Annotated in this window: 51 protein-coding genes (2 of these 51 only partly in view); 8 read left to right on the top strand and 43 right to left on the bottom strand. The window is 71.8% G+C overall.

What is annotated here, in order from left to right:
* The 8 genes from pyrF to pyrR form a co-directional block, all read right to left on the bottom strand.
* On the bottom strand, positions 1-508 hold the 5' portion of the coding sequence (pyrF, locus tag CP973_RS15025; RefSeq protein WP_150240975.1) for an orotidine-5'-phosphate decarboxylase. 350 nt of this gene lie to the left of the window's left edge; 508 of the gene's 858 nt are visible here — the first part of the coding sequence; it begins with the start codon at positions 506-508; its stop codon lies beyond the left edge, outside the window.
* Positions 505-1,617 carry a quinone-dependent dihydroorotate dehydrogenase gene (locus tag CP973_RS15020; RefSeq protein ID WP_150240973.1) on the bottom strand — a complete coding sequence of 371 codons (1,113 nt, stop codon included), beginning with the start codon at positions 1,615-1,617 and terminating at the stop codon, positions 505-507. The genes pyrF and CP973_RS15020 overlap by 4 nt, the downstream gene beginning before the upstream one ends.
* 96 nt (positions 1,618-1,713) lie before the next feature.
* Positions 1,714-5,025: a carbamoyl-phosphate synthase large subunit gene (carB, locus tag CP973_RS15015; protein ID WP_150240971.1), complete on the bottom strand. Its 3,312-nt coding sequence runs from the start codon at positions 5,023-5,025 to the stop codon at positions 1,714-1,716.
* Complete coding sequence (carA, locus tag CP973_RS15010) at positions 5,018-6,184, bottom strand: glutamine-hydrolyzing carbamoyl-phosphate synthase small subunit (RefSeq protein WP_150240969.1); 1,167 nt, start codon at positions 6,182-6,184, stop codon at positions 5,018-5,020. Before carA ends, carB begins: the two co-directional genes overlap by 8 nt.
* Positions 6,181-6,771, bottom strand: a complete 591-nt coding sequence (locus CP973_RS15005; protein WP_150240967.1) for a PH-like domain-containing protein — start codon at positions 6,769-6,771, stop codon at positions 6,181-6,183. The genes carA and CP973_RS15005 overlap by 4 nt, the downstream gene beginning before the upstream one ends.
* Complete coding sequence (locus CP973_RS15000) at positions 6,768-8,057, bottom strand: dihydroorotase (RefSeq protein WP_150240965.1); 1,290 nt, start codon at positions 8,055-8,057, stop codon at positions 6,768-6,770. Before CP973_RS15000 ends, CP973_RS15005 begins: the two co-directional genes overlap by 4 nt.
* The gene (locus tag CP973_RS14995) at positions 8,057-9,043 is read right to left on the bottom strand and encodes an aspartate carbamoyltransferase catalytic subunit (RefSeq protein ID WP_150240963.1); all 987 of its coding nucleotides are present in this window, start codon (positions 9,041-9,043) and stop codon (positions 8,057-8,059) included. Before CP973_RS14995 ends, CP973_RS15000 begins: the two co-directional genes overlap by 1 nt.
* A 94-nt stretch (positions 9,044-9,137) precedes the next feature.
* Entirely contained in the window at positions 9,138-9,713 is a 576-nt protein-coding gene (gene pyrR, locus CP973_RS14990) for a bifunctional pyr operon transcriptional regulator/uracil phosphoribosyltransferase PyrR (protein ID WP_150240961.1), read from the bottom strand.
* 220 nt (positions 9,714-9,933) lie between these two features.
* Here pyrR and bldD point away from each other — a divergent pair, with 220 nt between their 5' ends.
* Positions 9,934-10,434: a transcriptional regulator BldD gene (bldD, locus tag CP973_RS14985; RefSeq protein ID WP_150240959.1), complete on the top strand. Its 501-nt coding sequence runs from the start codon at positions 9,934-9,936 to the stop codon at positions 10,432-10,434.
* A gap of 167 nt (positions 10,435-10,601) precedes the next feature.
* Here the strand turns inward: bldD and nusB are convergent, their stop codons facing one another.
* From nusB to CP973_RS14910, 14 genes are all read right to left on the bottom strand, one after another.
* Positions 10,602-11,036: a transcription antitermination factor NusB gene (gene nusB, locus CP973_RS14980; protein WP_150240957.1), complete on the bottom strand. Its 435-nt coding sequence runs from the start codon at positions 11,034-11,036 to the stop codon at positions 10,602-10,604.
* Positions 11,037-11,038: 2 nt separating this feature from the next.
* Entirely contained in the window at positions 11,039-11,605 is a 567-nt protein-coding gene (efp, locus tag CP973_RS14975; RefSeq protein WP_053695548.1) for an elongation factor P, read from the bottom strand.
* A 68-nt stretch (positions 11,606-11,673) separates the two neighbouring features.
* A complete protein-coding gene (locus CP973_RS14970) occupies positions 11,674-12,780 on the bottom strand; it encodes an aminopeptidase P family protein (protein ID WP_150240955.1) in 1,107 nt (368 codons plus the stop codon).
* 632 nt (positions 12,781-13,412) lie between these two features.
* Positions 13,413-14,252 carry a Pro-rich N-terminal domain-containing protein gene (locus CP973_RS14965; protein WP_150240953.1) on the bottom strand — a complete coding sequence of 280 codons (840 nt, stop codon included), beginning with the start codon at positions 14,250-14,252 and terminating at the stop codon, positions 13,413-13,415.
* Between the two features lie 259 nt (positions 14,253-14,511).
* Positions 14,512-14,949: a type II 3-dehydroquinate dehydratase gene (aroQ, locus tag CP973_RS14960; RefSeq protein ID WP_150240949.1), complete on the bottom strand. Its 438-nt coding sequence runs from the start codon at positions 14,947-14,949 to the stop codon at positions 14,512-14,514.
* Entirely contained in the window at positions 14,946-16,037 is a 1,092-nt protein-coding gene (gene aroB / locus CP973_RS14955; RefSeq protein WP_030590646.1) for a 3-dehydroquinate synthase, read from the bottom strand. The genes aroQ and aroB overlap by 4 nt, the downstream gene beginning before the upstream one ends.
* Positions 16,034-16,615, bottom strand: a complete 582-nt coding sequence (locus CP973_RS14950; protein WP_150240947.1) for a shikimate kinase — start codon at positions 16,613-16,615, stop codon at positions 16,034-16,036. The genes aroB and CP973_RS14950 overlap by 4 nt, the downstream gene beginning before the upstream one ends.
* Positions 16,612-17,796, bottom strand: coding sequence for a chorismate synthase (gene aroC / locus CP973_RS14945; protein ID WP_150240945.1), 1,185 nt, complete (start codon positions 17,794-17,796; stop codon positions 16,612-16,614). Before aroC ends, CP973_RS14950 begins: the two co-directional genes overlap by 4 nt.
* A gap of 115 nt (positions 17,797-17,911) precedes the next feature.
* Positions 17,912-18,751 (bottom strand): shikimate dehydrogenase, encoded by an 840-nt coding sequence (locus CP973_RS14940; RefSeq protein WP_150240943.1) that lies wholly within the window; start codon positions 18,749-18,751, stop codon positions 17,912-17,914.
* Between the two features lie 111 nt (positions 18,752-18,862).
* Entirely contained in the window at positions 18,863-20,710 is a 1,848-nt protein-coding gene (mltG, locus tag CP973_RS14935; protein ID WP_150240941.1) for an endolytic transglycosylase MltG, read from the bottom strand.
* Positions 20,711-20,835: 125 nt separating this feature from the next.
* The gene (ruvX, locus tag CP973_RS14925; protein WP_030674850.1) at positions 20,836-21,300 is read right to left on the bottom strand and encodes a Holliday junction resolvase RuvX; all 465 of its coding nucleotides are present in this window, start codon (positions 21,298-21,300) and stop codon (positions 20,836-20,838) included.
* 13 nt (positions 21,301-21,313) lie between these two features.
* A complete protein-coding gene (gene alaS / locus CP973_RS14920; protein WP_150240939.1) occupies positions 21,314-23,983 on the bottom strand; it encodes an alanine--tRNA ligase in 2,670 nt (889 codons plus the stop codon).
* Positions 23,983-24,336: a DUF6167 family protein gene (locus CP973_RS14915; RefSeq protein WP_150240936.1), complete on the bottom strand. Its 354-nt coding sequence runs from the start codon at positions 24,334-24,336 to the stop codon at positions 23,983-23,985. Before CP973_RS14915 ends, alaS begins: the two co-directional genes overlap by 1 nt.
* An 8-nt stretch (positions 24,337-24,344) precedes the next feature.
* Positions 24,345-24,779, bottom strand: coding sequence for a DUF948 domain-containing protein (locus tag CP973_RS14910; RefSeq protein WP_030178044.1), 435 nt, complete (start codon positions 24,777-24,779; stop codon positions 24,345-24,347).
* 169 nt (positions 24,780-24,948) lie between these two features.
* Here CP973_RS14910 and CP973_RS14905 point away from each other — a divergent pair, with 169 nt between their 5' ends.
* The gene (locus CP973_RS14905; protein ID WP_150240934.1) at positions 24,949-27,177 is read left to right on the top strand and encodes an ATP-binding protein; all 2,229 of its coding nucleotides are present in this window, start codon (positions 24,949-24,951) and stop codon (positions 27,175-27,177) included.
* Positions 27,178-27,228: 51 nt separating this feature from the next.
* Here CP973_RS14905 and rpsD read toward each other — a convergent pair whose 3' ends face one another.
* Positions 27,229-27,840, bottom strand: coding sequence for a 30S ribosomal protein S4 (rpsD, locus tag CP973_RS14900; RefSeq protein ID WP_003984683.1), 612 nt, complete (start codon positions 27,838-27,840; stop codon positions 27,229-27,231).
* 185 nt (positions 27,841-28,025) lie between these two features.
* Here rpsD and CP973_RS14895 point away from each other — a divergent pair, with 185 nt between their 5' ends.
* A complete protein-coding gene (locus CP973_RS14895; RefSeq protein WP_150243598.1) occupies positions 28,026-28,784 on the top strand; it encodes a DUF2470 domain-containing protein in 759 nt (252 codons plus the stop codon).
* A 55-nt stretch (positions 28,785-28,839) separates the two neighbouring features.
* Here CP973_RS14895 and CP973_RS14890 read toward each other — a convergent pair whose 3' ends face one another.
* The 4 genes from CP973_RS14890 to CP973_RS14875 all read right to left on the bottom strand — a co-directional run bounded on the left by CP973_RS14890 (position 28,840) and on the right by CP973_RS14875 (position 33,125).
* Positions 28,840-30,192 (bottom strand): replication-associated recombination protein A, encoded by a 1,353-nt coding sequence (locus CP973_RS14890; RefSeq protein WP_150240932.1) that lies wholly within the window; start codon positions 30,190-30,192, stop codon positions 28,840-28,842.
* An 87-nt stretch (positions 30,193-30,279) separates the two neighbouring features.
* Positions 30,280-30,924 (bottom strand): vitamin K epoxide reductase family protein, encoded by a 645-nt coding sequence (locus tag CP973_RS14885; RefSeq protein WP_150240930.1) that lies wholly within the window; start codon positions 30,922-30,924, stop codon positions 30,280-30,282.
* Between the two features lie 208 nt (positions 30,925-31,132).
* Positions 31,133-32,395, bottom strand: a complete 1,263-nt coding sequence (gene hisS, locus CP973_RS14880; protein WP_150240928.1) for a histidine--tRNA ligase — start codon at positions 32,393-32,395, stop codon at positions 31,133-31,135.
* A 10-nt stretch (positions 32,396-32,405) separates the two neighbouring features.
* Entirely contained in the window at positions 32,406-33,125 is a 720-nt protein-coding gene (locus CP973_RS14875) for an MBL fold metallo-hydrolase (protein ID WP_150240926.1), read from the bottom strand.
* A gap of 155 nt (positions 33,126-33,280) precedes the next feature.
* On the opposite strand from CP973_RS14875, the gene CP973_RS14870 reads away from it, so the two are divergent.
* Positions 33,281-34,108, top strand: a complete 828-nt coding sequence (locus CP973_RS14870) for a peptidylprolyl isomerase (protein ID WP_150240924.1) — start codon at positions 33,281-33,283, stop codon at positions 34,106-34,108.
* 252 nt (positions 34,109-34,360) lie between these two features.
* Complete coding sequence (locus CP973_RS14865; protein ID WP_150240922.1) at positions 34,361-35,590, top strand: DUF349 domain-containing protein; 1,230 nt, start codon at positions 34,361-34,363, stop codon at positions 35,588-35,590.
* A gap of 63 nt (positions 35,591-35,653) precedes the next feature.
* On the opposite strand, the gene CP973_RS14860 is transcribed toward CP973_RS14865, so the two are convergent.
* The 12 genes from CP973_RS14860 to CP973_RS14805 form a co-directional block, all read right to left on the bottom strand.
* Positions 35,654-38,170 (bottom strand): RelA/SpoT family protein, encoded by a 2,517-nt coding sequence (locus tag CP973_RS14860; protein ID WP_150240920.1) that lies wholly within the window; start codon positions 38,168-38,170, stop codon positions 35,654-35,656.
* Positions 38,171-38,456: 286 nt separating this feature from the next.
* Positions 38,457-39,005, bottom strand: a complete 549-nt coding sequence (locus CP973_RS14855; RefSeq protein WP_150240918.1) for an adenine phosphoribosyltransferase — start codon at positions 39,003-39,005, stop codon at positions 38,457-38,459.
* On the bottom strand, positions 39,002-40,144 hold the full coding sequence (gene secF, locus CP973_RS14850; RefSeq protein ID WP_150240916.1) for a protein translocase subunit SecF: 1,143 nt from the start codon (positions 40,142-40,144) through the stop codon (positions 39,002-39,004). The genes CP973_RS14855 and secF overlap by 4 nt, the downstream gene beginning before the upstream one ends.
* A gap of 1 nt (position 40,145) precedes the next feature.
* A complete protein-coding gene (gene secD / locus CP973_RS14845) occupies positions 40,146-41,933 on the bottom strand; it encodes a protein translocase subunit SecD (protein WP_150240914.1) in 1,788 nt (595 codons plus the stop codon).
* Positions 41,934-42,084: 151 nt separating this feature from the next.
* The gene (gene yajC / locus CP973_RS14840; protein WP_150240912.1) at positions 42,085-42,648 is read right to left on the bottom strand and encodes a preprotein translocase subunit YajC; all 564 of its coding nucleotides are present in this window, start codon (positions 42,646-42,648) and stop codon (positions 42,085-42,087) included.
* Positions 42,649-42,810: 162 nt separating this feature from the next.
* Positions 42,811-43,893: a Holliday junction branch migration DNA helicase RuvB gene (ruvB, locus tag CP973_RS14835; RefSeq protein WP_150243596.1), complete on the bottom strand. Its 1,083-nt coding sequence runs from the start codon at positions 43,891-43,893 to the stop codon at positions 42,811-42,813.
* 103 nt (positions 43,894-43,996) lie between these two features.
* The gene (gene ruvA / locus CP973_RS14830) at positions 43,997-44,617 is read right to left on the bottom strand and encodes a Holliday junction branch migration protein RuvA (RefSeq protein ID WP_150240910.1); all 621 of its coding nucleotides are present in this window, start codon (positions 44,615-44,617) and stop codon (positions 43,997-43,999) included.
* Positions 44,614-45,237, bottom strand: coding sequence for a crossover junction endodeoxyribonuclease RuvC (ruvC, locus tag CP973_RS14825; protein WP_150240908.1), 624 nt, complete (start codon positions 45,235-45,237; stop codon positions 44,614-44,616). Before ruvC ends, ruvA begins: the two co-directional genes overlap by 4 nt.
* A 154-nt stretch (positions 45,238-45,391) precedes the next feature.
* On the bottom strand, positions 45,392-46,144 hold the full coding sequence (locus tag CP973_RS14820) for a YebC/PmpR family DNA-binding transcriptional regulator (protein WP_150240906.1): 753 nt from the start codon (positions 46,142-46,144) through the stop codon (positions 45,392-45,394).
* Between the two features lie 108 nt (positions 46,145-46,252).
* Positions 46,253-46,840: a pyridoxal 5'-phosphate synthase glutaminase subunit PdxT gene (gene pdxT, locus CP973_RS14815; protein ID WP_150240903.1), complete on the bottom strand. Its 588-nt coding sequence runs from the start codon at positions 46,838-46,840 to the stop codon at positions 46,253-46,255.
* A gap of 7 nt (positions 46,841-46,847) precedes the next feature.
* Positions 46,848-47,774 (bottom strand): pyridoxal 5'-phosphate synthase lyase subunit PdxS, encoded by a 927-nt coding sequence (pdxS, locus tag CP973_RS14810; RefSeq protein ID WP_150240901.1) that lies wholly within the window; start codon positions 47,772-47,774, stop codon positions 46,848-46,850.
* Between the two features lie 120 nt (positions 47,775-47,894).
* On the bottom strand, positions 47,895-48,428 hold the full coding sequence (locus tag CP973_RS14805) for a LemA family protein (RefSeq protein ID WP_150240899.1): 534 nt from the start codon (positions 48,426-48,428) through the stop codon (positions 47,895-47,897).
* A gap of 147 nt (positions 48,429-48,575) precedes the next feature.
* Here CP973_RS14805 and CP973_RS14800 point away from each other — a divergent pair, with 147 nt between their 5' ends.
* Complete coding sequence (locus tag CP973_RS14800) at positions 48,576-49,277, top strand: VC0807 family protein (protein WP_208853186.1); 702 nt, start codon at positions 48,576-48,578, stop codon at positions 49,275-49,277.
* A gap of 267 nt (positions 49,278-49,544) precedes the next feature.
* Here CP973_RS14800 and CP973_RS14795 read toward each other — a convergent pair whose 3' ends face one another.
* Genes CP973_RS14795 through pgsA form a run of 3 tightly spaced genes read right to left on the bottom strand, consistent with a single transcriptional unit; the run spans position 49,545 to position 52,500 of the window.
* Positions 49,545-50,705 carry a glycosyltransferase family 4 protein gene (locus tag CP973_RS14795; RefSeq protein WP_150240897.1) on the bottom strand — a complete coding sequence of 387 codons (1,161 nt, stop codon included), beginning with the start codon at positions 50,703-50,705 and terminating at the stop codon, positions 49,545-49,547.
* Complete coding sequence (locus tag CP973_RS14790) at positions 50,702-51,805, bottom strand: phosphatidylinositol mannoside acyltransferase (protein ID WP_150243594.1); 1,104 nt, start codon at positions 51,803-51,805, stop codon at positions 50,702-50,704. Before CP973_RS14790 ends, CP973_RS14795 begins: the two co-directional genes overlap by 4 nt.
* 38 nt (positions 51,806-51,843) lie before the next feature.
* Entirely contained in the window at positions 51,844-52,500 is a 657-nt protein-coding gene (gene pgsA / locus CP973_RS14785) for a phosphatidylinositol phosphate synthase (RefSeq protein WP_150240895.1), read from the bottom strand.
* Positions 52,501-52,798: 298 nt separating this feature from the next.
* Here pgsA and CP973_RS14780 point away from each other — a divergent pair, with 298 nt between their 5' ends.
* The gene (locus tag CP973_RS14780; protein ID WP_150240893.1) at positions 52,799-54,994 is read left to right on the top strand and encodes an elongation factor G-like protein EF-G2; all 2,196 of its coding nucleotides are present in this window, start codon (positions 52,799-52,801) and stop codon (positions 54,992-54,994) included.
* Between the two features lie 129 nt (positions 54,995-55,123).
* Positions 55,124-56,794 carry a hypothetical protein gene (locus CP973_RS14775; RefSeq protein WP_150240891.1) on the top strand — a complete coding sequence of 557 codons (1,671 nt, stop codon included), beginning with the start codon at positions 55,124-55,126 and terminating at the stop codon, positions 56,792-56,794.
* A 58-nt stretch (positions 56,795-56,852) separates the two neighbouring features.
* On the opposite strand, the gene CP973_RS14770 is transcribed toward CP973_RS14775, so the two are convergent.
* Positions 56,853-57,671, bottom strand: partial view of a YncE family protein gene (locus CP973_RS14770; RefSeq protein ID WP_150240889.1) — the 3' portion only. It continues 387 nt past the right edge of the window; 819 of the gene's 1,206 nt are visible here — the last part of the coding sequence; its start codon lies off the right edge, out of view; it ends in the stop codon at positions 56,853-56,855.

Raw genomic sequence — 57,671 nt, 5'->3', positions numbered from 1 at the left:
CCCGTACCGCGTGCTGGACCTCCTGGCCCTCGGGGTTCGAGGTCAGCGCGAGCGCGAACAGGCCGCAGCCGTGCTCGCGGGCCAGGTCGACGGCCGGGGCGAGCGAGCCGAAGCCCAGGTACGGGCTGACCGTGACCGCGTCCGAGAACAGCGGCGAGGCCGGGTGGAGGTAGGTGGCGGCGTACGCGGCCATGGTGGAACCGATGTCGCCGCGCTTGGCGTCCATCAGGACCAGGGCACCGGCCTCGCGGGCCGCCGCGACGGTCTCCTCCAGGACGGCGATGCCGCGCGAGCCGAAGCGCTCGAAGAAGGCGGACTGCGGCTTGAGGACGGCGACGCGGTCGGCCAGCGCCTCGACGACGGTGCGCGAGAAGGCCGCCAGGCCCGCCACGTCGTCGTCCAGGCCCCAGTCGGCCAGCAGCGAGGCGTGCGGGTCGATGCCGACGCAGAGGGGGCCCCGGGCGTCCATGGCGGCCCGCAGGCGGGCGCCGAAAGGTTCCTGGCTCACGGGGAGGTCACCTTCTTGTGCTCGGCGCCGACCGCGTCGGCGAGGGTGGCGTACGGGCTGTTGCGCAGGCGCGCGGCGAGGCCCTTGTGGATGGCGCGGGCGTAGAACGGGCCCTCGTAGATGAAGGCGCTGTAGCCCTGCACCAGGGTGGCACCGGCGAGGATGCGCTGCCAGGCGTCCTCGGCGGTCGCGATGCCGCCGACGCCGATCAGGGTGACCCGGTCGCCGACACGGGCGTACAGCCGCCGCAGCACCTCCAGGGAGCGTGCCTTGACCGGGGCGCCGGACAGCCCGCCGGTCTCCCGGACCAGGGCCGGGTCGGAGGCCAGGCCCAGGCCGTCGCGGGCGATGGTGGTGTTGGTGGCGATGATGCCGTCCAGGCCCAGTTCCACGGCGAGGTCGGCGACCGCGTCCACGTCCTCGTCGGCGAGGTCCGGCGCGATCTTGACCAGCAGCGGGACGCGCCGCCCGGTGACGGTGCGGTCGGCCGCCTCGCGGACCGCGCTGAGCAGCGGGCGCAGGTGGTCGACGGCCTGGAGGTCGCGCAGGCCGGGGGTGTTCGGCGAGGAGACGTTGACGACCAGGTAGTCGGCGTGGGCGGCCAGGCGCTCCGTGGAGGTCACGTAGTCGGCGATCGCCGCGTCCTCGGGTACGACCTTGGTCTTGCCGATGTTGACGCCCAGCGTCGTGCGGAAGACCGGGTTGCGGGCGGCCAGGCGGGCCGCCACGGCCGCCGAACCGTCGTTGTTGAAGCCCATGCGGTTGATGAGCGCGCGGTCCGGTACGAGGCGGAACAGGCGCTTCTTGGGGTTGCCGGGCTGCGGCTCGGCGGTGACCGTGCCGATCTCGACGTGGTCGAAGCCCAGCATGGCCATGCCGTCGACGGCGACGGCGTTCTTGTCGAAGCCGGCGGCCAGCCCGAAGGGGCCGTGCATGCGGCGGCCCAGGGCCTCGACGCGCAGTTCCTTGTAGCGGGGGGCCAGGACGGCCGCGGCGAAGGTGCGCAGCACCGGGATGCGCGCGGCCAGCCGGATCCAGCGGAAGGCCAGGTGGTGGGCCTTCTCGGGGTCCATGCGCTGGAAGATCAGTTTGAAGAAGAGGGAGTACACGAGCGGGCGGGGCCTTCCGCGGGACGAGAGGACGGGTCGAAGGGGACGGGGCTCGTGAAGAGGGGGACACCGCGGCCGGTGTCCCCCTCAGGGCCCTTACTCCTCGCGGGCCGCGGTCAGCTGCCGCGCGTGTTCCTGGAGGGACCGCACGCCCACGTCACCGCGGGACATCGCCTCGATGCCCTGGACCGCGGCGGCCAGCGCCTGGACCGTGGTCAGGCAGGGCACGGCGCGGGCGACGGCGGCGGTACGGATGTCGTAGCCGTCCAGGCGGCCGCCGGTGCCGTACGGCGTGTTGACGATCAGGTCGACCTCGCCGTCGTGGATGAGCTGGACGATGGTCTTCTCGCCGTTGGGGCCCTCGCCCTCGCTCTTCTTGCGGACGACGGTGGCGTTGATGCCGTTGCGGCGCAGCACCTCGGCGGTGCCGGAGGTGGCCAGCAGCTCGAAGCCGTGGGCGACCAGCTCCCGCGCCGGGAAGATCATCGCGCGCTTGTCGCGGTTGGCGACGGAGACGAACGCCCGGCCCTTGGTGGGCAGCGCGCCGTACGCGCCGGACTGCGACTTGGCGTACGCCGTGCCGAAGACCGAGTCGATGCCCATGACCTCACCGGTGGAGCGCATCTCCGGGCCCAGCACGGTGTCCACGCCCTGCCCGGAGACGTCGCGGAACCGCGACCAGGGCATGACGGCCTCCTTGACGGAGATCGGCGAGTCCAGCGGCAGCGTGCCGCCGTCGCCGCTCTTGGGCAGCATGCCCTCGGCGCGCAGCTCGGCGATGGTGGCGCCCAGCGAGATGCGGGCGGCGGCCTTGGCCAGCGGCACCGCGGTCGCCTTCGAGGTGAAGGGGACCGTACGGGAGGCGCGCGGGTTGGCCTCCAGCACGTACAGGATGTCGCCCGCCATCGCGAACTGGATGTTGATCAGGCCGCGCACGCCGACGCCCTTGGCGATGGCCTCGGTGGAGGCGCGCAGCCGCTTGATGTCGTAGCCGCCGAGGGTGATGGGCGGCAGCGCGCAGGCGGAGTCGCCGGAGTGGATGCCGGCTTCCTCGATGTGCTCCATGACGCCGCCGAGGTAGAGCTCGTGGCCGTCGTAGAGGGCGTCCACGTCGATCTCGATGGCGTCGTCCAGGAAGCGGTCGATGAGGACCGGGTGCTGGTCGATCAGGCCGGCGTGCCGCTCCAGGTAGGCGGCGAGCGAGGGCTCGTCGTAGACGATCTCCATGCCGCGGCCGCCGAGAACGTAGGACGGCCGGACCATGACCGGGTAGCCGATCTCGGCGGCGATGCCCTTGGCCTCGTCGAAGGAGTAGGCGGTGCCGTACTTGGGGGCGGGCAGGCCCGCCTCGGTCAGCACCTGGCCGAACGCGCCGCGCTCCTCGGCCAGGTCGATGGCCTCCGGCGAGGTGCCGACGATCGGTACGCCGTTGTCCTTGAGCGCCTGCGCCAGGCCCAGCGGGGTCTGGCCGCCGAGCTGGACGACGACGCCCGCGACCGGGCCGGCCGCCTGCTCGGCGTGCACGATCTCCAGCACGTCTTCGAGCGTCAGCGGCTCGAAGTACAGGCGGTCGGAGGTGTCGTAGTCGGTGGAGACGGTCTCCGGGTTGCAGTTGACCATGACGGTCTCGTAGCCCGCGTCGGACAGGGCGAAGGAGGCGTGGACGCAGGAGTAGTCGAACTCGATGCCCTGGCCGATGCGGTTCGGGCCGGAGCCCAGGATGATCACCGCGGGCTTCTCGCGCGGCGCGACCTCGCTCTCCTCGTCGTAGGACGAGTAGAAGTACGGGGTCTTCGCGGCGAACTCGGCGGCGCAGGTGTCGACCGTCTTGTAGACCGGGCGGACGCCGAGCGCGTGCCGGACCTCGCGGACGACCTGCTCCGTCAGGCCGCGGATCGCGGCGATCTGGGCGTCGGAGAAACCGTGCCGCTTGGCGTACGCCAGGACCTCGGGGCCGAGCTGGTCGGCGGCCGCGATCTCGTCGGCCACCTCCTTGACCAGGAAGAGCTGGTCGACGAACCACGGGTCGATCTTCGTGGCGTCGAAGACCTCCCCGGGCGTGGCGCCGGCCCGGATGGCCTGCATCACGGTGTTGATCCGGCCGTCGGTGGGCATCTCGGCCTTCTCCAGCAGCGCCGCCTTGTCGCCCGGGTCGCCGGCGAAGTCGAACTGGCTGCCCTTCTTCTCCAGCGAGCGCAGCGCCTTGTTGAGCGCCTCGGTGAAGTTGCGGCCGATGGCCATCGCCTCGCCGACCGACTTCATGGTGGTGGTCAGCCGGGCGTCCGCCGCCGGGAACTTCTCGAAGGCGAAGCGCGGGACCTTGACCACGACGTAGTCGAGGGTCGGCTCGAAGGAGGCGGGGGTCTGCTCGGTGATGTCGTTGGGGATCTCGTCGAGCGTGTAGCCGACGGCCAGCCGGGCGGCGATCTTCGCGATCGGGAAGCCGGTGGCCTTGGAGGCGAGCGCCGAGGAGCGCGAGACGCGCGGGTTCATCTCGATGACGATGACCCGGCCGTCGACGGGGTTGACGGCGAACTGGATGTTGCAGCCGCCGGTGTCCACGCCGACCTCGCGGATCACGGCGATGCCGATGTCGCGCAGGGTCTGGTACTCGCGGTCGGTGAGCGTCATCGCCGGGGCGACGGTGATGGAGTCGCCGGTGTGCACGCCCATCGGGTCGAAGTTCTCGATGGAGCAGACGACCACGACGTTGTCGTTCTTGTCGCGCATCAGCTCCAGCTCGTACTCCTTCCAGCCGAGGATGGACTCCTCCAGGAGCACCTCGGTGGTCGGCGACAGGGCCAGGCCCTGGCCGGCGATGCGGCGCAGCTCGTCCTCGTCGTGGGCGAAGCCGGAGCCGGCGCCGCCCATGGTGAAGGACGGGCGGACGACGACCGGGTAGCCGCCCAGCTCCTCGACGCCCTTGAGGACGTCGTCCATGGAGTGGCAGATGTAGGAGCGCGCGGACTCGCCGTGGCCGATCTTGCGGCGGACGGCCTCGACGACCTCCTTGAACAGGTCGCGGTCCTCGCCCTTGTTGATCGCCTCGACGTTGGCGCCGATCAGCTCGACGCCGTACTGCTCCAGGGTGCCGGCCTCGTGCAGCGAGATCGCGGTGTTCAGCGCGGTCTGGCCGCCCAGGGTGGGCAGCAGGGCGTCCGGGCGCTCCTTGGCGATGATCTTCTCGACGAATTCCGGGGTGATCGGCTCGACGTAGGTGGCGTCGGCGATCTCCGGGTCGGTCATGATCGTGGCCGGGTTGGAGTTGACCAGGATGACCCGCAGGCCCTCGGCCTTCAGGACCCGGCACGCCTGGGTGCCGGAGTAGTCGAACTCGGCTGCCTGGCCGATGACGATCGGGCCGGAGCCGATGACCAGGACGGACTGGATATCGGTGCGCTTAGGCACGCTGGCCCTCCATGAGCTGGACGAAGCGGTCGAACAGGTAGGCCGCGTCGTGCGGGCCCGCGGCGGCCTCGGGGTGGTACTGGACGCTGAAGGCCGGCCGGTCGAGGAGCTGGAGCCCCTCCACCACGTTGTCGTTCAGACAGACGTGGGAGACCTCGGCGCGCCCGTAGGGGGTCTCGGAGACCTTGTCGAGCGGCGCGTCCACGGCGAAGCCGTGGTTGTGCGCGGTGACCTCGACCTTTCCGGTCGTGCGGTCCTGCACCGGCTGGTTGATGCCGCGGTGCCCGTACTTCAGCTTGTACGTGCCGAAGCCCAGCGCGCGGCCGAGGATCTGGTTGCCGAAGCAAATGCCGAACAGCGGGGTGCCGCGCTCCAGCACCGCCCGCATGACGGAGACCGGGTGGTCGGCGGTGGCCGGGTCGCCCGGGCCGTTGGAGAAGAACACACCGTCGGGGTTGACGGCGTACACGTCCTCGGCGGTGGCGGTGGCGGGCAGCACGTGCACCTCGATGCCGCGCTCGGCCATGCGGTACGGGGTCATGCCCTTGATGCCCAGGTCGACCGCGGCGACCGTGAAGCGCTTGGTGCCCTGCGCGGGAACCACGTACGCCTCCTTGGTGGCCACCTCGGCGGACAGGTCGGCGCCCTTCATCTGCGGGGCCGACTGCACCTTGGCGAGCAGCGCCGCCTCGTCGGCGGGGCCGGTGCCGGCCGGGCCGTCGAGCGACGGGCCGGAGAAGATGCCGACGCGCATCGCGCCGCGCTCGCGCAGGTGGCGGGTGAGCGCGCGGGTGTCGATGCCGCTGATGCCGACGACGCCCTGGGCGGCCAGTTCGTCGTCGAGGGTGCGGGCCGAGCGCCAGTTGGACGGCGTGCGGGCGGGGTCGCGGACGACGAAGCCGGACACCCAGATGCGGGCGGACTCCGGGTCCTCGTCGTTGACGCCCGTGTTGCCGATGTGCGGGGCGGTCATGACGACCACCTGGCGGTGGTACGAGGGGTCGGTCAGGGTCTCCTGGTAGCCGGTCATGCCGGTGGAGAACACCGCTTCGCCGAAGGTCTCCCCCACGGCCCCGTAAGCACGGCCGCGGAAGGTGCGGCCGTCCTCCAGGACGAGTATGGCGGGAGCCTTCACGGCTGCCCCGGTGGAGGTCGTCATCGTGCGCCTTCCGTTTCGGTGGTCTTGCTGTTCTTGCTGTTCTTGCTGATCAGGTCGGTCAGGGCGGCGACCCAGTCGGTGTGCTCGGCGGCCCGGTCGGACCGGAAGCCGGAGTCGAGCTCCTGGTCGCCGTGCGCCCAGGTGATCACCAGCAGGCCGCCCTCGGGCAGGACCTTGCCGGCGATGCCCGCATCCAGGCGGGCGCCGCGCAGCGCCGCGGCCGGGACGAAGAAGTCCTGCGCGCCGGGCCGTACGACGTCCACGCCGGCGTCGGTCAGGGTCAGCTCCGCACGGCTGCGGGTGCCCAGGCCGCGCGCGACGACGCGGTCCAGCCACTGCCCGGCGGTGGTGGAGCCGTGGTAGCGGCCGGTCATCGTCAGCCGCGGCGCACCGGCGTCCTCGGGGGCGGTGGGCAGCTCGGGCAGGCCGCCCTGGAGAGTGCCGCGCCACTTCCAGCCCTCGCGCATCAGCCAGTACAGGAGCGCGATGAACAGGAGCAGCCCGACGACCCAGCCGATGCGCGCGGCCCAGTCGGTGACCTCGGCGGACTTCTGCTCGGCCGCCAGTTGGATGAATGAAGATGTCACGCCAGTTTCCCGTCCACGACCGTTGCCCGGCCCCGCAGGAAGGTGTGGGTCACGCGACCCGGCAGCTCACGGCCCTCGTAGGGCGTGTTGCGGCTGCGGGAGGCGAAGCCCGCGGGGTCCACGGGTCCACGGTATGCCGGATCGACCAGCGTGAGGTTGGCGGGCTCGCCAGGCGAGATGGGGCGGCCGTGGCCCTTGAGGCGGCCGATCCCGGCGGGGCGGAAGGACATCCGGTCGGCGACGCCGGCCCAGTCGAGCAGGCCGGTGTCGACCATCGTGTGCTGGACGACGGACAGCGCCGTCTCCAGGCCGACCATGCCCATGGCGGCCGCGCCCCACTCGCAGTCCTTGTCCTCGTGCGGGTGCGGGGCGTGGTCGGTGGCGACACAGTCGATCGTGCCGTCGGCCAGCGCCTCGCGCAGCGCGAGCACGTCGGCCTCCGTGCGCAGCGGCGGGTTCACCTTGTAGACGGGGTTGTACGAGCGTACGAGTTCGTCGGTGAGCAGCAGGTGGTGCGGGGTGACCTCGGCGGTGACGTTCCAGCCCTTGGACTTGGCCCAGCGGACGATCTCGACGGACCCCGCGGTGGACAGGTGGCAGATGTGCACCCGCGAACCGACGTGGGCGGCGAGCAGCACGTCCCGGGCGATGATCGACTCCTCGGCCACCGCGGGCCAGCCGGCCAGGCCCAGCTCGGCGGAGACGATGCCCTCGTTCATCTGGGCGCCGGCGGTCAGCCGGGGCTCCTGGGCGTGCTGGGCGATCACGCCGTCGAAGGCCTTCACGTACTCCAGCGCGCGGCGCATGATCACCGCGTCGTCCACGCACTTGCCGTCGTCGGAGAAGACCCGTACGCCCGCGGCGGAGTCGTGCATGGCGCCCAGCTCGGCGAGCTGCTTGCCCTCCAGGCCGACCGTCACGGCGCCGACCGGCTGCACGTCGCAGTAGCCGGACTCCTTGCCCAGGCGCCAGACCTGCTCGACCACGCCGGCGGTGTCCGCGACGGGGAAGGTGTTGGCCATGGCGTGTACGGCGGTGAATCCGCCGACGGCGGCGGCCTTGGTGCCGGTCAGCACGGTCTCGGAGTCCTCGCGGCCCGGCTCGCGCAGGTGGGTGTGCAGGTCGACCAGGCCGGGCAGCAGGACCTGGCCCGCGGCCTCGACGACGGTGGCGTCCTCGGTGCCGGCCAGGTCGCCGCCGACGGCGGTGATCACGCCGTCGGTGATCAGGACGTCCTGCGCCTCGCCGCCCAGGATGTTCGCCCCGCGGATCAGGGTCTTGCTCATCACTTGCTCTCCTCGTTACGCGCGGCAGGGGCGACGGTGGTGGTGACGGCGGGTTCGTTCCCGCCCAGCAGCAGGTACAGGACGGCCATCCGGATGCTGACGCCGTTGGCCACCTGCTCGACGGCGGTGCAGCGCGGCGAGTCGGCTACCTCGGCGGTGATCTCCATGCCGCGGTTCATCGGGCCGGGGTGCATCACGATCGCGTGGTCCGGCATCCGGCCCATCCGGTCGCCGTCGAGGCCGTAGCGCCGGGCGTACTCCCGCTCGGTGGGGAAGAAGGCGGCGTTCATCCGCTCGCGCTGGACGCGCAGCATCATGACGGCGTCCGACTTGGTCAGCACCGCGTCGAGGTCGTAGCTGACCTCGCAGGGCCACCGCTCGACGCCGATGGGCACCAGCGTGGGCGGCGCGACCAGCGTCACCTCGGCGCCCAGCGTGGTCAGCAGGTGGACGTTGGAGCGGGCCACCCGGCTGTGCAGGATGTCGCCGACGATGGTGATGTGGCGGCCGGAGAGGTCCTGGCCCGCGCCGTCGGTCAGGTGGCGGCGCATGGTGAAGGCGTCCAGCAGGGCCTGGGTGGGGTGCTCGTGCGTACCGTCACCGGCGTTGACGACCGAGCCGCCGATCCAGCCGGAGGTGGCCAGGCGGTGCGGGGCGCCGGAGTCGCCGTGCCGGATGACGACGGCGTCCGCGCCCATCGCCTCCAGGGTCAGGGCGGTGTCCTTCAGGGACTCGCCCTTGGAGACGGACGAGCCCTTGGCGGAGAAGTTGATGACGTCCGCGGAGAGCCGCTTGGCGGCGGCCTCGAAGGAGATGCGGGTACGCGTGGAGTCCTCGAAGAAGAGGTTGACGACGGTGCGTCCGCGCAGCGTGGGGAGCTTCTTGATCGGCCGGTCCGCCACCCGGGCCATCTCCTCGGCGGTGTCGAGGATCAGGACGGCATCGTCGCGGGTGAGGTCGGCGGCCGAGATGAGATGACGCTTCATCCGGTTTTCTCCGTGATTGATGGAGGTGTACGGGTATGTCCGTCGAGCAGGCATGACTGGCGGCCCGGTGGCACCGGGTCCGTCCAGGGGTGTGCTACTGCTCGCCGGCCGGGGCGGCCTGCTTCACGCCGAGCAGCACGGCGTCCCGGCCGTCCTCCTCGGTGAGCAGGACCTTGACCGTCTCCCGCAGCGACGTGGGGAGGTTCTTGCCCACATAGTCGGCACGGATCGGCAGCTCGCGGTGGCCGCGGTCGACCAGGACGGCGAGCTGCACGGCACGCGGGCGTCCGATGTCGTTCAGGGCGTCGAGGGCGGCACGGATCGTACGGCCGGAGAAGAGCACGTCGTCGACGAGGAGGACCACCCGGCCCTCGATGCCGTCACCGGGGATCTCGGTGCGGGCCAGCGCACGGGCCGGGCCCAGGCGCAGGTCGTCGCGGTACATGGTGATGTCGAGCGAGCCGACCGGGACCGGGCGGCCGGTGATCTCTTCGAGCTTGGCGGCCAGCCGGCGGGCGAGGAAGACACCGCGGGTGGGGATGCCGAGGAGCACCACGTCGTCGGCGCCCTTGGCGCGTTCGACGATCTCGTGGGCGATGCGGGTGAGCATGCGCGTGATGTCCGGGCCTTCGAGGACCGGACGCGCAGCGTTGGAGCTGGGGGCGTCCATGACGAACGGACCTCCTTCTCCGCCTCACAGGACGGACTTTAAAGGACGTCGGAATTACGCGCTCCACGGTACCAGGGCCCGCGGCGAGGTCCGACAACACCCCTTCGGGACCACCGTGTGACTCATTCGGCTTGACGATGCCGAATTACGCTGCGTAACCTCACAGTGAGTTACCAGCGCGCGGCCGCGCCGCACGCCTACACAGCGTCCGGGGAGCTTTATGTCCAGCGATTACGCCAAACAGCTCGGGGCCAAGCTCCGCGCCATCCGCACCCAGCAGGGCCTCTCCCTCCACGGTGTCGAGGAGAAGTCCCAGGGCCGCTGGAAGGCCGTGGTAGTGGGCTCGTACGAGCGCGGCGACCGTGCCGTGACCGTGCAGCGCCTGGCCGAGCTGGCCGACTTCTACGGTGTGCCGGTGCAGGAACTGCTGCCGGGCACGACCCCGGGCGGCGCCGCCGAGCCGCCGCCGAAGCTGGTCCTGGACCTGGAGCGGCTGGCCCACGTCCCCGCCGAGAAGGCCGGCCCGCTGCAGCGCTACGCCGCCACGATCCAGAGCCAGCGCGGCGACTACAACGGCAAGGTCCTCTCGATCCGCCAGGACGACCTGCGCACCCTCGCGGTGATCTACGACCAGTCGCCGTCCGTGCTGACCGAGCAGCTCATCAGCTGGGGCGTGCTGGACGCCGACGCGCGCCGCGCGGTGCAGCACGAGGACATCTGACCGTACCGCGGTCACCTGCAGAAACGTACCGCCGCTCCGGAGGCCTCCGGAGCGGCGGTTTTTCGTGTGCCCACGGCCGGGGGTATGACACAGGCTCCCGGGGCGGGCGGACATGCGAAGGGCCCGGAGCGTCCCGCTCCGGGCCCTTCCGCGATCCACCGTCGTCCTTACCGCGCCTCGCGCCGCAGGCTCGGCTTCAGTTCCTTCAGACGGGCGAGCAGGCCGTTGACGAAGGCCGGCGACTCGTCCGTGGAGAATTCCTTGGCCAGCTGCACCGCTTCGTCGATGGCCACGGCGTCCGGGGTCTCGTCCACCCAGATCAGCTCGTAGGCGCCGAGCCGCAGGACGTTGCGGTCCACCGTCGGCATCCGGTCCAGCGTCCAGCCGACGGAGTAGGTGCCGAGCAGTTCGTCGATGCGCTCGACGTGCTCCGCGTACCCCTCGACCAGTTGCAGGGTGTACTCGTTGACCGGCGGCTGCCGCGGGTCGGTCCGGGCGTGACGCATCCAGTCCGCCAGCACGGACTGCACCTCGGCTCCGCGCTGGTCGGCCTCGAAGAGGATCTGGAAGGCGCGCTTGCGGGCCTTGTTGCGGGCGGCCACGGTTAGCTGTTCACCCGGCCGAGGTACTCACCGGAACGGGTGTCGACCTTGATCTTCTCGCCGGTCGTGATGAAGAGCGGGACCTGGATCTGGTAGCCGGTCTCCAGGGTGGCGGGCTTGGTGCCACCGGTGGAGCGGTCGCCCTGGACGCCGGGCTCGGTCTCCTTGATGGTCAGCTCGACCGCGGCCGGCAGCTCGACGTAGAGCACCTGGCCCTCGTTCTGGGCCACGACGGCCTCGAAGCCTTCGAGCAGGTAGTTGGCGGCGTCACCGACGGTCTTGCGGTCGATGTGCAGCTGGTCGTAGGTGTCCATGTCCATGAAGACGAAGTAGTCGCCGTCCATGTACGAGAACTGCATGCCGCGCTTGTCGACGTTGGCCGTCTCGACCTTCACACCGGCGTTGAAGGTTTTGTCCACCACCTTGCCGGACAGCACGTTCTTGAGCTTGGTGCGGACGAAGGCCGGGCCCTTGCCGGGCTTGACGTGCTGGAACTCGACGACGGACCAGAGCTGGCCGCCTTCGAGCTTGAGCACCATGCCGTTCTTGAGGTCGTTCGTGGATGCCACGGTTGCGGAATCTCCTGGACTGCAGGTGGTGGGGACCCGGAAGAGGCACGCTCCGAGCCCGTCAAGGCTCACAGCGCGAGCAGCTCCTTGGTCGTGATCGTGAGTAGCTCGGGCCCGCCGTCCGCCTCGGGGCGGACGACGAGTGTGTCGTCGATCCGGACGCCGCCGCGTCCCGGGATATGAACCCCTGGATCGACGGTGACCGGCACGCAAGCGTCCAGTTTACCCATGGCCGCAGGTGACAGCCGAGGGTCCTCGTCGATTTCCAGGCCCACACCGTGTCCGGTGCCCGCGCCGAGCCGCTCGCCGTACCCCGCGCCGACCAGGACCTGGCGCGCCGCGCGGTCCACCTCACGGCACTCCACGCCGGGTGCCAGCGCCTCCCGCCCGGCCCGCTGGGCTGCGAAAACGAGGTCGTACAGCTCGATCTGCCAGTCCGCCGGCGTGGTGCCGATGACGAACGTACGGCCGATCTCGCAGCGGTAACCGCGGTAGTTCGCGCCCAGGTTGACGGAGAGGAAGTCGCCCTCCTCGACGCGTCGGTCGGTGGGCAGGTGCCCGGGACGGCCCGCGTTCGGGCCGGTGCCGACCGAGGTGGCGAAGGCGGCGCCGTCCGCGCCGTGGTCCACCAGGCGGCGCTCCAGCTCCAGGGCCAGGTGCCGTTCCGTACGGCCGACCAGGATCGACTCCAGCAGTTCGCCGAGGGCCTGGTCGGTGATCTCGGCGGCGATGCGCAGACAGGCGATCTCGTCGTCGTCCTTGACCACCCGCTGCGCCTCGACGGCGCGGGCGAGGTCGGCCAGCCGCAGCCGCGGGGCGACCTGGGCGAGCGCGCGGTGCCGGGCGACGGTCAGGTGGTGCTCCTCGACGGCGAGCGAGCCGGCCCCGGCCCGCGCGGCCTCGTCCGCGGCGGCCACGACCGGGTCGCCGTCCGGGGTCGGCAGCTCGCAGACCCGCAGTTCCTCGCTCGGACGCCCCTCGGACGGATCGCCGCTCAGCGGCCCCCCGGTCAGCAGCAGGTCGTCGGCCGGGCCGAGCAGCAGGGCCGCGCCGGGCGGAGCGCAGCCGGTGAGGTAGCGGACGTTGGCGGGACGCGAGATCAGCGCCGCGGCGCTTCCGGCTGCGGCGCAGCGGTCGCGCAGCCGCGTACGCCGGGCCGAGTACAGCTCGGACATGCACCGAGCGTACGGGCCCCGGTCTCCCCCGGCCGGTCGGGCGGGTCCGGCCGGGGGACCGCAGGGCGCTCGCGGGCGGGCGGGCGGAAAGCGGGGGCCCTACGGGGCAAATCGAACGTGATCGTTCCCCCGGCGGGGGGATACCCGGAGGGGGCGGCGGGAACCGCGGGGAGCCGGTGGGATTCGGGAACTGGTGCGGTCCGGGGGACGGCGCGATCCGGATCGGCGCAATCTGGGAACGGCGGCTTCGGGGAGCCCCGGGGCGCGGGGCTCGGGGGCGGGGGTCCGGGGCGTGGATCTCGGGAGCGGCGCGCCCGTACAAGCTGAGGGCGGCGCGCCCGTACAGGCTGGTGGCGACGTGCCGGTACAAGCTGAGGGCAACGCGCCCGTACAGGCTGAGGGCGGCGCGCCCGTACAGGCATCGGTAGACGGCGCGCCCGTACAGCCATCGGAGGCGGCCGTACAGGCATCAGGGGGGACGGCGCGCCCGTACAGCCATCGAAGACGGCACGCCCCGTACGGCAAGCCCCCGACCCGCCTTCCGCCCCGCCTCCTGCCACCAGCCCCCACTACCAGCTCCCAGCTCCCAGCTCCCAGCTCCCAGCTCCCAGCTCCCAGCTACAAACTGTCAGCTACCAGCTGGGCGGACTCGCGATACTCCGGGCCACCACGTCGTCCAGCAGACGGGCCGTGGTGGGTACGTCCTGCGCGGAGTTGTCGATGATCGGCAGGCCGGAGCCGTACCAGCCCGCCATCCGGCCGTGTATCCGGGCCACCTCCTCGTCGGACAGGCGGCGGTTGCCCGTGCGGCGGGCGTTGCGCTCCAGGACTATCTCCAGGCCGGGCAGCAGCACGATCGGCAGCAGGCCGGGGCCCACATGGCGTTTCCAGCCGCCGAGGCCGATGACCGGGCGGTCCGGGAAGACGGCGTCGTCCAGGATGCAGGAGATGCCGTTGGCGAGGAAGTTGCGGGCGGCGAAGCCGCAGGTACGGCGGGCGAGGCGGTACTGCGCCTCGGAGTGGTCGTTCCAGCCGGTCTGCGGGTCGGCGAACCCGGACCGTACCCATTCGCGCACGTCGTCCAGGCTGATGTGCGCGGTGGGCACCCGGCGGGTGTCGGCCCAGTGCCGGGCGACGCTGGTCTTGCCGGCCCCGGCCGGGCCGATGAGCAGCACCGCGACGGCGGCGTGCGCGGCGTCCTGCGCGGAGGCGCCGGCGGGCGGGCTGGGCAGCGCCACGGGCGCGCCGGGCGGGAGCTGGACGTGCCCGGTGGCCTCGGCGGGGGGCGGCGCGGTCGGCGCGCCGTGCGGCGGGGCGGTGGGCGGCGGGGCCGCGGGCCAGCCCGGCGCGGGCGGCGCGGCCGGTGGCTGCTGCGGCGGTACGGGATGGCCCGGGGTCCAGCTCAGCGCGGCCACGGGCCCCGGCACCGGTCCGTGAGGCGGTGGCAGCGGCGCCCCCACTGCGTGCTGCATCCGGTGGCTCTCCGTCTCGTGCGGTCGATCTCGTGGGCCGCCCGCGTGCGCGGCGCTCGCGGTACGGAACGGGGCTGTCGTCCGTACGGTGCTCACGTGTCCGGCGCGCCGGGCGTCCGGCCCGGGTGGGCCGATGTGGTTGTCCGGCGAACGGTACCCGCAGAAGGTGACCGCAGTCCTCCCCCGGCGGGGCGGCGGGTGGCCCCGGCCGCCGCCGGAGCGGCGGCCGGGAGGCGGCGCGGGGTGCCCGGGGCCGTGGTCAGCCGGTGAGTTCGGCGGCCAGCGCGCGCAGCGCGAGTTCGTAGGAGCCGATGCCGAAGCCCGCCACCGTACCGCTGGCGACCGCCGCGATCACCGAGGTGTGGCGGAACTCCTCGCGCGCGTACGGGTTGGAGATGTGCACCTCGATGAGCGGCGCGGTGCGCTGGGCGGCGGCGTCCCGCATCGCGTACGAATAGTGCGTGAACGCGCCGGGGTTGACGACCACCGGAATCGAGCCGTCGGCCGCCTCGTGCAGCCAGCGGATCATCTCGCCCTCGTCGTTGGTCTCCCGGACCTCGGCCGCCAGGCCCAGTTCCTCGCCGAGCGCGGTGCAGCGCTCGACCAGGCCGGCGTAGGACGTGGAGCCGTAGACGTCGGGCTCGCGGGAGCCCAGACGGCCGAGGTTGGGCCCGTTGAGGACCAGGACGCGCCTCACGCGGCGATCTCCGCGTGCGCGGCGAGCAGCATCGCCGGGTCGGGGCCCTCCAGGACGGTGGGCTTGGCCAGGCCGTCCAGGACGATGAAGCGCAGCCGGTCGCCGCGCGACTTCTTGTCGACCTTCATCGTCTCCAGCAGCTTGGGCCACTGGTCGCCCCGGTAGGTCAGCGGCAGGCCCACCGACGCCAGGACGGCGCGGTGCCGGTCGGCGGTCGCGTCGTCCAGGCGCCCGGCGATGCGGCCCAGTTCGGCGGCGAAGACCATGCCGACGGAGACCGCGGCGCCGTGCCGCCAGTTGTAGCGCTCGTTCTTCTCGATGGCGTGGCCCAGGGTGTGGCCGTAGTTGAGGATCTCGCGCAGCCCGGATTCCTTCAGGTCCGCGGAGACCACCTCGGCCTTGACCCGGATGGCGCGCTCGATCAGCTCGGTGGTGTGCGGGCCGTCGGGGCGCTTGGCGCCCTCGGGGTCGGACTCGATCAGCTCCAGGATGGCCGGGTCGGCGATGAAGCCCGCCTTGATGACCTCGGCGAGCCCGGAGACGTAGTCGTGGACCGGGAGGGAGTCCAGCGCGGCCAGGTCGCACAGCACGCCGGCCGGCGGGTGGAAGGCGCCGACCAGGTTCTTGCCCTCGGCGGTGTTGATGCCGGTCTTGCCGCCGACCGCGGCGTCCACCATGCCGAGCACGGTGGTCGGTACGGCGATCCAGCGCACCCCGCGCAGCCACGTCGCGGCGACGAAGCCCGCGACGTCCGTGGTGGCGCCACCGCCGACGCCGACGATCACGTCGGTGCGGGTGAAGCCGGTCTGGCCGAGCGCCTTCCAGCAGTAGGCCGCGACCTCGGCGGTCTTGGCCTCCTCGGCGTTGGGCAGCTGGACGGCGATGGCCTCGTACCCCTGGCCAGCCAGGTCCTCGCGCAGCGCCTCACCGGTGGCGGCCAGCGCCTCCGGGTGCAGCACGGCGACCCGCTGCGCCTTCTTGCCGATCAGGCCCGCCAGCTCGCCCAGCAGCTGCCGGCCGACCAGGACCTCGTACGGGTCGGTGCCCGCGGTGCCGCCGACCTGGATGCGGGTGGGCTGCTCCGTCACGGGTGATCCTCTCTCCCGGGCGTGCCGGGGACCGCGGCGTCCGCCGCCGGGGCCCCGGTCTCCCGTGGTTTCTGTAGCTGCAATGCGTCCAGTACGGCGTCGGCGACCTCTTCGGGCGTGCGGCCGTCCGTGGTGACCACGGCGCGCGCGACCTCCGTGTACAGCGGGCGGCGCGCCTCCATCAGCTCGCGCCAGCGCTGCCGCGGGTTGACGGCGAGCAGCGGGCGCGGCGCGTCGAGGCCCACGCGCCGTACGGCGTCGGCCAGTTGGACGTCCAGGAAGACGACGGGCAGGCCGGTCAGCAGGGCGCGGGTGCCGTCGTCCATGACCGCGCCGCCGCCGAGCGAGAGCACGCCGGGGTGGGTCTCGACGGCGGCCCGTACGGCCTGCCGCTCCAGCTCGCGGAAGTGCGGCTCGCCGTCGTCGATGAAGATCTCCGGGATCGGCTTGCCCGCGCCCGCCTCGATGTCCGCGTCGGTGTCGCGGTAGCCGGCGCCGAGCCGTTCGGCCAGCAGGGCCCCGACGGTGGACTTCCCCGCGCCCGGGGGGCCCACCAGCACCACGAGCGGCGGCGTCACTTGATCGCCAGGGCGTCGAGGAAGGAGCGCACGTTGCGGCGGGTCTCCAGCACGCTGTCGCCGCCGAACTTCTCCGCCACCGCGTCGGCCAGCACCAGCGCGACCATCGCCTCCGCGACGATGCCGGCCGCCGGGACCGCGCACACGTCGGAGCGCTGGTGGTGCGCCTGGGTGGCCTCGCCGGTGGTCACGTCGACGGTGGCCAGGGCGCGCGGCACGGTCGCGATCGGCTTCATCGCGGCCCGTACGCGCAGCAGCTCGCCGGTGGTCAGGCCGCCCTCGGTGCCGCCGGAGCGGCCGGTGGCGCGGCGGATGCCCTCGTCCGTGGAGACGATCTCGTCATGAGCCTTGGAACCGGGCACCCGGGCCAGGTCGAAGCCGTCGCCGACCTCGACGCCCTTGATCGCCTGGATGCCCATGAGGGCACCGGCCAGCCGCGCGTCCAGCCGCCGGTCCCAGTGCACGTGCGAGCCGAGGCCGACGGGCACGCCGTACGCCAGCACCTCGACGACGCCGCCGAGGGTGTCGCCGTCCTTGTGGGCCTGGTCGATCTCGGCGACCATGGCCGCGCTCGCCTCCGGGTCCAGGCAGCGCACCGGGTCGGCGTCCAGCCGCTCCACGTCCGACGGCTTCGGCACCACGCCGTACGGGGCCTTGGCGGCGGCCAGCTCGACCACGTGCGAGACGATCTCGATGCCGGCCGTCTCCTTGAGGTAGGAGCGGGCGACCGTGCCGAGCGCGACGCGGGCGGCGGTCTCGCGGGCGGAGGCGCGCTCCAGGACGGGCCGGGCCTCGTCGAAACCGTACTTCTGCATGCCGGCCAGGTCGGCGTGGCCGGGGCGGGGGCGGGTCAGCGGGGCGTTGCGGGCCAGTTCGGCCAGCTCGGCGGGGTCGACCGGGTCGGCCGCCATGACCTTCTCCCACTTGGGCCACTCGGTGTTGCCCACCATGACCGCGACGGGCGAGCCGAGGGTGAGTCCGTGCCGGACGCCGCCGAGGAAGGTGACCTCGTCGCGCTCGAACTTCATGCGGGCACCGCGGCCATAGCCGAGCCGGCGACGGGCCAGGGCGTCCGCCACCATGTCCGTGGTGATCGGGACGCCGGCCGGGAGGCCCTCCAGCGTCGCCACGAGTGCGGGGCCGTGCGACTCCCCCGCCGTCAGCCAGCGCAACCTGCTCAACGATGCTCCTCATGTCCTGCTACTGCGCGAACAGTCTCCCCCCGATCCTCCCACGTCCGCCCCGGCGGGCCGCTCCCCGTCCAGGAAGCGGACCGGCGACGGCGCGCCGGACGGGTCACCGTCCGGCGAGCGCCGCCTCCCCCGCCGCGCGCATCGCCGCCAGCGGGGCCGGGGACCGGCCGGTCATCTGCTCCACCTGGAGGACTGCCTGGTGGACGAGGAGGTCCAGGCCGCCCACGACCGCGCCGCCGCGGGCGCTCCACGCGGCGGCCAGGGCGGTCGGCCACGGCTCGTACAGCACGTCGAAGAGGGTGCCGGGCCGCTCGGGCACGGCGGCGGCCAGCGCGTCGGTGGTCCCGGCCGGGGTGGTGGCGATGACCAGCGGCGCCTCGAAGGCCGCGGCCGCCCGCGACCAGTCGGCGGTACGGACGGCGACGCCCAGCCGCTCGCCCCAGCCGCGCATCTCCGCGGCCCGCGCCTCGCTGCGGACGTAGGCGGTCACCTCGCCCGTACAGATCCGGGACAGGGCGGCCAGCGCGGAGGAGGCGGTGGCGCCGGCGCCCAGCACGGCCGCGCCTTCGACCCGGTGCACACCGCGCTCGCGCAGTGCGGCCAGCATGCCGGGGATGTCGGTGTTGTCGCCGGTGCGCCGCCCGTCCTCGGTGAGGACGACGGTGTTCACGGCCTCGACGGAGGCGGCGGTGTCGCTGATCTCGTCCAGCAGCGGGATCACCGCCCGCTTGAGCGGCATGGTCAGGGACAGGCCCGCCCACGCGCCGTCCAGCCGCTCCAGGAAGCCGGGCAGCGCGGCCTCGTCGATCTCGTGGCGGCCGTACTCCCAGTCGGCCAGGCCCAGTTCGGCGTAGGCGGCGCGGTGCAGGACCGGGGACAGGGAGTGGGCGATGGGCGACCCGAGGACCGCCGCCCGGCGGCGGACCTGGACTTCACTGGACATGGTGCTCCTCAGCTCGGACCCGCGAAACGATAGACGAACACCGCGCGGTGACCGAGGCGCCCCCGGTCCGGCCGCCGGGGCGGGACCGCGGCGGCCGGGCGGCAGGGGGCGCTACGACTGACGCTTGCGCTTGTTGAACTCCTGGACCAGTTTCTCGTGGTCCTTGAGGTTGGTCGTGAAGTCGGTCTTCTTCCCGTCGATGGAGATGAAGAACAGCCACTTGGCGCTCTGGTCCGGGTCGATCGACGCCTTCAGCGCGTCCTCGCCGGGGTTGCCGATCGGTCCGGGCGGCAGGCCCTTGTAGAAGTACGTGTTGTACGGGTCGTCGTAGTTGCGGATCTCGCGCGTACCGATGTCGATCTTGCTCTGGTTCTTCAGGTAGTTGTACGTCGAGTCGAATTCGAGCTTCTGGTTGGTGACCGTGTTGGTCGGCGCGAGCCGGTTGTAGACGACCGCGGCCATCTTGCGGAAGTCGTCGTGGGTGATGCCCTCGGCCTGGGTGAGGCTGGCGACCGTGATCAGGTCCAGCGGCGACTTGAGGCCGAACTTCCTCGCGTTCTCCTCCAGGTCGTACTTGGCGTACTCCCGGTTGGCCCGCGCCACCATCTCCTTGAGGACCTCGGCCGGCTTGGCCTTGCCGCTGACGCTGTACGTGGAGGGGTAGAGGAAGCCCTCCAGCGGGTCCTTGATCTTCGGGTTGCTGTTCGCCCAGGAGGGCAGCCCCAGGTTCTTGGCCTCGGAGGCGGCGACCTCCTTGGTCGTACCGGACTTCAGGCGCAGCTTCTTGTCGATCAGGTCGTAGACGGCGGCGTTGCGCAGGCCCTCGCGGACGGTGAGGCCGTTGCGGCTCTTGGGGTCCAGCATGAGCTTGACCGCGGACGCCGCCGACATCTGCTTGCGCAGCGAGTAGGCGCCGGCCTGGAGCCGCTTGCCCTGGCCGTTCTCGCTCGCCGCCTCGGTGAACGCGTCGGCGCTCTTGACCACGCCCGCGCTCTTGAGGATCAGCCCCATCTTCATGATGGAGGTGTCCGGCGGGATCTGGACCTGCACCTCCCCGCTGCCCTCGCCCTCGAAGTCGGGGGCCGGGCCGAAGTGGCTCATCCAGAAGTCGTAGCCGAAGTAGGCGACCGCGCCGCCGCCGACGAGGAAGACACCGGCGACGACCAGGCAGGACGTACGGCTGCGCCGCTTGCCCTTCTTGCCGCCCTTGGGGTCCTTGCCGCGGCGCTCCCGGCCGGCCCGGCGTTCCTCGCGCGGGTCGTCGTAGCCGTCGTCGCCGTCCGGGTCGTCCTTGAAGAAGGAGTGCGCCGGCTCCCGGACCTGCTCGTCCTGTTCGGGTTCGGGAGCGGCCCGGAAGTCGTCACCGGGCGGGGAGGGGTGCGGCGGCTGGCGCAGCTGCTCCGGGCGCACCGCTTCGAACTGCGCGGTCTGGCCGATCTGGTCGCGGTGCTCGCCCTGGCCCTGCGGCCCGGGGCCCTGGGAGCCGGGGCCCTGGGAGCCGGGCTGCCCGCCCTGCTGCTGACGCAGGTGCTGGGGCTGCGGCGGCGGGTACGCGTCCTGGGTTCCGTAGTAGTCGGGGGTCTGGCCGCTGTACGGGTCGACCGGCGGCTGCTGGCCGTACGGGTCGTACGGGGCGCCGCCCTGGGACGCGTCCCAGCCGCCGTTGTACTGCTGCTGGGCCTGGTACGGGCCGGACAGCTCATCCCACTGGGGCTGCTGGCCGTGGGGGTGCTGCCCCTGGTGGTGCTGGCCATGCGGCTGCTGACCGTAGTGCTGCTGCTGGCCGCCTTGCGGCTGGCCTCCGTAGGCGGCCTGCTGCTGGTGCGGGCCGCCGTACTGCCCCCCGTAGGAACCTTGCTGAGGCTGTTGCGGCCGGCCTCCGTAACGACCCTGGTCTCCGTAGAGAGGGTCGTCGGGATGCCACGGTTCGGAGCCGTAGCCCCGGCCATACTCAGTCATCGATCCCCTAGAGCCGCGAGGCGGTGCGCTCCTGGGTGGCAGCGCCTGCGGTACCGACCGCCTCTTTCTGCACGTGCGGTTGTTCGATCCGCCGCGACGTCGCGCGGAACGTTACCGTACCGCGATCAGATGACCACTTCGACGCTCTCGCCGGGTGGGTGACCAGACACCCGTTCGGTCTCCAGTGCACTCTGGAGAATGACCACCGCAGCCGCCTGATCCACCACGGAACGGCCCTTTTTGCTGCGCACCCCGGAGGCCCGCAGGCCCTGTGTGGCTGTGACGGTTGTCATGCGCTCATCGACCAGGCGTACCGCCACCGGAGCGATCCCGCGCGCCATCTCCTGCGCGAAGGCCCGCACCTTGGCCGCGGCCGGCCCCTCTCCCCCGTTCAGGGAGCGGGGCAGGCCGACGACGACCTCAAGGGGCTCGTACTCCTCGACGAGCGCCTTGAGGCGCCGGTGCGCGGCCGGGACGTCCCGGCCGGGCACCGTCTCCACGGGGGTCGCGAGGACCCCGTCGGGGTCGCACGAGGCGACCCCGATCCGGGCGTCCCCCACGTCGATGGCGAGGCGCCTGCCGCGCCGCATCTCACTCACGTGCTCAGGCCGCCTCGGCCACGAGACGCTCGACGGCCTCGATGGCCTCGGGCACCGCGGCGGCGTTCTGGCCGCCGCCCTGGGCCACGTCCGGCTTGCCGCCACCGCCGCCGCCCAGCGTCTTGGCGGCTGTACGGACCAGGTCACCGGCCTTGATGCCGCGCTCGCGGGCGGCCTCGTTGGTGGCGATGACGGTCAGCGGGCGGCCGTTGGCCACGGTGAACAGCGCCACCACGGCCGGGCGGTCGCCCGGGATGCGGCCGCGCACGTCCAGCACCAGCTTGCGCAGGTCGTCGGCGGAGGTGCCGTCGGCGACCCGGGCGGCGGCCAGCGCGACGCCCCGTACGTCCTTGGCCTCCTGGGCCAGCCCGGCGGCGGCCTGGAGGACCTTCTCGGCGCGGTAGCGCTCGATCTCCTTCTCGGCCTCCTTGAGCTTGGCCAGCACGCCGGAGATCTTCTCGGGCAGCTCCTCGGGGCGGCCCTTGACCAGCTCGGTCAGCTGCGAGACGACGGTGTGCTCGCGGGCGAGGAAGTTGTAGGCGTCCACGCCGACCAGGGCCTCCACACGGCGCACACCGGAGCCGATGGAGGACTCGCCGAGCAGCTTGACCAGGCCGAGCTGGGCGGTGTTGGCCACGTGGGTGCCGCCGCACAGCTCCTTGGAGAAGTCACCGATGGTCACCACGCGCACCCGGTCGCCGTACTTCTCGCCGAACTCGGCGATGGCGCCCTGCTTCTTGGCGTCCTCCATGCTCATGACCTCGGCCTGGACGTCCAGTTCGCGGGAGAGCACCTCGTTGATGCGCTGCTCGACGTCGGTCAGGACCGTACCGGGCACGGCGGTCGGCGAGCCGAAGTCGAAGCGGAAGCGGCCCGGGGAGTTCTCCGAACCGGCCTGGGCGGCCGTGGGGCCGAGCGCGTCGCGCAGCGCCTGGTGGGTGAGGTGGGTGGCGCTGTGGGCACGGGCGATGGCCCGGCGGCGCTTGACGTCGATGGTGGCGTACGCGGGCGAGCCGACCACGACCTCGCCGACCTGCACGACGCCCTTGTGCACCGTGACGCCGGGCACCGGCTGCTGCACGTCGCGCACCTCGACGACGGCGCCGGACTCCAGCTTGATCCGGCCGGTGTCGGCGAGCTGGCCGCCGCCCTCGGCGTAGAAGGGGGTGCGGTCCAGGACGACCTCGACCTCGTCGCCCTCCTGGGCGGCGGGCGCCGACACACCGTTGGCCAGCAGGCCGACGACGGACGACTCGCCCTCGGTGTGGGTGTAGCCGGTGAAGACGGTGGCGCCGGAGCGGTCGGCCACCTCACGGTAGGCGGACAGGTCGGCGTGGCCGTGCTTCTTGGCCTGGGCGTCGGCCTTGGCGCGCTCCCGCTGCTCCTTCATCAGCCGGCGGAAGCCGTTCTCGTCCACCGAAAGGCCCTGTTCGGCGGCCATTTCGAGGGTGAGGTCGATGGGGAAGCCCCAGGTGTCGTGGAGCAGGAACGCCTTGTCGCCGGGGAGCACCGTGCCGCCGGCGGCCTTGGTCTCGGTGACGGCGGTGTCGAGGATGTTGGTGCCGGCCTTGAGCGTCTTGAGGAAGGCGGCCTCCTCGGCGAGTGCGACCGTCTCGATGCGCTTGCGGTCCTCGATCAGCTCCGGGTACTGCTGGCCCATCGTCTTGATGACCACGTCCAGCAGGTCGGCGACGACCGGGCCGGTGGCGCCGAGCAGGCGCATGTTGCGGATGGCGCGGCGCATGATGCGGCGCAGCACGTAGCCGCGGCCCTCGTTGCCGGGGGTGACGCCGTCGCCGATGAGCATCGTGGACGTCCGCATGTGGTCGGCGACCACGCGCAGCGACACGTCGGTGTCGGCGGCGGCGCCGTAGCGTACGCCGGTCAGGTCGCCGGCCTTGTCGATGACGACGCGCAGCGTGTCGGTCTCGTACATGTTGTGGACGCCCTGGAGGATCATCGCCAGGCGTTCCAGGCCGAGGCCGGTGTCGATGTTCTTGCTCGGCAGGTCACCGAGGATCTCGAAGTCCTCCTTGCCGGTGCCCTCGCCGCGCTCGTACTGCATGAAGACCAGGTTCCAGATCTCCACGTACCGCTCGTCGTTGACGGCCGGGCCGCCCTCGACGCCGAACTCCGGGCCGCGGTCGTAGTTGATCTCGGAGCACGGGCCGCACGGGCCCGGGACGCCCATGGACCAGTAGTTCTCCTTCTTGCCCAGGCGTTGGATGCGCTCCTTGGGCACCCCGACGACCTCGTGCCAGATGCGCTCGGCCTCGTCGTCGTCCAGGTAGACGGTGATCCAGAGCTTCTCCGGGTCCAGGCCGAAGCCGCCGTCGTCCTGGGAGCCGGTCAGCAGCTCCCAGGCGTGCTTGATGGCGCCTTCCTTGAAGTAGTCGCCGAAGGAGAAGTTGCCGCACATCTGGAAGAACGTGCCGTGCCGGGTGGTCTTGCCGACCTCTTCGATGTCCGGTGTGCGCACGCACTTCTGGACGCTGGTGGCGCGCGGCCACGGCGGCTTGACCTCGCCCAGGAAGTAGGGCTTGAAGGGCACCATGCCCGCGGGGACCAGCAGCAGCGTCGGGTCGTCCGCGATGAGCGACGCCGACGGCACGACGGTGTGCCCGCGCTCCTCGAAGAAGCGCAGCCAGCGGCGGCGGATTTCAGCCGACTCCATCAGTGGTCCTCTTTTCCGGTCGGTCCGGTCGGTCCGGGGGTAATCGTTCGGTGCTGCGTGATCGGGTACTGCGGCGTTCGGAGCGCGGGACGGGAGCGCGCGGGGGGCAGCTCGCGTGCGTCGCCCCGGTCCGTCAGGCCCAGCGCTTCGTACAGCTGTCCCTCACGGTCCGCCATTCCCGTGCGTACGTCCACTGCAAATTGGCGCAGCCGGTGTCCGGTCTCGACGGCCTTGCCGGCGGCCTGCGCCGCGAGGCTGTCGGGCTGGAGCTTGCGCAGCTTGCGGTTGACCTTGGTGGTGGCCCACACCCCGGCGGCGGCGCCGGTGGTGAACCAGAATGCGCGGCGGAACATCGCGGCGATCAGTCCTTGGAGCGACGGTTGCGGCGCCCGCCGCGGCGGGCGGCGGGCAGGGTACGGCCGACGACGGTGCGCTTCGGCTCGGGCGGCGCGCCCTTCCTGCCGATCGCGCGGCGCACGCCGTAACCGAACGCCGCGACCTTGACCAGCGGTCCGCCGAACGCGGAGGAGACGGTCGAGGAGAGCGCGGAGGCGTTGGCGGTGACCTCCTGGACGTCGGAGGCGATGGCGTCGACCCGGGCGAGCTGGGTGTGCGCGGAGCGGACGGTCGCGGACGCGTCGGCCAGCAGCGGCACGGCCTGCTCGGACACCTCGGCGACCATCCTGGTCGTCGCCTTGAGCGTCTGTGCGAGCCTCACCAGCACCAGGGCGAGGAAGGACACGAGGATCGCCCAGAAGACGGCCACGAGGATCCCGGCCACCTCTCCACCGGTCACGTTGGCACCACTCTCCGACTGATTCTGTTCCGGTTCCGTCCTGCTCGAACGGCAGGTCCCGAGCCTATCGCGCCGCGGGCGCGCGCCCGTACCGCGCTCCCCGTGCGGCGCGGGGCCCACCGCCGGGCGATTGTACGGTCCGCACACCTGCGAGTACGCTCCGTGTCCCATGCGACGCCCCCTGCCCCGCCCTTCCTCCGAGCGCCCGCGGGTGCCCGGCAATCTTCCCGCGGAGCTGACCCGGTTCATCGGCCGCGACGGCGAACTCGCCGCGCTGGCCGGGCATCTGGAGTCCGCCCGGCTGGTGGCGCTCACCGGGGTCGGCGGCGTGGGGAAGTCCCGGCTCGCCACCCACGCCGCCAAGCTCTTGCAGGATCGCTTCTGCGATGGGGTGTGGCTGGCCGAGCTGGCTCCGCTGCGCCACGGCCACCTGCTGGACCACGCGGTCGCCGAGGCGCTGGGCCTCGCCGACCACACGGGACGGCCGCCGCGCGCCGCGCTGCGCGACCACCTCGCGGGCCGCGACCTGCTGCTCGTCCTGGACGGCTACGAGCACCTGGTCGACGACTGCGCCGACCTCGCCGCCGACCTGCTGCGGCGCGCGCCCGGCCTGCGCGTGCTGGCGGCGGGCCGGCGCCCGCTCGGCCTGCCCGGCGAACAGAACCTGCCGCTGCCGCCGATGGACGGCCCGGACGCGGCGGGCCTGTTCCACGACCGGGCCGCGGCCGTGGTCCCCGGCTTCACCACGGACGCGGCGGGCGAGGCCGCCGTCGCCGAACTGTGCCGCCGCCTGGACGGCATCCCGCTCGCGCTGGAGTTGGCCGCCGGTCGGCTGCGGGCCCTGTCGGTGGAGCAGCTGCTGCACCGGCTCGACGACCGCTTCCGGCTGCTGACCGGCGGCTATCCCGGTGCCCGCACGAGTCCGCCGGCCCTGATGGGCACGGCCGCGTACCGTCACCAGACACTGCGGACCGCCATCGGCTGGAGCCACGAGCTGTGCACGCCCGCCGAGCGCCTGCTGTGGGCGCGGCTGTCGGTCTTCGCCGGGCAGTTCGACCTGGACGCGGCCGAGTACGTCTGCTCGGGCCCGGACCTGCCGGCGGACGAGCTGGTCGACGTGCTCGGGGAACTGGTGGCCCAGTCGGTGGTCGTACGGGAGGAGACCCCGGCGGGCGTGCGCCACCGGATGCTGGACACCGTCCGGGAGTACGGGGCGGGCTGGCTGGACGCGGCGGGCGACGCCGAACGGCTGCGCCGCCGGCACCGCGACTGGTACGTGGGCCTGGCGACCTGGTGCGAGCTGGACTGGTTCAGCCCGCGGCAGGCCGAGGTGGCCGCCCGTATCGAGTGTGAACTGCCGAATCTGCGGGTCGCGCTGGAATACAGCCTCGACAGTGCCGGGGACGCGCACCTGGGCCAGTACCTGGCGGGCACGCTGTGGTTCTACTGGGTGGGGTGCGGGCGGCTCTCGGAAGGGCGGCACTGGCTCGACCGCTCCCTGGAGCTGGAGGGCGACCACGACGACGCCCGGCTGAAGGCCCTGTGGGTGGTCGGGTACGTGGCGGTGCTCCAGGGCGACACGGTCGGCGCGACGATCGCCCTCCGGGAGTGCCGCGAGGGCGCGGAGCGCACCGATAACGCCACCGCCGCCGCCTACGCCCTGCACCGCACCGGCTGTCTGGCGCTGGTCCGCGACGACATGCCGCGCGCCGAGCGGCTGCTGCGCGAGGCGCTCGGCCGCTACCGGGAGATCGGCGAGCTGAACAGCAACGTGCTGATGGGGCAGGTCGAGCTGGCGATGGCGGTGGCGTTCCAGGGCGACCTCGCGCAGGCGGTGCGGCTGTGCGAGGACGTACGGCAGGTCTGCGACGACCACGGGGAGCGGTGGGCCCTGGCGTACGCGCTGTACGTACTGGGCTATGCGGCCTGGAGCGGGGGCGAGCCGGCGCGGGCCCGTGCCCTGCTGAGCGAGTGTCTGGCCATCGACCACACGTTTCAGGACCTGCTGGGCGCGGTGCTGGCCATCGAGATGCTGGCGCTGATCACGCTGGACGAGGGGGACGCGGCCGAGGCGGCGCTGCTCCAGGGCACCGCCGGGCGGATCTGGCCCTCGGTCGGGCTGCCGCTGTTCGGCTCGCGCCACTTCAACCAGCCGCACCGGCTGTGCGAGGAGCGGGCGCGGGAGGCGCTGGGGGCCGAGCGGTACGGGCACTGTGTGCGGGAAGGCGCCCGGCTGGATCTGGACGCGGCGGTCACCCGGATTCTCGGCGGTGATGCGGCGTCCCGGCCGGACGGCCCCGTACCGGGTCCGCGCTCCGGTACGGGACCGGAACCGCCCCCGGAAACGGACGAACCCGCCGCCTCCCCCTCCGCGAACGGCGGGGAGACGGCGGGCTGAGCACGCGTCCGGCCGCGCGCGGGGCGCGGCCGTGCGGTGTCTACGCCTGGATCAGCGGGCGTAGTACTCGACGACGAGCTGCTCGTCGCAGATCACCGGGATCTCCTTGCGCTGCGGGTCACGGTCCAGGCGGAAGGCCAGGGCCTTGAGGTTGACCTGCAGGTAGCGGGGGGTCTCGCCCTCGGGGGCGTAGCCGCCCTCGCGCGCGACCTGGAAGGGGTGCTTCTCGCGGCTGCGCTCGCGGACCATCACGACGTCGTCGGGACGGACGCGGAAGGACGGCTTGTCGACCTTGCGGTCGTTGACCGCGATGTGGCCGTGGACGACCATCTGACGGGCCTGGTAGATCGTCCGGGCGATGCCCGAACGCAGGACGAGCGCGTCCAGACGGCGCTCAAGCTCGATGATCAGCGCTTCGCCTGTCTTGCCTTCGACCTTCCGAGCGCGGTCGTAGGCGCGCACCATCTGACGCTCGCTGATGTCGTACTGAGCGCGCAGACGCTGCTTCTCCAGCAGACGGACCTTGTAGTCACTGTTCTGCTTGCGGCCACGGCCGTGCTCGCCGGGCGGGTAGGGACGGGCCTCGAAGTACTTGACGGCCTTCGGCGTCAGCGCGATGCCGAGCGCGCGCGACTTCTTGACCTTGGGACGCGACTGGTTCACGTGGAACAGACCTCCATGTAAGTTAGGTTAGGCTTACCTTACTGCGAGGAGAACGCATGTTTCGACCTGGGATCCCCCTGCCCGGTGCTGGTCAGAGCACTGGGATGGGTCAGCCGCGTCCCGTGGAAGACGCCCAGCAGCCAACCGCCGCCGAGCGCGTACGAACCCTCGTCGAGTCCAATGGTATGGCCTCGCTCGGCATCCCCGGAATCGAGGACCCCGACGACGCCGGACTCTCCGCACCAGTATGCCGTACGGTCACCCGTGCCGGTGACGTGCTCCTGCTGGTTCCCGGGGACTCCGCGGCCGCCCGGGCCGCCGCACACGCCCAGGACGACGACCTCACCGCCGTGATGGAGATCACCGACGTGGCACCCGTCTCGGTGCCCCATCGCATCCGCGGCCGGGCCTGGGTCGCCGGCTGGCTCACCCCCGTACGCAACGACGAGCGCGCCCGCGCGGCGATGCTGCTCGCCGAGCGGCACCCCGTCGGCGAACTGCTCGGCATCGGCGAGGCCCTCCAGCCGGACCCGCCGCCGGGCATGTTCGGGCGGCCCGCCTGGATGATGCTGCGCATGGAGGTCGGCGAGGCGGCCGTGGACGACCTGTGGGGCGCGCAGCCCGTGGAACCGGAGGAGTTCGCCGCAGCCGAGCCGGACCCGCTGGCGGCCCACGAGGCGGAGCTGCTCCAGCACCTCCACTCGGCCCACAGCGACCAGGTGCGCGGCCTGTGCACCCTGCTCGGCGACCGCTCCCGGCGCGCCTGCGACTTCCGCGACCGCGCGGTACCGGTGGCCCTGGACCGCTTCGGCCTGCGCGTCCGCTTCACCGACGCCGCCCACCGCTCCTTCGACGCCCGCTTCGACTTCCCGGCCCCGGTCCGGGACGTCTCGGAACTGCGCCGGGCGATGCACACGCTGTTCGACGCGGCGGCCTCGGGATGAACCGCACGGCCGACGGCCCCGGGCGGGACGGATCGGGCCCGCCCGGGGGCATCTGCTACTCCTCGCCGCGCAACCGGCCGCGGACCCGCTCGGTCACCTCCGCGTACCGCGCCTCGGAGCCGTACCGCGTAGGCGTGTAATACCGCTTGCCGTGCACCTCGTCAGGGGCGTACTGCTGTGCCGCGATCCCGCCGGGCAGATCGTGGGGGTACTGGTACCCCTTGCCGTGCCCCAGCTTCTCGGCGCCCTTGTAGTGGCTGTCGCGCAGATGCGGCGGCACCGGGCCGGCGAGCCCGGCCCGTACGTCCGCGAGGGCCGCGTCGATCGCGAGATAGGCCGCGTTGGACTTGGGGGCCAGCGCCAGCGCGATCGTCGCCTGGCTGAGCGTGATCCGGGCCTCCGGGAAGCCGATCATCGCGACGGCCTGCGCCGCGGCCACGGCGGTCTGCAGGGCCGACGGGTCGGCGAGCCCGATGTCCTCGCTCGCCGAGATCATCAGCCGCCGGGCGATGAACCGCGGGTCCTCCCCCGCCTCGATCATCCGCGCCAGGTAGTGCAGCGCCGCGTCCACGTCGGAGCCGCGGATGGACTTGATCAGGGCGCTGGCGACGTCGTAGTGCTGGTCGCCGGCCCGGTCGTACTTCACGGCCGCCCGGTCGACGGACTCCTCCAGGGTCTGGAGGGTGATCTCCTTCTCCCCCTTGGAGATCGCCGATCCGGCCCCGGCCTCCAGCGCCGTGAGCGCGCGGCGGGCGTCGCCGCCGGCAATGCGGAGCAGGTGCGCCTCGGTGTCCTCGGGCAGCGTGACCGCGCCCGCCAGGCCCCGCGCGTCGGTCAGCGCGCGCCGCAGCAGGCCGCGCAGGTCGTCGTCGGTGAGGGGCTCCAGCGTCAGCAGCAGGGAGCGGGAGAGCAGCGGGGAGATCACCGAGAAGTACGGGTTCTCGGTCGTCGCGGCGATCAGCGTCACCCAGCGGTTCTCGACCGCGGGCAGCAGGGAGTCCTGCTGGGCCTTGCTGAAGCGGTGGATCTCGTCCAGGAAGAGGACGGTCTCCTTGCCGTAGCCGCCGGAGGCGCGGCGGGCGCCGTCGATGACGGCACGCACCTCCTTCACGCCCGCGGTGATCGCGGACAGCTCCACGAAGCGCTTGTTCGTGGCCTGGCTGACCACGTACGCGAGCGTCGTCTTGCCGATGCCGGGCGGGCCCCACAGGAAGACGGAGGACGGTCCGGCGGGGCCGCCGTTGCCCTCGCCGACCAGGCGGCGCAGGGGCGAGCCCGGCTTGAGCAGATGCTGCTGGCCGACGACCTCGTCGAGGGTGCGCGGACGCATCCGTACGGCGAGGGGCGACCCCGTGGGATCTTTCTCCTGGCGGTCTTCGGCAGCGGCGGTGAACAGGTCGGGCTCCACGCTCCAGAGCCTAAGCCACCCCACTGACAACGCGGCCGGGGGCCGACCGGTGCGAGCACCGGTCGGCCCCCGGCCGTATTCCACGCCTCAGATCAGGCTGCTCCAGTAGGACCACCACTTGGTGAGGATCAGCAGCGCGATCACGCCGTACCAGAGCACCGGCACGACCCAGTGGAACTCCAGCACCGCCTTGCGCAGCCCCTCCGGCGCCGGGATGATCCCGTGCTTGAGGTTGTGCACGGTGGTGTACCAGAACATCAGGATCGTGACGCACCAGGTCAGCGTGCACCACAGGCACAGCGAGTTGATCACGTACAGCGACTGCGACATCAGCCACATGCAGAAGACGGAGCCCGCGAGGGTGCCGATGTTCAGGCCGATCCAGTACCAGGCGCGGTAGCGGGCGCCCGCGAGCAGCCCGACGCCGATCCCGATGACCGCGCCGAACGCGATGAGGCCGGCGACCGGGTTGGGGAAGCCGAAGACCTCGGCCTGCGGGCTCTGCATCACACTGCCGCAGGAGACGATCGGGCTCAGGCTGCAGGCCGGCTTGAAGTTGGGGTCCTTCAGCAGCTCGATCTTGTCCAAGGTGATCACCCAGGACGCGAGGAGCCCCAGGGCGCTGGTGACCACCAGCAGCCAGGCCAGGCCCCGTCCCGAGCCGACCGTGCCGCCGCCGCGACCGGGGTGACCGTCGCCGGTGGACACGTCGTCAAGCGCTGTCGTCGTCATATCGCCGTTCCGTCGGTGCCTTGGGGAGTGAGCGGAGAGCGCGTGCCAACTGGCGCGCGCCGGGCCCTCATTCTGCCCCAACCGGACACGTCACCACCGTTCGCTGCGCATAAAGGCCCCCTTCCGAGCCACCGCGCGGACGGCGCGCGGGCGGCCGGAAGGGGGCCTCCTACCCGATGACGGGCGCCCCGTACAGAGGCGGACGGGATCAGCCGAGCCGGCGGCGGACCTCTTCGACGACCGCGTCCAGCGCGACCGGCGCCTGCTCGCCGCTCTCCAGGTCCTTGAGCTGGACGACGCCTTCGGCCAGATCGCGCTCACCCGCGACGACCGCGAGACGGGCGCCCGAGCGGTTCGCCGACTTCATGGCGTTCTTCAGCCCCTTGCCGCCGTACGCGAAGTCGGTGGCGACCCCGGCCCGGCGCAGCTCGGTGACCGTGGCGAACAGCGTCCGCCGGGCCTCCTCGCCGAGCGGCACGGCGAAGACCGCCGTGCTCGCGGGCAGCTCCAGCTCGACGCCTTCGGCCTCCAGCGCGAGGACCGTGCGGTCCACGCCGAGCGCCCAGCCCACCGAGGGCAGCGCGGGGCCGCCGATCATCTCGGAGAGGCCGTCGTAGCGCCCGCCGCCGCCGACCGCGGACTGCGAGCCCAGGCCGTCGTGGACGAACTCGAAGGTCGTACGGGTGTAGTAGTCCAGCCCGCGCACCAGCTTCGGGTCGTCCTCGAACGCGACGCCCGCCGCGGTCAGCAGCTCGCGCACCTGCTCGTGGTACGCCTTGCACGCCTCGCACAGGTGGTCGCGCAGCAGCGGCGCGCCGACCAGCTGCTTCTGCACGTCCGCGCGCTTGTCGTCCAGCACCCGCAGCGGGTTGATCTCGGCGCGGCGGCGGGTGTCCTCGTCCAGGTCGAGCCCGTACAGGAACTCCTGGAGGGCGGCCCGGTAGACGGGGCGGCACTCCTTGTCGCCGAGCGAGTTGAGCAGGATGCGGAAGTTCTTCAGGCCCAGCGAGCGGTAGGCGTCGTCGGCCAGGATGATCAGCTCGGCGTCCAGCGCCGGGTCCTCGGCGCCGATGGCCTCCGCGCCGACCTGGGAGAAGTGGCGGTAGCGGCCCTTCTGCGGACGCTCGTAGCGGTAGTACGAACCGGAGTACCAGAGCTTGACGGGGAGGTTGCCCGCCTTGTGCAGGTTGGCCTCCAGCGCGGCGCGCAGTACGGAGGCGGTGCCTTCGGGGCGCAGCGCGAGCTTGTCGCCGCCCTTGGTCTCGAAGGCGTACATCTCCTTGGTCACGATGTCGGTGGACTCGCCGACACCGCGCGCGAACAGCTCGACGTTCTCGAAGCCGGGCGTTTCGATGTACCCGTACCCGGAGCGCTTGAGAGGTCCGGAGATCGCGTCCCGGACCGCCAGGTAGGTGGCGGACTGCGGCGGGATCAGGTCGTAGGTGCCCTTGGGGGCCTTGAAGGTGCTCACGAAGTTCTCGTCACATTCCTCGTCGCGGAGCCGGGCTGTGCGGTGCGCCGTCTCCGAGGCCGGCGGCCACCTCCCGCAGGAACGGGTTGGTGGCGCGCTCGCGGCCGATGGTGGTCTGGGGGCCGTGGCCGGACAGCACGACGGTCTCGTCCTGGAGCGGCAGGCACACGCGCTCCAGCGACCGCAGTATCTCGGCGTGGTCGCCGCCCGGCAGGTCGGTACGTCCGATGGAGCCGGCGAACAGCAGGTCGCCCGAGAAGAAGACCGGCGGAACGTCCGCCTGCTCGGGCATCCGGAAGGTCACCGACCCCTTGGTATGGCCCGGTGCGTGCGCGACCGAGAACTCCAGCCCGGCCAGCTCCAGCTTCGCGCCGTCGCCCAGCTCCTTGACGTCGTCCGGCTCCCCCACGGTCAGCTCGCCCATGAGCTGCTGTCCGATGGAGGCGCCGAGGGCCTTCTCCGGGTCGCTCATCATGTAGCGGTCCTCGGGGTGGATCCAGGCGGGCACGTCGTGCGCGCCGCACACCGGGACGACCGAGGCGACGTGGTCGATGTGGCCGTGGGTGAGGACGACGGCGACGGGCTTGAGCCGGTGCTTCTTCAGCGCTTCCTCGACGCCCGGCGCGGCCCGGTGGCCCGGATCGATGATCACGCACTCCTCACCCGCGGCCGGGGCGACCAGATAACAGTTGGTCCCCCAGGCCCCGGCGGGGAACCCGGCAATGAGCACGTTCGTCCTCAACATTCGACGGCGGCGGACGGATCGCCACGGCGATCCGGAAGATTTCGGCAGTTCCAGAGCCTACCGGCGGCACTCCCACCCGGGCGAACCCGTATACGGTACGGCCCACGGCAGACCTCAGCGCACACCTAGGAGACGACCCGGTGGTCAGCAGCGATCAGCGGCGGCGGCAGCTCGCCCGCGAGAAGTACGAGCGCCAGCGGCAGCGGCGGGACGCGGCCCGGCGCAAGGCCAAGCGCCGCAACGTGATCGTCGCGTCGGCCCTGGCGGTCGCGCTGGCCGCGGGCGCGGCCGCGTACGCCTCGGTCGGGCTGGCCGGCGACGACAACGGCACCACGGACGCCGCGGCGCCGAGCCCCGGCAAGGCCGCCGACCCGTGCGGCAAGCCGGCCCCGGGCTCCCCCTCCAAGAAGACCTGGAAGAAGGAGCCGGAGATGTCCGTCGACACCTCCGCGGCGTACGCGATGAAGCTGGAGACGACCTGCGGCACCATCGGGATCAAGCTGGACGCCGCGAAGGCGCCGCACACCGTCAACTCGTTCAGCTTCCTGGCGGGCGAGAAGTTCTTCGACCACAGCAAGTGCCACCGCCTGGTCGACGAGGGCATCTACGTCCTGCAGTGCGGTGACCCGACCGGGACCGGCGCGGGCACGCCCGGCTACACGATCCCGGACGAGAACCTGAAGGACCCGAAGCTCAAGGGCGACGTCTATCCGGCGGGCACCGTCGCGATGGCGAACCGCTACGACGGCAAGAGCGACAAAACCCGCAACAGCGGCGGCAGTCAGTTCTTCCTCGTCTACCAGGACAGCAAGCTGCCGCCGAACTACACGCCCTTCGGGACGATCACCGAGGGCATGGACGTCCTGAAGAAGATCGCCGGGGCGGGCTCGACCCCGGACCCGTCGACGGGCAACACCGCGCCCAACGCGACGGTCGTGATCAACCGGGCGACGGTCGCGAAATCCTGAACCGGTGCGCCCCCGGGCGCGCCGGAGCCGCCCTCGCGGTGTGCGAACCGCGAAATTTCGGTCGTGCTGGATGCGGACAGCCGGCCCGCCGGTCGCCTAGATTGGCGTTGTGTAGGGTGCCTGCTCCGACGGCTGCCACCCGCACCCGCAAGACACCCGTCGGACCGGCCGGGGCGCTGCCCCGCCGGACAGAAACTGTGGACGATGCCGGGGGGCGACGCGCTCCCGTCGGCATCATGTGGAGGAGGCGCTGTGAGCAGCGACCCATGGGGCCGCGTCGACGAGACGGGGACCGTGTACGTGCGTACCGCCGACGGCGAGAAGGTCGTCGGATCGTGGCAGGCGGGATCCCCCGAAGAGGCCCTCGCCTACTTCGAGCGCAAGTATGAGGGCCTGGTCGTCGAGATCGGCCTCCTCGAACGACGGGTACGGACCACCGACCTGTCCGCCAAGGACGCGATGGCCGCGATCGATCACCTGCGGCAGCAGGTCGACGAGCACCACGCGGTGGGCGACCTGGAGGCACTGCGCAAGCGGCTGGACCAGCTCGTCACCGATGTCGAGGCGCGCCGCGAGGAGCGCAAGGCCCAGAAGGCGCGGCAGAGCGACGAGGCCCGGCAGGCCAAGGAGAAGCTGGTCGCCGAGGCCGAGGAGCTGGCGGCCAGCGAGCAGTGGCGGGCGGCCGGTGAGCGGCTGCGGGCCCTGGTGGACACCTGGAAGAGCCTGCCGCGCCTGGACCGCAAGTCCGACGACGAGCTGTGGCACCGCTTCTCGCACGCCCGCTCGGCGTTCTCCAAGCGGCGCAAGGCGCACTTCGCCTCGCTGGACGCGCAGCGCGAGGAGGCCCGTAAGACCAAGGAGCGGCTGGTCGCCGAGGCCGAGGCGCTGTCCGGCTCGACGGACTGGGGGCCGACCGCGGCCCGCTACCGCGAGCTGATGGCGGACTGGAAGGCCGCGGGCCGCGCCCAGCGCGAGCACGAGGACGACCTGTGGAACCGCTTCCGCGGCGCCCAGGACATCTTCTTCCAGGCGCGCAGCGAGGTGTTCGCGGAGCGCGACGCCGAGCAGCGGGAGAATCTGACGCGCAAGGAGGAGCTGGTCGCCGAGGCCGAGAAGCTGCTCCCGGTCTCGGACCTGAAGGCGGCGCGGGCCGCGTTCCGTTCGATCAACGAGCGGTGGGAGGCCATCGGCCACGTACCGCGGGACGCCCGCCCGAAGATCGAGGGCCGGATGCACGCCGTGGAGCGCGCCATCCAGGAGTCCGAGGAAGCCGAGTGGCGCCGCACGAACCCGGAGGCGCGGGCGCGCGCCGCGGGTCTGACCGGGCAGCTCCAGGACGCGGTCGACAAGCTGCAGAAGCAGATCGACGCGGCGCGCGCTGCGGGCAACGACGCCAAGGCGGACAAGCTCGCCCGTGAGCTGGAGGGCCGCCAGGCGCTGCTGGACCAGGCCCTGAAGGGTCTTGAGGAGTTCGGCGGCTGAGAGGCCGTAGGAGAGGGCCCCGGTACGGAGATCCGTACCGGGGCCCTCCTGCGTGGTCGTTGCCTACGGCCGGCGGGCCGACGTCACGCGGTACACGTCGTACACGCCCTCCACGCTCCGCACCGCCTTCAGGACGTGCCCCAGGTGCTTGGGGTCGCCCATCTCGAAGGTGAAGCGGGAGGTGGCCACCCGGTCGCGGGAGGTCTGGACGGCCGCGGACAGGATGTTGACGTGCTGGTCGGACAGGATGCGGGTGACGTCCGACAGCAGCCGGGACCGGTCCAGCGCCTCGACCTGGATGGCGACCAGGAAGACCGAGGACTGGGTGGGCGCCCACTCGACGTCCAGGATCCGCTCCGGCTGCTTGGACAGCGAGTCGACGTTGACGCAGTCGGCGCGGTGCACCGAGACGCCGTTGCCGCGGGTGACGAAGCCGATGATCGGGTCGCCCGGCACCGGCGTACAGCAGCGGGCCAGCTTCACCCACACGTCCTCGACGCCCTTGACCACCACGCCCGGGTCGGCGCTGGAGCGCCGCTTGGAGCGCGGCCGGATCGGGGTGGACTCGGCGATGTCCTCGGTCGCCTCGTCCTGCCCGCCGAGCGCCTGCACCAGCTTCTGCACCACGCTCTGCGCCGTGACGTGGCCCTCGCCGATGGCGGCGTACAGGGACGAGATGTCCGGATAGCGCATCTCGTGGGCGAGGGTGACCAGCGAGTCGCCGGTGAGGATGCGCTGGATCGGCAGGTTCTGCTTGCGCATCGCGCGGGCGATGGCGTCCTTGCCCTGCTCGATGGCCTCGTCGCGGCGCTCCTTGGAGAACCAGGCACGGATCTTGTTGCGGGCGCGCGGCGACTTCACGAAGCCCAGCCAGTCGCGGGACGGTCCCGCGCCGGGCGCCTTGGAGGTGAAGACCTCCACGAGATCGCCGTTGTCCAGGGTCGATTCGAGCGGTACGAGACGGCCGTTGACCCGGGCGCCTATGGTCCGGTGGCCGACCTCCGTGTGCACCGCGTAGGCGAAGTCCACGGGAGTGGCACCGGCGGGCAGCGCTATGACGTCACCCTTCGGCGTGAAGACGAAGACCTCGTTGCGGGACAGGTCGAAGCGCAGCGACTCCAGGAACTCGCCCGGGTCCTCGGTCTCCTTCTGCCAGTCCAGCAACTGGCGCAGCCACGCCATGTCGTTGACCGTGTCCTGGCCGTCGGCCTTGTTCCTCGGCACGTCCGTCCGCACCTTGGACGCGCCGGCCACGGCCTCCTGCTTGTACTTCCAGTGCGCGGCGATGCCGTACTCCGCGCGCCGGTGCATGTCGAACGTACGGATCTGCAGCTCGACCGGCTTGCCGCTGGGGCCGATCACGGTCGTGTGCAGCGACTGGTACATGTTGAACTTGGGCATCGCGATGTAGTCCTTGAACCGCCCCGGGACCGGGTTCCACCGGGCGTGGACGGTGCCGAGCGCCGCGTAGCAGTCGCGGACGGTGTCGACGAGGACGCGGATGCCCACCAGGTCGTAGATCTCGGCGAAGTCGCGGCCCCGCACGATCATCTTCTGGTAGACGCTGTAGTAGTGCTTGGGCCGGCCGGTGACGGTGGCCTTGATGCGCGCGGCGCGCAGGTCGGCCTGGACCTCGTCGGTCACTATGGCCAGGTACTCGTCCCGCTTGGGGGCGCGCTCGGCGACGAGCCGGACGATCTCGTCGTACATCTTGGGGTAGAGGATCGCGAAGGCGAGGTCCTCCAGCTCCCACTTGATGGTGTTCATGCCCAGGCGGTGCGCCAGCGGAGCGTAGATCTCCAGCGTCTCGCGGGCCTTCTTCTCCTGCTTCTCGCGCTTGAGGTAGCGCATGGTGCGCATGTTGTGCAGCCGGTCGGCCAGCTTGATCACAAGAACCCGCGGGTCCTTGGCCATCGCCACGACCATCTTGCGCACGGTCTCGGCCTGCGCGGCCTCGCCGAACTTGACCTTGTCCAGCTTGGTGACGCCGTCCACCAGCAGCGCGACCTGGTCGCCGAAGTCCCGGCGCAGGGTGTCCAGGCCGTACTCGGTGTCCTCGACGGTGTCGTGCAGCAGGCCCGCCATGAGCGTGGCCGGGTCCATGCCCAGTTCGGCGAGGATCGTGGTGACCGCGAGGGGGTGGGTGATGTACGGGTCGCCGCTCTTGCGCTTCTGGCCGCGGTGCCAGCGCTCGGCGACCTGGTAGGCGCGCTCGACCTGCCGCAGCGTGGCGGCCTCGATCTTGGGGTCGTTGCTGCGCACGATCCGCAGCAGCGGTTCGAGGACGGGGTTGTACGGGCTCTGCCGCTGCACGCCGAGGCGGGCCAGGCGGGCGCGTACCCGGTTCGAGGAGCCGGAACGGCCGGTGTAGACGGGCGGGGTGGGCTTGGCCGGTACGGGCGACGCGGCAGGCCGGACGGCGGGCGGCTGGGACCTGGGCACACCGGTGCCGTCGCTCTGCTGCTGCGCCTTCTGCGTTCCCGAGGCGGCCGCGTCCGCGGGGCCGGGCCGGTCCGGGCGGGCGGACTGCGACGCCCCCGGGCGGAGTCCGGGAGAAAGCGGCTGGGCCTCGTCTGGCAAGAGCACTCCTCAAGGGGGTCCGGACCACAAGACCACGAACCTGGTCAGGGTGCCATGGTAGCGACCTCGGGGCCACGACTCCTGGGCAGCCTCCGCACCTTTACATGGCGACAAAGCACAACAAACGGGCTCGCGAAATTGTTTCCGGGCGTTCTTTCGCCCAGGCCGGGCGAACGGTTTCCGGCCGCGGGAACCCTCCCGGCACGGCTCGCCCGTCCTGGTGCCCCGCACGCCGAAGCGGGCCCCGGGATGCTCCCGGGACCCGCTTCGCTACGGCGTCGTCACATCAGACCGTGATCAGTGCCTCCGTCGGGGCGCCCATCAGGCCCGCCTCCAGCCGCTGCCGCCCGGCCAGGAAGCCCAGCTCCAGCAGGACCGCGACGCCGGCGACCTCGGCCCCGGCCCGGCGGATGAGTTCCAGCGACGCCTCGGCGGTCCCGCCGGTGGCCAGCACGTCGTCGATGACCAGCACCCGTTCGCCCGGCTTGAGGGCATCGGAGTGCATCTCGATCTCGGCCGTGCCGTACTCCAGGTCGTACGCCTGCCGGAGCGTCGCCCCGGGCAGCTTGCCCGCCTTGCGTACGGGGACGAAGCCGATGCCGGCTCGTACGGCGACCGGAGCGGCGAGGATGAAGCCGCGCGCTTCCAGGCCCACGACCTTGTCGGCCGCGTACCGCTCGCACAGCGCGGCGAACGCGTCGGTCAGCGCGCCGAAGGCGGCCGGGTCCGCGAGCAGCGGCGTGATGTCCTTGAAGACCACGCCGGGCTTCGGATAGTCCGGTACGTCCGCGATGCGGCTGAGCAGCAGCTCCCGCAGGCCTTCGGGGGCGCTCATCGGCGCTTGCCCGACGGACGGCCGCGGCCGCGGTTGCGGGACGCGGGCTGGTTGCGCTGGCCGACCATGCCGCTGCCGGCCGCCGCCGTGTCCTCGGCGTCGTCCGCGTCCTGCGGCGCGTCCTCGTCCACGGCGTCCTCCCGCCGCTCCGGCGCGTCGGCCTTGGCGGCGGCCGCGGCGCGCTTCGCACGCACCCGCTTGGCCAGCGCCTTCATCGCCGGGTCGCGCTCCTTGAGGTCGGCGACCAGCGGGGTCGCGATGAAGATCGAGGAGTACGCACCGGCCGCCAGGCCGACGAACAGGGCGAGCGAGATGTCGTTGAGCATCCCGGCGCCGAGCAGGCCGCCACCGACGAAGAGCAGGCCGGCGACCGGCAGCAGCGCCACGACCGTGGTGTTGATGGACCGCACCAGGGTCGAGTTGATGCTGCGGTTGGCCAGCTCGCTGTAGGTGAAGCGGGTCTGCTTGGTGGCGTCCTTCGACGCTTCCTTGAGGCTGTCGAAGACCACGACGGTGTCGTAGAGCGAGTAACCGAGGATCGTCAGCAGACCGATGACGGTGCCCGGGGTGACCTCGAAGCCGACCAGCGCGTACACACCGACGGTGATCGTCAGGTCGTGGATCAGCGCGATCAGGGCCGCCAGCGCCATCCGCCACTCGAAGGCGATGGCCAGGTAGATCACCACGAGGATCATGAAGATCCCCAGACCCATCCAGGCCTTGTTGGCGATCTCCTCGCCCCAGCTGGGGCCGACGAGCTGGGTGTTGATGTCCTTGACCGGGACGTTCAGGTCCTTGGCCAGGGCCTCCTGCACCGGCACGGACTGCTCGGTGTCCAGCTCGCTGATCTGGATGCGCAGACCGCCGTTGCCGAGCTTTTGCACCACGGCCTGGTGGCCCTCGGCCGCGGCCTCGGCCTTGTGCTCCGCCTCGGCGGAGGACACGCTCGTCTTCGGCGTGGTGAAGACCGCGCCGCCGGAGAACTCGATGCCCATGTTCAGGCCGCGCACCGCCAGGCCGACGATGGCCGTGATGGTGATCAGGATCGAGATGCCGTACCAGATCTTCCGCTTGCCGATGAAGTCGTAACCGACCTCGCCGCGGTAGAGCCGGGCGCCGATGTTGCCGAGCTTCGACATCTCACGCCTCCTTCGTCTCGGTGGGGGCGGTGGTGCGACGGCGGCGCAGCGGCGGCTTGGCACCCAGGCGCTTGGGGTCCAGTCCGGACCAGGGGTGGCCGTTGGCGAAGAACTTCCGCCGGGCCAGCAGGGTCATCAGGGGCTTGGTGAAGAAGAAGACCACGACGACGTCCAGGAGGGTGGTCAGGCCCAGCGTGAACGCGAAGCCCTTCACCTTGCCGACGGTGACGATGAACAGCACGAACGCGGCCAGGAACGACACGAAGTCGGAGACCAGGATCGTGCGCCGGGCCCGCGGCCAGCCGCGCTCGACGGCCGGGCGCAGCGTGCGGCCCTCGCGGATCTCGTCCCGGATGCGTTCGAAGTAGACGATGAAGGAGTCCGCGGTGATGCCGATGGCGACGATGGCACCGCAGACGGCCGGCAGGTTCAGCGCGAAGCCGATGGCCGGGCCCAGCAACGTCATGATCGTGTACGTGAGGACCGCGGAGACCCCGAGGCTCGCCAGCGCGACCAGCGCCAGCCCGCGGTAGTAGGCGACCAGGTAGACGACGACCAGCGCGAGGCCGATGGCGCCCGCGATCAGGCCGGCCTCCAGCTGCTCGCCACCGAGCGCCGCGGTGACCGTGGTCTCGTCGGCGATCTTGAAGGAGAGCGGCAGGGCACCGTAGGACAGCATGTTCGCCAGGTCCTCGGCGCTCTGCTGGGTGAAGCCGCCGGAGATGGTGGCCTGCCCGCCGGGAATGGCCTTGCTGACGGACGGGGCCGAGATGGTCTGGCCGTCGAGCACGATGGCGAACTGGTTCTGCGGCTGCGCCTTGGCGGCGAGCTTGCCGGTGACGTCCGCGAACTTCTTGCCGCCGGCGCCGGTGAAGTCCATCTGGACGATCCAGCCCTGGCCCGACTGGGCCTCGAACACCGCGGAGGCGTCCTTGACGTCGGTGCCCTCGACGGCGACCGGGCCCAGCGCGTACTTCTGCGTGCCGTCCTCCTTGCAGGAGACGACCTGGTCGGTGGGCTTGGCGTTGGCGGCCTTCTCGCTGGCCTGCGAGCGCGACTTCTCGGTGGAGCAGTCCAGGTCGGCGAGCTGCTTCTGCAGCGCGGCCGGGATCTCGTCGGCGCCCGTGGAAGGCTGCGGCGACGGGGAGCCGCTCGGCTCGGCCGAGGGGCTGCCGGAGGCGCTCGGCGTCTCGGACGGGCCCTTCTTGAGGGCGCTGGTCACGGCGCGGCCCTGGGTGGTGCTGCTCGCGGACGGCGTCGCGGAGGGCTTCCCCTCCGCCTTCTCGCCGTCCTTCTTGTCGTCACCCTTCTTCCCGTCGTCCTTCTTGCCGCTGCTCGCGGAAGGGCTGGGGGTGGGGGTGGCCGACGGCGTCTTCGTACCGGCGGCGGCGGTCAGCACCGGCCGGAAGGCGAGCTGAGCGGTGGTACCGACCTGCTGGCGGGCCTGCTTCGCGTCCGTCCCCTTGGGGATGTTGACGACGATGTGGTTGGTGCCCTGGGTCTGGACCTCGGCCTCGGACACACCGAGACCGTTGACCCGCCGCTCCATGATGCCCGCGGCGGTCTTCATGTTGGTCTCGTTGATCGCGTTGGGCTTGCCGGGCTGGTTGCGGGCCTGGAGCGTGAAGCTCGTGCCGCCCGCGAGGTCGATGCCCAGCCTGGGCGTCGAGGTCCCGGAGGCGAACATGCCGCCGACCAGCGCCGCCATGGCGATCATGATCAGGACCAGGGTGCGCCCCGGCCTTCCCTGGCCCCCAGGAGACCTGCGGCCCTTTTTCGGTGCTGCCACCTTCTCGTATCTCCCTGTCCAACCGCCCGGCACGATCAGCGTGCCGGGCGGCCACGAAGTGTAGTGGGGACGTGCCCCCGCCGGAGCCTAGACCGTCCGGGAACCGCGGTGCACCGCTCGAACGGCGCGCCGCGGCTCCGTCGGCGCGTGGCTACTTCGCGTCGGCGCCGCCGTCCTTCTTGTCGGCCTTGCCCGCCTGCGCGCCGGTACCGGCCTCGCCGGCGTCCTCGGCCTTCTCGGAGACCTCGGCGTCGTCGGCCTTCGCGGCGTCCTTCGCGTCGGCGGCGGGCTCGGACTTGGAGAGGTCGGCCTTCGGCGACTTGTCCAGGTTCGCGGGCTTGTCGTCGGCCTTGTCGTCCGCGGCGGTGGCGGCCGGGGCGGCCTCGGTCAGCGAGGAGGCGTCGTCCGGGACGACCGGGTGGTCCTTGCCCTCGGCGCCGTCGAGGATGCGGTTGTACTCCTCGTCCGCGAGGACCGCGCCGACCGCGTTCTTGGCGTAGAGGGCGTGCACGCCCGGGGCCACCTCAAGGAGGACGGTGTCGTCGTGGATCTCCTTGACGGTGGCGTACATGCCCCCAATCGTCCGGATGCCGGTGCCGGGCTGCATCTCGTCGCGCATCTGCGCCGCCTGCTGCTGCTTCTTCTTGGCGGAGCGGGTCATCAGGAACATGGCCCCGATGAGGACGATGAAGGGGAGGAGAGTCACGATACTCACGGGACGGAAATCCTTCGCACGACCGCTGCGCGGCGGTCTGATATACGGGGGTGGGAATGCCGGACCATACGGTCGGCATCGGCGGAGTCTAAGCGAGTCCGCACCAGTGGAACAACGCCCAGCATGGCACCGCGGTTCCTGACCCGGCGAGTCCCCGCGCCGTCACGCCCCGAAGAGGCCCTGCTGCCCGGTGCCCCCTGCCTGCTGGTGGGGCGGGGTCAGGCCCAGGTGGGCCCACGCGGCGGGGGTGGCGATGCGGCCCCGGGGGGTACGGGCGAGCAGGCCCTCCCGTACGAGGAACGGTTCGGCGACCTCCTCGACCGTCTCACGCTCCTCCCCCACCGCGACCGCCAGGGTGGACAGGCCCACCGGACCGCCGCCGAACAGCTTGAGCAGCGCGGTCAGCACCGCGCGGTCCAGGCGGTCCAGGCCGCGGCCGTCGACCTCGTAGACGTCCAGGGCCTGGGCGGCGATGTCCCTGGTGATCACTCCGTCCGCCTTGACCTGGGCGTAGTCGCGCACGCGGCGCAGCAGGCGGTTGGCGATGCGGGGGGTGCCGCGGGAGCGGCCGGCGATCTCCGCGGCGCCCTCGGCTTCTATGTGGACGTCGAGCAGGCCGGCGGAGCGGTGGATGACGCGTTCCAGTTCGCCGGGGGCGTAGAACTCCATGTGAGCGGTGAAGCCGAAGCGGTCGCGCAGCGGCGGGGGCAGCAGCCCGGCCCGGGTGGTGGCGCCGACCAGGGTGAAGGGCGGCAGCTCCAGGGGGATGGCGGTGGCTCCGGGGCCCTTGCCGACGATCACGTCGACGCGGAAGTCCTCCATGGCCATGTAGAGCATTTCCTCGGCGGGCCGGGACATCCGGTGGATCTCGTCGAGGAAGAGCACCTCGCCCTCCTGGAGGGAGGACAGGATCGCGGCCAGGTCGCCGGCGTGCTGGATGGCGGGGCCCGAGGTGATGCGGATCGGGGCGCCCATCTCGGCCGCGATGATCATGGAGAGGGTGGTCTTGCCGAGGCCGGGGGCGCCGGAGAGCAGGACGTGGTCGGCGGTGGCGCCGCGGGCGCGGGCCGCGCGCAGCACCAGGTCGAGCTGTTCGCGCACCCGCTCCTGGCCGACGAACTCCTCAAGGTCCTTGGGGCGCAGGGCGGCCTCGACCGCGGTGTCCTCGCCGTCCGCGTCGGGCCCCACCAGCCGGTCGCGCTCGTCCGCACCGCCCTGGAGCTCGGTGGGCTCGTCCCAGTTCACTGCGTCCTGCCTCACGTGGTCGTACCGGCGCGGTCGGCCGGCTTCGCGTCGCGCTTCTTACGGGGGTGGTGGCCGGGGGTGCCGGCCCGGGCTCGCACCGGACTCACCGGGCCCGGTTCAGCGACTGGAGGGCCGCCTTGAGCAGCTGCGACACCTGGGGTGCCGTGCCCTCGGCGAGTGCCGCCTCGGCCTGCGGCGCGACGGCGGCCACCGCCTCGTCGGCCTCGCGGGTGGCGTAGCCGAGGCCGATCAGCGCGGCGTGCAGCTGGTCGCTCCACCCGGCCGTCACGGCGCTGCCGACGCCCGCGGCGCCCGTGCCGACGGGGGCGCCGAGCCGGTCCTTCAGCTCCAGCAGCAGCTTCTGGGCACCCTTCTTGCCGATGCCGGGCACGGCCGTGAGGGTCTTCTCGTCGCCGTTGGCGACGGCGCGGCGCAGGGTGTCCGGGGAGTGCACCGCGAGCATGGCCTGCGCCAGGCGGGGGCCCACACCGCTGGCGGTCTGGAGCAGCTCGAACGTCTGGCGCTCGTCGTCGTCGGCGAAGCCGTACAGGGTGAGCGAGTCTTCCCGTACGACGAGGGAGGTGGCCAGTCTGGCCTGCTGGCCGACGCGCAGCCCGGACAGGGTGCCGGGGGTGCACTGGACGGCCATGCCGATGCCGCCGACCTCCACGACGGCGGTGTCCGGTGCCAGGGCCGCGACCGGGCCGGAGACGAAGGCGATCATCGGGTGCCCTTCTGGGGTGCCTCGGAGCGCGGTCCGAGAGCGCGTGCGGGAGTACGTCGGACGCCGGCCGGCGCCGGGCGGGCCCGGGCGGCGGCCTGGGCCTGCTGGAGGCGGCTGGCCGCGTGGGCCTGCTGGAGGCGGTTGACGGCGGGGGCGCGCCAGATGTGGCAGATGGCCAGCGCGAGCGCGTCCGCCGCGTCGGCCGGCTTCGGCGGCGCGTCCAGCCGGAGCAGCCGGGTGACCATGGCTCCGACCTGCGCCTTGTCGGCGCGGCCGGACCCCGTCACGGCGGCCTTGACCTCACTGGGGGTGTGCAGCGCGACCGGCAGCCCGCGGCGCGCGGCACACAGCATGGCGACGGCGCTCGCCTGGGCGGTGCCCATGACCGTGCGGACGTTGTGCTGGCTGAAGACGCGCTCGACGGCGACGCAGTCGGGCCGCTGCTCGTCGAGCCATTCCTCTATGCCGCGCTCGATGAGGACCAGGCGGTGCGCGATGTCGGCGTCGGCGGGCGTCCGTACGACACCCACGCCGGCCATCGTGAGCGGGCGGCCCGCGACGCCGTCGACCACGCCGACACCGCAGCGGGTCAGCCCCGGGTCCACCCCCAGCACCTTCATCGGCCCGCTCCCCCACTTCTCCGGTGGACCACCTGTTCGACGCGGGGCTGCGTAACCCCTGATCAGCACAGTATCGGCTGCCACTGACAACGCAGGACGGGCCGGCGGGGTGTGTCCCCGCCGGCCCGCCGCCGCGCGCGCAGCCGTCCGCCCGTCAGGCGTCGACCTTGGCCATGACGTCGTCGGAGACGTCGAAGTTGGCGAAGACGTTCTGCACGTCGTCGCTGTCCTCCAGCGCGTCGATCAGCTTGAAGATCTTGCGCGCGCCCTCTTCGTCCAGCTCGACCTGCATGGTCGGCACGAAGTTGGTGTCGGCCGAGTCGTAGTCGATGCCCTCCTTCTGGAGCGCGGTGCGGACCGCGACCAGGTCGGTGGCCTCGCTGAGCACCTCGAAGGACTCACCGAGGTCGTTGACCTCCTCGGCACCCGCGTCCAGGACCGCGCCCAGCACGTCGTCCTCGGTCAGCTCGCCCTTGGGGACGATCACCACGCCCTTGCGGTTGAACAGGTACGACACCGAACCCGGGTCGGCCATCGAACCGCCGTTGCGGGTCATGGCCACGCGGACGTCGGAGGCGGCGCGGTTGCGGTTGTCGGTCAGGCACTCGATGAGCACCGCGACGCCGTTGGGGCCGTAGCCCTCGTACATGATCGTCTCGTACTCGGCGCCGCCGGCCTCAAGACCGCCACCGCGCTTGATCGCCGAGTCGATGTTCTTGTTCGGGACCGACTGCTTCTTCGCCTTCTGGACGGCGTCGTAGAGCGTCGGGTTGCCGTCCAGGTCGACGCCGCCCATACGGGCCGCGACCTCGATGTTCTTGATCAGCTTCGCGAAGAGCTTGCCGCGCTTGGCGTCGATCACGGCCTTCTTGTGCTTCGTCGTAGCCCATTTAGAGTGGCCGGACATCCGCCTGTCTCCTTCGCGTAACCAGATTGAGAAACGAACGCCACAGATCCTACCGGGACGGGATCGGGCCGCCGCACACCCGAGGCGGCCCGGTCCCGGGGCGGACCGTCAGGCGCTGCGCACCAGGTCCACGAAGGACGCGTGCACCCGGTGGTCGCCGGTGAGTTCCGGGTGGAAGGACGTGGCGAGGACGTTACCCTGCCGGACCGCCACCGTGTGCCCGTCGTACGTGGCCAGCACCTCGACGGCGGCGCCCGTCGACTCGACCCAGGGCGCCCGGATGAAGACGCCCTCGACCGGCCCGCCCTCGACACCGGCCATCTCGACGGCCGCCTCGAAGGACTCGTTCTGCCGCCCGAACGCGTTACGGCGCACGATCATGTCGATGCCGCCCAGGGTCTCCTGGTCCGCGCGTCCGTCCAGCAGCTTGTCGGCCAGCATGATCATGCCCGCGCAGGTGCCGTAGACCGGCTTCCCGGAGCGCACGAACGCCCGCAGCGGCTCCAGCATCCCGAAGACGACCGCCAGCTTGGACATGGTCGTCGACTCGCCGCCCGGTATGACCAGGCCGTCGACCTCGTCCAGCTCCTCGGCCCGGCGCACCGGCCTGGCCAGGGCGTCCGCGGTCGCCAGCGCCGTCAGGTGCTCGCGCACATCGCCCTGAAGGGCCAGCACACCGATGGTGGGAGTACGCATCCCCCGCTCACCAGCCACGGTTGGCGTAGCGCTCCGCCTCGGGGAGGGTGTCGCAGTTGATGCCGACCATGGCCTCGCCCAGGTTGCGGGAGACGTCCGCGACGACCTTCGGGTCGTCGTAGAAGGTGGTGGCCTTCACGATGGCGGCGGCGCGCTTGGCCGGGTCGCCGGACTTGAAGATGCCGGAGCCCACGAAGACGCCCTCGGCGCCGAGCTGGCGCATCAGCGCGGCGTCGGCCGGGGTGGCCACACCGCCGGCGGAGAACAGCACGACCGGCAGCTTGCCCAGCTCGGCGACCTCCTTGACCAGCTCGAACGGGGCGCGCAGCTCCTTGGCGGCGGCGTACAGCTCGTTGTTGTCACAGCCGCGCAGCTTGGCGATCTCGCCCTTGATCTGCCGCAGGTGACGCACCGCCTCGACGACGTTGCCGGTGCCGGCCTCGCCCTTGGAGCGGATCATGGCCGCGCCCTCGGCGATACGGCGCAGGGCCTCGCCCAGGTTGGTCGCGCCGCAGACGAACGGGGTGGTGAAGGCCCACTTGTCGGAGTGGTTGACCTCGTCGGCCGGGGTGAGGACCTCGGACTCGTCGATGTAGTCGACGCCGAGCGACTGCAGGACCTGCGCCTCCACGAAGTGCCCGATACGCGACTTGGCCATCACGGGGATGGACACCGCCTCGATGATGCTGTCGATCATGTCCGGGTCGGACATACGGGCCACGCCGCCGTCCTTGCGGATGTCCGCGGGGACCCGCTCCAGGGCCATGACCGCGACGGCACCGGCGTCCTCGGCGATCTTCGCCTCCTCCGGCGTGACAACATCCATGATCACGCCGCCCTTGAGCTGCTCGGCCATGCCGCGCTTGACACGGGCGGTGCCGGTCTCGGGCGTACCGGCGGGAGCGGTGGGCGTGGCGTTGGGCGTGGTGGACACGGTATGACCTCACTCGATGCAGGCGGATGTACTCCGCCGCCCACACAACCGTTTGCCCCGGCCCACTGAAAAGGGCCAATTACAAGGCGGTGGCTCGTGAGCCCCACGGGACCACCCGGATCAACGCCCTCCGAGAACGGCCGGCGGCTCATCATCCATTTCGAAGGCCATCGGAAACGGCGCGTGCCCCGCGAGCCGGAACCACCGCACCACCCGATGGCGCCGTACCGCACGGGCCGCCCGTACGGAATCGTTGTGGAACCGCCGCGCCATCGGAACCCGGCGCACCGCCGCCGTCAGCTCGGTGACCGTCTGCTCACCGCCGGGCGCCTCCCGTACCGCCTCCAGCTGGCCCTCATCGTCGAAAACCGCCCGCAGCGCCTGGCTCAGCCCGCTCTCGGCGACCTCCCGCTGCTCCTCGGCCGCCTGCCGCGCCTCGTGGGCCGCCTCGTAGAGCACGATCGACGCGGCCGGATCGAGAAGACCGGACGTCCCCAGCTCCTGGGCCACCGAGGCACGGCGCAGCAACTGCGCGTCCAGCGCCGCGCGGGCCGCGTCGATACGGGCGTGCAGACGGTCCAGCCGCCCCGCGGTCCAGCTCAGATAGACGCCGATGACGACGAGAGCGGCCGCAATCCAGATCAAAGTGGTCACGCCGGGTCACAGTACCGGCCGCCCCGCGCTCAACCCGTGGGTGGACGCCGGAGGTGGAGACGCAACCAACCCGTGCTCCGATCCGCCCGCCGGCGCCCGTCCCTAGCGTTTCCGGTACCCGTTCCGCACCCGCCAGGAGGCCGCCCCATGCCCCATTCCCACCAGCGCCGCGGCCCCTGGGCCCCACTGACCCGCTCCATCGTCATCAACGCCGTACTGCCACTCGCGCTCTTCTACGTCCTACGGGCACGCGGCGCCGAACCATGGCTGGCCCTACTGCTCAGCAGCACGATCCCGGCCCTGCGCGTGGCCTGGACCGTGGCCACGCGACGCCGGGCGGACAGCATCGACCTGTTCGTCACCGGCCTGCTGACGGTATCCGCCGCCACGTCGCTGATCAGTGGCAGCCCACGGGTACTTCTGCTCAAGGACGTGGGCATGTCGGTGGCTCTGGGCGCGTGGATAACAAGCTCGCTGCTCGCGCGGAGGCCGTTCGCCTACCACTTCGGCGTCCGGCTGGGCGGCGGATCCGCCGAACGCGACCGTCTCTGGGAGACGACCCCCGCCCTACGCCGAGAACTGCGCAAACTCACCGCACTATGGGGCGGCGGCCAACTCCTGGACGCGACGATCGGCGTCGTCACGGCCCTGACACTCCCCGTCGACGTCGTCCCCCTGATCGGCCGCTGCCAGACAGTGGTCGTACTGGGCGCGACCGTACTGATCACCCTCCGCCGCGCCCGCCGATTCCGCACTCAGCACGGCATGTCCCTGCTGGGAACCCGCAGCTCGACAGCACCGCCCAAGGCTCAGGAAGCACCAGTCGCGCCCACACTCACGCGAACCTGACCACTCGGTGGGCGCCCACCAGCGTGATCTTTTTCTCCCCCACCGGCCCGCACTCGCCAAACCGACGGGAGGGGGTGTGCAGGGGGACACTCCCCGCAGGACGACCGTAGCCCCGGTCACGACCACAACCTGGTTCACCCCAGGCGCCGTGGGGGCACCCCCGGCCGAAGTCTGGGGGAGAGATGGCCCCCTGTGCGCCCCCGCACCACGACGCAACAATGCGATCAAGCGCGCAAGCGCAACCCGCGGGAAACGCGGACCGAAACCCTACTCCCGAGCCAACCCCCACCGCCCCCGAAACCCAACCCGCTCATCCGTAGCCACCGCCGCCGCCCCCGCAGCAACCGTCTCGTACACCGCAAGAATGTCGGCCCCCACCGTCGACCAGTCGAACCGCCGCACATGCCGCCTCCCCCGCTCCCGCAGCTCGGCCAGCCGCGCCGGATCACCGAGCAGCCGCACCGCCGCGGCGGCGAGCGCCTCAGCGGACTCATTGGCGAACAGCTCACCGGCCTCCCCCTGGTCCAAGACCTGCGCGAACGCGTCAAGGTCACTGGCGAGCACCGGCGCCCCCGCCGACATCGCCTCGACGAGGATGATGCCGAACGACTCACCGCCGGTGTTGGGCGCGACGTACAGGTCCACGCTGCGCAGCAGCCGCGCCTTGTCCTCGTCGCTGACCATCCCCAGGAACTCCACCCGCGACCGCAGCTCGGCGGGCAGTTCCGCGACGGCCTCCTCCTCGTCGCCGCGCCCCGCGACCAGCAGCCGCGCGTCCGGGACCGCGGCGAGGATCGCCGGCAGTGCCCGCATCAGGACGGGCAGCCCCTTGCGGGGCTCGTCGATGCGCCCTATGAAGCCGATCGTGCGGCCCTGCCACTCCGGCTTCGGCTCGGCCCGGGCGAAGAAGTCCACGTCGACGCCGTTGGGGATGACCACCGCGTCGCCCCCGAGGTGTTCGACCAGGGTGCGCCGCGCGTACTCGCTCACCGCGATCCGCGCGCTGATCTTCTCCAGTGCGGGCTGCAGGATCGGATACGCCGCGATCATGACGCGGGAGCGCGGGTTGGAGGTGTGGAAGGTGGCCACGATCGGGCCCTGCGCCGCCCAGCAGGCGAGCAGCCCGACCGACGGCGTGCCGGGTTCGTGGATGTGGATGACGTCGAAGGCGCCGTCGTGCAGCCAGCGGCGGACCCGGGCGGCCGACAGGAAGCCGAAGTTGAGCCGGGCGACCGAGCCGTTGTAGCGCACGGGTACGGCACGTCCGGCGGAGACCACGTACGGCGGCAGCGGTGTCTCGTCGTCCGCCGGGGCGAGGACGGACACCTCGTGCCCCAGCCGGATCAGATGCTCGGCCAGGTCGCGTACGTGGAACTGGACGCCTCCGGGGACGTCCCACGAATACGGACAGACAATCCCGATCCTCAAGACCGCTCCGTCCGCCGCGCGCCCGAGGGCGCCCCATCCGCACCCGACGCGCCACCGTCCGGCACGCCCGTCCGCCGCGCGCCCGAGGGCGCCCCATCCGCACCCGACGCGCCACCGTCCGGCACGCCCGTCCGCCGCGCGCCCGAGGGCGCCCCGTCCGCACCCGAACCGCCACCGTCCGGCACGTCCGTCCGCCGCGCGGGCTCGCGCGGCTCCAGGTCACCGAGCCACAACCGCTGCAACATATGCCAGTCCTCCGGATGATCGGCGATGCCGGAGGCGAACGCGTCGGCCATCTCCTGCGTCATGACCGCGGCCTTCTCCGCCCGGGTCCCGGTCTGCGGCACCTCGATCTCCGGGTGCACCCGCCCCCGCATGACCGGGCTCTCGTCGTACCACAGGGTGACCGGCAGCAGCATCGCCCCGGTCTGGACCGCGAGCATCGCCGGTCCGGCCGGCATCTTCGCGGCCTCCCCGAAGAACTTCACCTCGATGCCGGAGGAGGACAGGTCCCGGTCGGCGACCAGGCAGACCAGGCCGCCGGCCCGCAGCCGCCGGGCGAGGGTGCCGAACGCGGCGCCGCCGGTGTGCGGCAGCACCTCCATGCCCAGGCCCTCGCGGTAGGCGACGAACCGGTCGTAGAGCGACTCCGGCTTGAGGCGTTCGGCGACGGTGGTGAAGGGCACGCCCAGCTTGGTGGTGACCCAGGCGCCCGCGAGGTCGTAGTTGCCCATGTGCGGCAAGGCGAGGATCACGCCGCGGCCGCTCTTGAGGCCCTCCACCAGGTGGTGCACGTCGGCCGGCGCGAAGCCGCCTTTTATCCGCTCCTCGCTCCAGGCCGGCAGCCGGAAGGACTCCATCCAGTAGCGCAGGTAGGAGCGCATCCCGGCGCGGGAGAGCTGGGCGAGGCGCCGCGGGGTGGCGTCCGGCACGACGCGCGCGAGGTTGGCCTCCAGACGGAGGATCCCCTTGCCGCGCCGCTTCCAGACGGTGTCGGCGATCCGCCGGCCCAGCGCCTTCGCGGCCGGTTCGGGCAGTTTCCTGACCGCTTTCCAGCCCAGGGCGTACGCCCCGTCGGCCAGCTTCTCGCGGTCGATGATCGTGCGGGTACGGTCGAGGACCGTACGGGTCGGGCGCGTCACGCGCTGTTCCCCCCTTGTGCGATGGCGTCGGCCTCGGCGGACTCCCGGCGTACGGTCACCACGCGCTGGGCGAGGGTGACCGTGCTGCCGACGGCCACCACCCACAGCGCGACCGGCAGCAGGTACTGCACGCCGGGTACCCCGAAGGCGTGCAGCCCGGCGAAGCCGGCCGCGACGAGCGTGATGACGAGCCGCTCGGCCCGCTCCACGAGTCCGTTGACGTTGACCGGCAGCCCGATGCTCTCGCCCCGGGCCTTGGTGTACGAGACCACCTGCCCGCTGGCCAGGCAGAAGATCGCCACCGCGCAGAGCCACAGGCTGTCGCCGGCCCCCGCGTACCAGAGCGCCAGCCCTCCGAAGATCGCCGAGTCGGCGACCCGGTCGAGGGTGGAGTCGAGGAAGGCCCCCCAGCGGCTGGACCGGCCCAGCTGCCGTGCCATGTTGCCGTCCACCAGGTCGGAGAAGACGAAGAGCGTGATGACGACCGTGCCCCAGAAGAACTCGCCGAGCGGGAAGAAGACCAGGGCCCCCGCCACCACACCCCCCGTGCCGACGAGGGTGACCGCGTCCGGGCTGACCCCGAGGCGGATGAGCAGGGCGGCGAATGGCGTGAGGACACGCGTGAAGAAAGCACGCGCGTACGTGTTCAGCATGGCCTTCCCGAAGGTCGATACGGGCCGCGCGGTCAAGGGGCCACCGGCTGGCCCATCGTAGCCACGCGGCACCCTCGTACCGCGAACCCACCACGGCCCGGGGCACCGCCGGTGACCGGCCAGGACGTCGCCGCGGGGGCCGTCACGCCCCCGGGGCGCGGGCGGTCGCACCACCGCGGACGCGCCCCGCGGCGCGTCCCACAAGATCCCTGATCGTCCCTTGTGCGATGTATGGACGTGCCATGACCAGGGTGGAAAGCTCGAACCACCGCAAAGTGTCGACCGGGAGGCGAGACACATGGGCGAGAAGAGGACACATCCAGGAGCCGCCGGCAGGGCGACATCGGCCGACCAGCCCACGTCCCTGAGGAATGTGGTGCTGGTCGGCCACAGTGGTGCGGGGAAGACGACGCTGGTGGAGGCGCTGGCGCTGGCGACCGGCGCGGTCAACCGGGCGGGCCGGGTGGAGGACGGCGGCTGCCTGTCGGACTACGACGAGATCGAACACCGGCAGCAGCGGTCGGTGCAGCTGTCCCTGGTCCCGGTGGACTGGGGCGGCATCCGGATCAATGTGCTGGACACCCCCGGGTACGCCGATTTCGTCGGGGAATTGAGGGCCGGTCTGCGGGCAGCGGACGCGGCCCTCTTCGTCGTTTCGGCGGCGGACGGGGTGGACGGTGCGACCCGTATGGTCTGGGACGAGTGTGCGGCGGTCGGCATGCCGCGCGCGCTGGTCATCACCCACCTGGAGGCGGCCCGCGCCGATTTCGACCAGATGACCCGGCTGTGCGCCGACGCTCTGGGCGGCGACGACCCGGACGCCGTGCTCCCCCTGTACCTGCCGCTGTACGGCACCGCGGGCGCCGACGGCCACGCCCCCGTGCACGGCCTGATCGGCCTGCTCACCCAGCGGGTCTTCGACTACTCCTCCGGCGAACGCGTCGAGCGCGCGCCCGAGGCCGACGAGCTGCCGCTGATCGAGGAGGCCCGCAACCGGCTCATCGAGGGCATCATCGCCGAGAGCGAGGACGAGTCCCTGATGGACCGCTATCTGGCGGGCGAGGACATCGACCTGAAGACGCTCGTCGGGGACCTGGAGACGGCGGTCGCGCGCGGCACCTTCCACCCCGTGCTCGCCGCGGCGCCGGCCGCCGAGGGCGCCCGGGAAGGTCTGGGCACCATCGAACTGCTGGATCTGATCGCCCGCGGCTTCCCCACCCCCGCCGAGCGCGAGGCCCCCGCCGTCACCACCCCCGACGGCAAGCCCCGCCCCGCGCTGACCTGCGACCCGGCCGGCCCGCTGGTCGCCGAGGTGGTCAAGACCTCCTCCGACCCCTACGTCGGCCGGCTCTCGCTGGTACGGGTCTTCTCCGGCACCCTGCGCCCGGACGAGACGGTGCACGTGTCCGGGCACGGCCTGACGGACCGGGGCCACGAGGACCACGACGTGGACGAGCGGATCGGCGCGCTGTCCACCCCGTTCGGCAAGACCCAGCGCTCGCTGACCAAGGCGATCGCCGGCGATCTGGCCTGTGTGGCGAAGCTGACCCGCGCGGAGACTGGCGACACCCTGTCCGACAAGAACGCGCCGCTCCTGATGGAGCCGTGGTCCATGCCGGACCCGCTGCTGCCGGTGGCCATCCAGGCGCACAGCAAGGCGGACGAGGACAAGCTCTCGCAGGGCCTGTCCCGCCTGGTCGCCGAGGACCCGACGATGCGCCTGGAGCACAACCAGGGCACCCACCAGGTCGTGCTGTGGTGTCTGGGCGAGGCCCATGTGGACGTGGCGCTGGAGCGGCTGCGGTCGCGGTACGGCGTCCAGGTCGACACCGTGCCGTACAAGGTCCCGCTCCGTGAGACCTTCGGCGACAAGGCGGCGGGCCGGGGGCGGCATGTGAAGCAGTCCGGCGGACACGGCCAGTACGCGATCTGCGAGATCGAGGTGGAGCCGCTGCCCGGCGGCAGCGGCATCGAGTTCGTGGACAAGGTGGTGGGCGGCGCGGTGCCCCGGCAGTTCATCCCGTCCGTCGAGAAGGGCGTACGGGCCCAGGCGGCGCGCGGGGTGGCGGCCGGCTATCCGCTGGTCGACGTCCGGGTCACGCTGCTGGACGGCAAGGCCCACTCGGTCGACTCCTCGGACGCCGCGTTCCAGACGGCCGGCGCCCTGGCGCTGCGCGAGGCCGCCTCGGACGCCCGTATCCACCTGCTGGAGCCGGTGGCCGAGGTGACCGTCCTGGTGGCGGACGAGTACGTCGGCGCGGCGATGAGCGATCTGTCCGGGCGGCGCGGCCGGGTGGTGGGCACCGAGCAGGCCGGGCACGGCCGCACCCTGGTGCGGGCCGAGGTACCGGAGATCGAGATCAGCCGGTACGCCGTCGACCTGCGCTCCCTCTCGCACGGCACCGGGCGCTTCCACCGGACCTACGCGCGGCACGAGCCGATGCCGCCGCAGCTCGCCGCCCGGCTCCGGGAACAGGAGGACGACGGTTCGTGAGGCCTGGCCGGCCGGCGGCCCTCGGCACTTCCCGGGCGGCCGTCGGCCGGTAGGCTGTGATCGCAGCTCAGAAGGTGTGCGGACGGCGGTAGTTGGGAAGAAGGCCGCAGCGGCGAAAGCGTGCGGGTGATGGGGGCGGCAGTGGCAGCAGACGGCTTCGACTTCAGTCCCGGGGCGCAGGTCCCGCTGTCCGGCGGTGCCGGGCAGACCGCGGCGACCCAGGCGCTGGCCTCGGCCGCGTACCGGGACAACCCGCTCTCCGACATCTCGAAGGCGGACTCCGACACCGCGAAGTCGACCATCAAGCCGCCCAAGCTCTCCCTGTTCGAGCCGAATCTGGGGGAGGCGTTCTCCCGCGCGCTCCAACTGCGCATGCTGGGCGGCGGGCGCGGCGCGCTCATCCAGTCCTTCGGCATCGAACCGCAGACGGTCGTCGAGCACTGCCTCGCGGCCAGCCGCATCCGCAAGATCCGCGACGTCAAGCTGACCGCGCTGATGCTGGTCTTCGGGCTGCTCTTCCTGCCCGGCGTGCTGCTGTGGCTGGGCGCCTTCCAGCTGAAGAAGCTGCTCGCCAGGGCGCAGGGCACCGGCACCTCGGCGCTCGGCGTGGCGCTGATGATCGCGATGGCCGGGCTGGCCGTGCTGTTCCTGGTCAAGCTGCCGTTCACCGGCTTCTGGTCGGTGTATCTGCGGGCCATGGTCGTGGCGCCGGTGATCGGCTGGTGGTGGGCGAAGCGGATCAGCGAGGCCACCGCGCGGGACCTGCGCGAGGCCTGGAAGGGCCTGCTCGAAGGCGGCGGCGTGGGCGCCAAGATCCCCGAGGCGGTGCCCCGCGACCCGAACGAGACCGCGGCCGAGCAGATGCGCCAGAACCTGGCCAAGCTCAGCGCCGAGCAGCAGAGCAACGTCGCCTTCTACGCGGGCCCCAACGGCATACTCGGCATGGGCACCCGCTGGGGCAGCTGGCAGATGGCCGAGGAGCTGCGGCCCGCCGACGAGGGCGGCGAGATCAACCCGTTCCGCAGCTACGACGTCATCCGCGTCATCCACGACCGGCTGCGCCTTCTGGAGCGCAGCCCGCTGCACACCGGCGGCTTCAAGGAGGCCCCTTCCGTACGCCACTGGATCGTGGTGCCGGTCGGCGAGAAGGCCGGTTCGGTCTCCCGCCCCTCGGGCACGGAGGTGGAGGCGTTCCAGGTCCGCGGCCACGAGATAGAGCGGATCTGCAACGAACAGCAGTTCGGCAGCGGCAGCCGGCACTACCTCGGCGTGCAGTTCGTGCTGTGGGACGGCCAACTGGTCATAACCCTGCTGATCACCGTCACCGTGCTGCACGAGACGCTGCGCGTCGAGGTCACCGGTCACGCCCTCGGCCCGGTGAACCCGCTGTTCACCTCCAAGCCCTCGCCGAAGACCAAGAGCGTCTCCAAGACGGTCAAGTTCTGGGAGACCAAGTCCGTGAACCTCCCGCTGGTCAACGCGAGCGAGGTGGTGCGCCTGGCCGCCCGCGCCCCGCTGACCTGGTTCCCCGGCTTCCTGGAGTTCCTGGGCGGGAAGCTGACCCTGCCGGAGCCGTTCGGCCTGCGGCACGCCTGGGCCGACAAGCCCTGGCGGCACCGCTTCATGGCCGACGACGCGCTGCGTGCCGCGACGCCGGTGCTGCGCGTGGTGCACTCCGCCGCGCTGAGCGTGCTCAAGGAGAACGGCGTGGACATCGCGCGCTTCGACAGCCGTTCGCTGGTGCTGAGCGGTCAGGTGCAGGCGGCGGAGCCGCGCAAGGCGGACGAGTACAACGCGTAGCCGCTGGTCGCGGCGGGCGGCCGGGAGTCCCGGCCGGGCCCGCCGCGCGGGGAGACGCCTACCGGAAGATGCCCGTGTGCCCCAGTGAGTACCGCCCGGGCTGCGGGTACACCGCCAGCCCGTGCGGCCCCTCCCCCACCGGGATCTTGGCCAGGGTCTTCCCGGTCCGGGTGTCCATCGCGTAGACCTCGGAGTTGTAGCGGCCGGAGAGCCACAGCACCTTGCCGTCGGCGGAGACCCCGCCCATGTCGGGGCTGCCGCCGCCGGGGATGTGCCACTTGTCCACGAGCTTGCCGCTCTTGAAGTCGAGCAGGGACACCGAGCCCTCGCCGCGGTTGGAGATGTACATCGTCTTGGAGTCGCGGCTGACGTAGAGCCCGTGGGCGCCCTTGCCGGTCGGCATCAGCCGGGGCTGTTCGAACTTGTCGCCGTCCAGGACCCACATGCCGTCGGCCATCATGTCCGCGACGTACCAGGTGCGTCCGTCCGGCGAGACCTTCACGTCCTGCGGCATCGCGCCCCGGAACGGCAGTTTCTGCTGCCCGATGACCTTCATCTTCTCGGTGTCGACCTTCAGCAGCTCGGCGGAGAACTCGCAGGAGACGATGAAGTACTTGCCGTCCGCGGAGAAGTCCGCGTGGTTGACGCCCGCGCAGGTCACCGGGACGGTCTTGCGCACCTCCATGGTCTTCGGGTCGCGGAAGACCAGCTCCTTGTCCATCGAGGCCATCACGACCGCGTACTTGCCGTTCGGCGTGAAGTAGAGGTTGTACGGGTCGTGTACGTCCACCGGCCGGCCGGACCGGCCGGTCGCCGGGTCGATCGGGGTCAGGTCGTGGCCGCGGTTGTTGTTCACCCACAGCGTCTTCATGTCCCA

The sequence above is a fragment of the Streptomyces albofaciens JCM 4342 genome, from assembly GCF_008634025.1.
Classification (GTDB): Bacteria; Actinomycetota; Actinomycetes; order Streptomycetales; family Streptomycetaceae; genus Streptomyces; species Streptomyces albofaciens.
This window is presented reverse-complemented; position numbering and strand designations above follow the sequence as displayed.

Bases quoted from the DNA above. Each gene is read 5' to 3' on its own strand.
- carA (WP_150240969.1), bottom strand. From the start codon at position 6,184: ATGACGACCTCCACCGGGGCAGCCGTGAAGGCTCCCGCCATACTCGTC.
- CP973_RS15000 (WP_150240965.1), bottom strand. From the start codon at position 8,057: ATGAGCAAGACCCTGATCCGCGGGGCGAACATCCTGGGCGGCGAGGCG.
- CP973_RS14995 (WP_150240963.1), bottom strand. From the start codon at position 9,043: ATGAAGCGTCATCTCATCTCGGCCGCCGACCTCACCCGCGACGATGCC.
- pyrR (WP_150240961.1), bottom strand. From the start codon at position 9,713: ATGGACGCCCCCAGCTCCAACGCTGCGCGTCCGGTCCTCGAAGGCCCG.
- bldD (WP_150240959.1), top strand. From the start codon at position 9,934: ATGTCCAGCGATTACGCCAAACAGCTCGGGGCCAAGCTCCGCGCCATC.
- CP973_RS14970 (WP_150240955.1), bottom strand. From the start codon at position 12,780: ATGTCCGAGCTGTACTCGGCCCGGCGTACGCGGCTGCGCGACCGCTGC.
- CP973_RS14965 (WP_150240953.1), bottom strand. From the start codon at position 14,252: ATGCAGCACGCAGTGGGGGCGCCGCTGCCACCGCCTCACGGACCGGTG.
- CP973_RS14940 (WP_150240943.1), bottom strand. From the start codon at position 18,751: ATGTCCAGTGAAGTCCAGGTCCGCCGCCGGGCGGCGGTCCTCGGGTCG.
- mltG (WP_150240941.1), bottom strand. From the start codon at position 20,710: ATGACTGAGTATGGCCGGGGCTACGGCTCCGAACCGTGGCATCCCGAC.
- ruvX (WP_030674850.1), bottom strand. From the start codon at position 21,300: ATGCGGCGCGGCAGGCGCCTCGCCATCGACGTGGGGGACGCCCGGATC.
- alaS (WP_150240939.1), bottom strand. From the start codon at position 23,983: ATGGAGTCGGCTGAAATCCGCCGCCGCTGGCTGCGCTTCTTCGAGGAG.
- CP973_RS14915 (WP_150240936.1), bottom strand. From the start codon at position 24,336: ATGTTCCGCCGCGCATTCTGGTTCACCACCGGCGCCGCCGCCGGGGTG.
- CP973_RS14905 (WP_150240934.1), top strand. From the start codon at position 24,949: ATGCGACGCCCCCTGCCCCGCCCTTCCTCCGAGCGCCCGCGGGTGCCC.
- CP973_RS14895 (WP_150243598.1), top strand. From the start codon at position 28,026: ATGGCCTCGCTCGGCATCCCCGGAATCGAGGACCCCGACGACGCCGGA.
- CP973_RS14885 (WP_150240930.1), bottom strand. From the start codon at position 30,924: ATGACGACGACAGCGCTTGACGACGTGTCCACCGGCGACGGTCACCCC.
- CP973_RS14855 (WP_150240918.1), bottom strand. From the start codon at position 39,005: ATGAGCGCCCCCGAAGGCCTGCGGGAGCTGCTGCTCAGCCGCATCGCG.
- secF (WP_150240916.1), bottom strand. From the start codon at position 40,144: ATGTCGAAGCTCGGCAACATCGGCGCCCGGCTCTACCGCGGCGAGGTC.
- ruvA (WP_150240910.1), bottom strand. From the start codon at position 44,617: ATGATCGCCTTCGTCTCCGGCCCGGTCGCGGCCCTGGCACCGGACACC.
- ruvC (WP_150240908.1), bottom strand. From the start codon at position 45,237: ATGAAGGTGCTGGGGGTGGACCCGGGGCTGACCCGCTGCGGTGTCGGC.
- CP973_RS14820 (WP_150240906.1), bottom strand. From the start codon at position 46,144: ATGTCCGGCCACTCTAAATGGGCTACGACGAAGCACAAGAAGGCCGTG.
- pdxT (WP_150240903.1), bottom strand. From the start codon at position 46,840: ATGCGTACTCCCACCATCGGTGTGCTGGCCCTTCAGGGCGATGTGCGC.
- CP973_RS14800 (WP_208853186.1), top strand. From the start codon at position 48,576: ATGCCCCATTCCCACCAGCGCCGCGGCCCCTGGGCCCCACTGACCCGC.
- pgsA (WP_150240895.1), bottom strand. From the start codon at position 52,500: ATGCTGAACACGTACGCGCGTGCTTTCTTCACGCGTGTCCTCACGCCA.
- CP973_RS14780 (WP_150240893.1), top strand. From the start codon at position 52,799: ATGGGCGAGAAGAGGACACATCCAGGAGCCGCCGGCAGGGCGACATCG.
- CP973_RS14775 (WP_150240891.1), top strand. From the start codon at position 55,124: ATGGGGGCGGCAGTGGCAGCAGACGGCTTCGACTTCAGTCCCGGGGCG.